We start from the raw sequence: 44,537 nt of genomic DNA, 5'->3' as shown, positions 1-44,537 counted from the left end.
ATAGCGCGGTGGTCCCACCTGACCCCATGCCGAACTCAGCAGTGAAACGCCGTAGCGCCGATGGTAGTGTGGGGTCTCCCCATGTGAGAGTAGGGAACTGCCAGACATTAAATTAGTGAAGAAGCCATCCATTGGGTGGCTTTTTTGCGCTTGGAAAGAAATATTTTAGCTCTTTGTGAGAAGTGATTTGGTGAGATAAAGTGTGGTAAAGCTATAAAGAGATAGCTATTTCATTGTGTTATACAGGCTATACCCCGCGACGGCACCGGCAACATCATAAGCAAAGTCATGCCAACTCCATCCAGTACCTTCTGGTCTACTATCATACAGCTCTTTGGCTGCACCTAAAGAAACTGACAATAAAATACCAAACTGCGCAGCTTCCCGGTGTTGCCAATTTTGTCTATCTGCATAGGCATTACCAGCCATAGCCATTGCAGCTGAAAATGCAAAATGTTGTGCTTTGTCTTGGCCTGTCCAATTATCGTTTGACCAATGGAAGCCTGTACAGCCAGTTGTTATGAGTGCTAATCCAATGAATGAATATGTGAATAGCTTTTTGGGTAGTTTCATATGTATTTTGTTGAATAAAGATAGATAAAAAAAACACCACATAAGTGGTGCTTTATAAATGCTCTATAAGATACGGCTGATTAACCGATCAACTCTGATTCGTCTTAGTCGGCGGATCAGTTTTTTCACTTTGACAGGATAGGTTTGAATGCTATCTAGCTCACGATAATGATTAACCACTTTAGTATGAGTACGAATACATTCGAGCTCATGTTGGCGTTGTTCCTGCATTTCCTGATTAGGATCGTGGATCAATACCGCATTTTCGAGGTCTAGCCCCCAAGCGCGTGGATTTAAATTATTACCAGTAATAAGCTGCCATTGGTTATCTACCCACATACCCTTTAGGTGATAGGTATTATCACCATCTTTCCACAAGCGAATGGTGAGCTGTTGGCTATCAATAAATTTTTGTAGGCGACTAACAAATCTGCGTAAATTGATTTCATACAGATAAGGTAAGGCGCCAATAATTTTAAATGGCTCTTCAGGTGGAATATAGAAATCGTTGGCTGTTTTATCGCCAATAATAATTTCGATCTTTTTACCTTCACGCAGTAATCGACTAATCACCCTTACTAATACCGCAGGAAGGTTAAAATAAGGGGTGCAAATTGTGAGCTTACTTTGTGTCGACCCCATCAAATGGGTAATAGTTCGGTTTAAGTCATTCTTTTTACCTAAACCCACCAAAGGTGTGACTGCTAATTCATGATTTGATGCATTACCGACAAAGCGATATGAGCCGCCCCTAAGTGTGAGGCGAAATTGTTTAATGATATTCTTGAATTCAGCCGTTTTAGGTCGATTAGCAATGTTGAGTAACTGTACCGCGTCTGCTTTTAATAACGTATCATCAATAAAAGCTTTCATTGACGCAGTTAGCTGCTCATTTTTAATCAGTTGATATCTATCGTAACGGTACTTTTCATGGCGCTGCAAGTACACATCATTAATACTTGCTCCACTGTATAATAAAGTATCATCAAAAAGAAAACCTTTGAGGTGCAATACCCCTAGCGCTTCTCGTGTATTGACTGGAATACCATAAACAGGGATATCGATTTCAGGGTACTGTTGTGCTACGTCGTAGTACCAATCTGCATTGGTAGAATTCGCAGCAGCACCGATTCTGCCACGTTGTGCACGGTGCCAATCAACCAGTATTTTTACCTCTAATGATGGATTTGCTTGCTTCGCCGCATAGAGGGCATGAAGTATGTCTTTACCTGCATCATCTTGCTCTAAATATAACGCAGTGATGTAGATGTAATGCTGAGCAACGGATATTTGCTTAAGCAAAGCATCACGAAAATCTTCTGTCTTATATAGCGTTTTAACATCAGCAATCGATTGTGTCAGCTTAGGCAAATTTGCCAAGTATTGTTGATGTTTTGCTTGTTTTAATTTTGACAACATCACAGTGTGAATTTCTCTTGTTAGGTCTAATCGCAACTCGCTTTAAGTATATATACTCATCATGCTTCAAGTTGCAGCGTTTGTTGAGCTTCGCTCATTCGCGCCAGTCACATCATTTTCTGTGTTCCTAGCGTCTCATTCATTTTTCGCCTAGCTGCACCTCGAATTATTTAGAGTATAAGTGAGCGAATGATCCGTCGATGATAGCATATTTAGCCAAACCATTTAGAATAAATTAAATTTCTGTTTAATTGTTGTACAAGGTTATTACACTGATTGCTCATAAGTGTAAGGTTAAGTTTACGACACCATCTTCAAACTGCACATCAATTTCGAATCCTAATTTTTTGGCTAGGCTGATCATATTACGGTTTTCTGGCATTGTAATCGCGCTCAGCTTTTTGATCCCGTGTGAGCGAGTATAGTTTAGTAGCTTGTTCATTAATTGGTAACCAAGTGTAAGTCCTTTCATATCTGAGCGAACAAGAACCGCAAATTCTGCCTCTTGATTATCAGGATCTGCCATTGCACGAGTGACACCGATAATTTCAGGCTCAGAGTCTTGATTCTTAACGGCGACAAAGGCCATTTCACGGTCATAGTCAATCTGCGTCATATTCGCGAGATCATCATGTGTAAACTCACTGATTTCACTAAAATAACGATAATAAAGATCTTCTTTTGTGACCCGTTCGATAAATGATTTTAGGAGAGGTTCGTCTTCAGGCAAGATAGGGCGTAGTAGGCAAGTTAAGTCATCTTTTAAACTGATCGTTTCTTCTAATTCACTTGGATAGGGGCGGATCGCGAGTCTTGATTTTGGATCCTCTTGGTTTGGTGACAATGACATTGAGACATCAAGTAGAGTAAATTCGTCACCTGAAGCGAGTAGCGGATGGATATCAAGCCGAGAAATATTTGGGCAATCAATAATTAAATTGGAAACTCTCACTAATAAGCTTGCGAGTCCTGGGATATTTAAAGGCGCTAGCGCACTGCGTGATTTTATTTTATAGCCTTTAATAGCTTGAATCACTAAATAGCGAGCTAAGGCTAAATTTAATGGTGGTAAAGCAACAGCGGCTTGGCTTTCTTGTTGCCATTCGATACCGCCTTCACCAAGCATAATTAACGGTCCAAATATAGGATCCAGTTCAACGGCAATGCGCAGTTCTTGAGCACCAGCTCGGTTAGCCATACTTTGAACCAGTAAGCCCTCGACCCTTGCCTGAGGGAAATTCGTTGATACACGGTCAATAATCGCCTTAGCGGCTTCACCAACCTCTTTAGCATTACGTAAATAGAGCATAACCCCTTGTACTTCTGATTTATGCACGATATCAGGAGAACGTAACTTCAATGCGACGGGATAACCGATTTTTTCTGCTATCTCAATCGCTTCATCGCTAGAATGGGCGATCCAAGTTGGTAAACTGTTCAGCCCATAAGCTTGCAAAATTGGTTGAACTTCATGGGTATCTAAATGCAAATTGTTATTTTGCAATGCTTGTTGAATGTAATCATGTGCTTGTTGAGTATTCGCTGTAATACCGATAGGCAGAGCGGGGGTTTCTTTTAACTGTTTTTGGTTCCTACGATACTCAACCATATGCATATAAGCAGTTATAGCACCTTCTGGTGTACGGTAAGTTGGAATACCTGCTTCACTAAATAAACGGCGTGAGGTTTGTGATGAGTATTCGCCACACCAGTTAGTGAGTATTGTTAGCCATTTCCCTCTTGGGTGCTGTTTAATGGTTTTAATGATTTTTTCAGCCATGCCTTTACTTTCGGTGATGGCACTTGGCGTATAAATGAGTAATAGCGCATCATGATCATGGCTATCTAGCATTTTATTTAATACGCTAATGTAGCGATCAAGTGTTGCATCATCGCCTAAATCAATAGGGTTTTGTGTTGATAGATCGAGGGGCAGAAGGGCGCTAAGTTCGGTCTGCGTTTCTTGGCCTAAAGTTGCGAGCTTACCATTGCGTTGTAATAATTCATCGAGAGCCATCGCAGCGGGTGCGGCACCATTACTGATGATTGATAAGCGTTCACCTCTTAAGGGGGTCATGTGGCTCAATGTTTCAACAGCTGAAAACATTTCATGAGTATCTTGAACTCGCAGAAGGCCGGCTCTCTGAATGGCGGCATCATAGGCCGCATCTAAGCTTGGTTTTTCGCCAAGTAACTGTTGTGCTTTACGGGTTCGACCACTTTTAACTACTAATATAGGTTTATTGCGCGATGCGCTGCGTGAAGCAGAAAGGAAGCGCCGTGCATCACTAATGCTTTCAAGATAGAGCAAAATGGCACTCGTTTTACTATCGCGCGCGAGGTAATCCAAAAGATCGTCGATATCAATATCGATACGATCACCAAGTGCAATAAAGTAGGAAAAACCGATTTCACGATGGCGAGCCCAATCTAAAACGGTATTAGACACTGCCGCTGATTGAGAAATAAAAGCCAATTTACCTTTTAAGATAGGGATTGGTGAGAAGCTCGCATTTAAGCCTTGCCATGGTGCTAAGATACCTAGGCTATTTGGGCCTAACAGCCTAATTTGATATTGATGAGCAATTTTTTTGAGTTCAGCAAATTGAATTGAGGGCGATGATAAAATAATCACTACTTTACAGCCATATTCGCCTAGTTGCCTTAAGCACTCTGGGTTTTTGGCATGATGGGTACAAATTACAGCCAAATCAGGTTTTAACGGTAATTTATCTATACTTGGATAAGCGAGTACCCCAAGAATAGAGCTACGGTTTGGGTTAACGGGGAGTATTGGTCCTTTGAAGCCACTGGTTAATAAATTTTTCATCATTACCGAGCCTGCTCGGTTTGGATCTTCTGATGCACCAATGACCGCAATTGATTTTGGTCTAAATAAAGACTCTAACTGACTCACTAAACCCATGGTAGATCACCTTTTGCTTTGGTGAGCGAACATACCGCCCTATCAATATTGTGAGATATATCCTCTAATTTATTTCAGATGCAGGTGGATGAAGAGCATATATAGGTTATGTGACTCGGCTAGCTGAGCACAGTCAACACCGCTGCATCTTGAAGTATGACGAGTATACTATGCCGTATCTCTCTAGTTGTGCCAGTTTATCAGTGGAATTATCTAATGATGTTCACGTTTTCTATTGTTGATTATCTTAAAATTGCATATTTATCACGATAGTTATGGAAAATCGCATTGATACGCTACTCACAATGAGTTAACTGTTTTTCAGCTTGTCGCATTTGAGCCAACGGGTGGTGCGGTTTACCTTCTAGATACTTGTCTCTAAATAGATTGAAATGACTAAAGAGTTGTTGAGAGGCCAATGTATCGCCGGCAAGTTCTAAGAGGGTTGCAGCCACTTCGGCAGTACAGTGTTGTTCTTCCTTTGATGGAGTACGCAGTAAGTAATCTGTTCTTGCTTTGGTGTTAATAGAAAGTACAGGGATATTATCGAGATAAGGGCTTTTACGAAACATTTTACGTGCCTCTGGCCATGTACCATCTAATAGAATAAATAATGGGGGTTTGTCAGAGATAGTCGGTTGATTAACCACTTTCCGTCCAGATTGGGCGTAACTTTCGGGAAAAATGAGATAAGGCTGTCGAGTTGGATCTTGTAAAACTGCAAGTAATCGCGAATCGGGTTCAGTTCTCGACCATTGAAAAGCTAAAGTGTCTGGCATGACATCTGCAATCAATTTACCGGTATTACTTGGTTTAAAGACTTCACCATCGAACATGATCAAGCAAAATTGGCTTTTTGCTTCGGTAGGGACTATATGCTGGCAAAGGCACTGTGGTGTAGGCAATAAACAGTACTGGCAGCGTTTAACTCGACAACCTCTTGCTTTAAAAGGTTTAGTTGATAGTAGTAGGCGTTGTTGACGTAGAGCATAAACGGCGTTCGGGGTCATGATTGGCACAAGTTTTGGTGTTGATGAAAATAGAGCGCGTATTGTACGTAAATCCAATGAATGGTGATAGAGGTATATTCAGGATCTTTTCGGTGCAATAATGCGTGAATCAGTGGCGTAGCTCGGCAACATCATGTAATCTTCGCGCCATAGCTTTGTAGGGGATAACAATGAACGACTCAAATGATTTTAGTGGTAAGAACGGTAAAGTAAAAGTGATGTATGTCCGTAGTGAAGATCAAAATGACGGGCAACATAAAGGCAAACGTCAGCAAGATAATCGACGCGGTAACGATAAACGTGATGGTGGCCGCCGCAATGAGCGTTCAGGTCGCCCCGATGATAGAAGAAGTCAGCCACCACGTGAGCGTTCTGCTTGGCGTACAGTTTCGAAGCCAAATACTGATGAGCTGGTTAATGATCATGGCGGTATTTCAGGTAAAAGCCAAATTGACCCTGAGCAATTGCGTAAGCAACGTTTAGAAGAAACGCGTATTTATGGTGAAAATGCGTGTCAGGCCATGTTTAAAAATCGTCCTGATGCTATTGTGCGAGCGTGGTTTCTGCAATCAGTCACTCCACGTTTTCGTGATGCATTAAAATGGATGGCAGCAAATCGTAAAGCTTATCATGTTGTTGATGATGAAGAACTGACGAAGGCATCGGGAACCGAACATCATGGTGGTGTTTGTTTCTTGATTAAAAAACGCGGTGGGATGAGTGTTGAAACTTATTTGGAACAAGCTCCTGCAAAAGATTGTGTCTTGGCACTAGAAGATGTGGGTAACCCACATAATTTAGGTGGCATCATGCGTAGCTGCGCTCATTTTGGGATCCAAGGTGTGATTTTACAAGATGCAGGTATGCTGGAGTCTGGTGCAGCCATTCGTACAGCTGAAGGTGGCGCTGAGCATATCAAAGCTATTGATGCAGATGGGCTAAGCGCAACATTAAATCACTTCCGCCAAGCGGGCTATACTATTGTTACCACATCAAGTCATAAAGGCAGTCAAGACATTGCTAAAGCTCAATTACCTGAAAAAATGGTACTGGTGTTAGGTCAAGAGCGCGATGGGTTGAGTGATAGCGTGTGGGACGAGGGGGATATGAGCTTATATATTGGTGGGACAGGTAAGGTTGAGAGTCTCAATGTTTCTGTCGCTACAGGTATTATGTTAGCGCAATGGTGGCAACAGAATAAAGCCAAATAAATAAGGTATAATACTCCGTTCATCGTTTCAATATGATGTAGAGTAATGGATCGTAACGGCACATTAAAAGTAGAAAACCTACTGTTTAATGTGCCGTTTTTGTTATTAGGCGTTAGTGCGCGCCGCCGCCATCACTTTTGGCTCCCGCTCCAAATGGCGGTTTGGCAAACCAAATAATGACCATTAGTAAGATAAAGATCCCCGCCGACAACCAAAAAATTTCATTAGCTGAAATAATTAATCCTTGATCGGTAATGCTCTTAGCAAGGAAGGCTGCACTTTGAATATCATTCATCCCCATTTGTGCAAGGTCGCTGTACATGTGTTGTGAATTGACATTGTAAGGGTTGATGAATTCAGTCAACACTTCATGATGCATGGCTTCTCGTTGCGTCCACATGGTGGTGGTAATCGATGTACCAATAGCCCCAGCGAGCGTTCGCGTAAAATTAGATAAGCTGGAAGCAGAAGCCATTTTTTCTGGAGGAAGTCCCGACAAAGTAATGGTGGTTAACGGCATAAAGAAGCATGCGATTGCCAATCCTTGTACGAACTGAGGCCAAGCCGCGGCGGCAAAGCTCATACCTGGCTCAAAAGTATAGGCGCGCCAATAATAGCAGAGAGCATAAATAATAAAGCTGAATGTCACGAGGTAACGCATGTCGATACGGTTACCAAATCGACCGATTATTGGAGTGATCAGCAAAGGAAGCAAACCAACGGGGGCAGAGGCGAGTCCGGCCCATGTCGCGGTGTAACCATAGACAGATTGTAATAGCTGGGGGATCAGAACGATGGTGCCAAAATAGAGCATGTAAGCGAGGCTTAATGCAAGGCAGCCGATAGTAAAGTTACGTTCCTTAAAAAGTGATAGATCAATGACGGGATGATCATCGGTTAGCTCCCAGACCACTAAGAAGGCTATGGCGACAACCGCTATCACCGTAAGTACAATGATCTCGGTAGAATTAAACCAATCGAGTTCTTTGCCCTGATCTAACATAATCTGCAAAGCCCCAATACCGACCACGAGTAACACTAGGCCAACGGTATCAATAGGGTTAATCGAGATTTTGGTTTCACGGCCTTTGAGTGTCTGCATAATGGCAAAAATGATGGCAATACTAAAAGGTACGTTGATAAAGAATATCCAGCCCCAATGGTAGTTATCACTGATATAGCCGCCAAGAATTGGACCACAAATAGGTGCAACAACAATGGTCATTGACCACAGGGCTAACGCCATATTGCGTTTTTGTGGTGGATAGTTGTTTAGCAACAAACTTTGAGACAATGGGATCAGAGGCCCAGCCACCAAACCTTGCAGAACACGGAACAGGATCAGCATTTCTAAGCTGTTTGAAATACCACATAGCCATGAGGTTAGGGCAAACAGTCCTGTAGACCATAAAAATAGCCTAACTTCACCGATGCGGCGTGCAAGCCAACCCGTCACTGGAATTGAAATGGCATTTGCCACACCAAAGGAAGTGATCACCCAAGTTCCCTGAGTAATTGAAGAGCCTAGATTCCCTGCGATAGTTGGTATAGCAACGTTCGCAATGGTTGAATCTAAGACTTGCATAAATGTGGCGAGTGAAAGCGCGATAGTCATCCATGCAAGTTTAGAACCTGTTAAAGGTGCTTTAGTCACGTTCACCTCAGATTAATTGTTTCCAGAGTTACTATTAATAATCTCAGTAACTATTTTGTCCGCAGGAGACATATCAATAGCGAGTGCAGATGTGTGATAAGCGGGGGCTTCACGCATACCTTTTGCGAGTACTTTGCCATCTTTATTGAGGGTATCTACAGTGACTTCAGTGGATAAACCTAAGCGTAATGGATACTGTTCTAACTGAGTAGGCTCTAACGCGACACGAACCGGTAGACGTTGTACCACTTTGATCCAGTTACCTGTTGCATTTTGTGCTGGAAGTAAAGAGAACGCACTTCCCGTTCCCATATCCAAACCTACGACCGTGCCATTAAACACAATGTCTTTACCATAAAAATCGGTTGTTACTTTGGCTGGTTGGCCTATACGCATATCGGCAAGTTGAGTTTCTTTGAAATTTGCATCAATCCACATACCTTGCGAAGGAACGATTGCCATAAGGGGGGTTGCTGTGGTGATTTGTGAGCCGACTTGAACGCTACGCCGTGAAACATAACCATCGACAGGACTGACTATTTTTGTTCGTTGCAGTGCGAGCCATGCATTTCTAACTTCTGTTGCAGCTTGTTCAACGGCAGGTTGTTTAGATAATGGCGTATCCAGCACAATAGCATTGTTTGCATTTAATTGCTCAATAGCGACATCTAAAGCTGCTTTTGCACTGACAACGGCTTCGCGCGCGTGTTGTAGCTCTTCTTTACCAATTAAATTGCTGCTACCAAGGACTTCTCGGCGTTTTAAGTCATTTTGTAATCTCACCAGTTCAGAGCGTTTCATATTAATATTAGCTTGGTATTGACGGCTATTAACGATCTGCTGGTGGGATTGGCGTACGCTGTTAGCTAAAGTCGTTTTCGCTTTTTCTAAGGCGAGTTGAGCATCTCTAGGGTCTAATTCAACGAGAATGGTACCACTTTTTACAAAATCAGTATTATCTACATTGACGGTCATCACACTACCGGCGATTTGTGACTGTATTTGTACCTGATTACCTGCGACATAAGCATTATCTGTTGATTCGTAATGACGCAGAACAAAGAACCAATAAGCTGCCCAGCCAATGCCAATAGCGACAAATAATAGTGTGAGAAGTGCTAGGGCGCTTCTACGTTGTTTCTTTTTATTGCGCTGAGGCTGTTGTGTGGTTTGCATTTCCTCGTGGGCACTCATACTAGTGTTTCTCCGCTTATGGGCATTTTTAATCACGAATGTTCCCAGTAGTTAACGCTAACCACTGGAAACTGGGACGACAATTGATAGGTTTGCTTGTTGGAATATCGTAAGCACAAGGTAGAAAGGATAACGAAATCTTTTAGACAGAAAAGTCTTTTTTCGCCTTTCGGATTATAAATGACTCAAATACATTATCCACACTAATATAGAGGTTATTATGACTTAGTATAATCTCTTACTGTATCCAGCTTTATAAGTAACTTACGCATCAATTTATTTAGCTGTTGCTGTTCGTCAATATCAAGTACAGACCAGATATCTTTTAAAGCCGCATGTTGAGGTGGTAAGAGCCCACCTAAAAACTGCGAGCCTTTTTCTGTAAGGTGGAGATGTAAGCAACGGCGATCGTTATGGCTTTCTTTGCGTTCAATCCAACCATTTTTTTCAAGTTCATCGGCGATGCGAGTCGCATTTGTGCGTGAGGAACCCAAAGCAGCGCTCAGCTCAGAAGGTTGAATACTACGGCTATCTTTTGTATCAAGGATCATCAATGCCATAAAGAGGGTTTCGTTAATTCCTTGGGCCTTGAGCATATTGTTACGAGACTCAAGTAACTTGCCATGAACGTGCATACATAGGCGAGTCAGAAGGATCTCCTGATAGGGTATTGGGTTATTATGTGAATCTTGCTGTGCGACACGAGCATTTAGCAGCTCTTCTGTCGGAGTAAATGAACTTTCCATTATTTGGATACCTTATTAGTTTCAGTTGGTAAGATTACAACTGTCATCAACCATCTAAATGGTATATCAAAAGACAAAATTAGCAATTGTAGTTAATTGATACCATCAAATTTATTTTGATAATGATACATAATTCATAAATTTTATGAATGTAATTTACTTAGGTTAGTATAGCGTAATTAGGTGTTTTTGCTTTTTAATTTGTTTTATTTCAATAAAATCATAGCGTTGATTTATTTTGCTAATGGATAATTATGGAGTAAAACAAAATAAAATCATGTAATTAGAATGTATAACTACTTAAGTAGTTGCACTTTTTGGGTATTTGTAACGCTTTCATCTATTCAGTAAGTATAATCTCATCAGCGCTAAATCGCTGCTTACTATGTAACCTTATAATAGTAACTCATATAAATGATATTGTAACTTTATGTTAAGGCATATCGTTTGTTTAACTGTGTCATTTGATGACTTTTGCCTATGCAACTATTACAAAATTAAACCATCTTGAAAAAATTGTGATTTGATGCTCAGAGGATGAGGGGGAATTAGATATTTTAGGGGGCGGCTAAGTTGAAATATATTACGTTATCTGATGATTTTTATATTAAATAATTGAAGGTGGCTAATAATAGCCACTCTCAATAATAGATTTGTTATTCATCTGATGAGTATATGGTGGGGTCAAAGCGGATGCCAATTGCCCAAATAATCAGACTAACTACAGACAAAATGGCACCAGAAGCAGCGACACCTTCCCATCCTGCTTTTTCGTAAGCATAGCCCGAAAGTAATGAGCCTAGTGCTCCGCCTATAAAATAGCTGGTCATATAACCTGCGGTTATGCGATTACGGGCTTCAGGTAAAATACGATATAAGGTGCTTTGGTTAGTAACGTGTACCGCTTGCACAGCAAGATCAAGTATTAATACACCAATAATGAAGGCAATCAGTGACTCTTTTGCAAAGCCGATTGGTGCCCATGAAAGTAATAATAAAATTAAACCAATGGTGGTGACTCGCTTACCTTTCCCCTTATCAACTAAGTGACCTGCTTGAGATGCCATTAGTGCACCCGCCGCTCCCACTAATCCAAACAAGCCAATCGTGCCTTCAGAATAACTAAAAGGTGGGGTAGCAAGCAGGAATGCCATTGCAGTCCAAAGTAGGGCGAAGTTGGCAAAAACCAGCGCGCCAAGTAATGCTCGAACTGCAAGTACTGGTGTCCCGCAAAACAAACGTACAATTGAAAATAAAAGTTGGAAATAATTGAGGTTAGTTTTTTGATGATAACGTGGTAGCTTCAGGGCAAGCACGATAATCAATAAGAACAATAATCCAAAAGCAACCCAATAGATGGCTCGCCATCCACCTACCATTGCAACAGCGCCCGAGACGGTTCTAGCGAGTAAAATCCCCAGTAATAGCCCGCTCATAATGATACCAACAGCTTTTCCTCTTTGATTAGGTTTGGCTAAAGTGGCTGCCATTGGGATCAGTACTTGTGCGACAACAGAGAATAATCCTGTCAGTGCTGTGCCTAATAAAATTTGCCATACATTGTTTGATAATGCGGTGATAAGTAAACCGATCGCAGACAGTGATGTCATGGTTAAAATAAGACGCTTACGTTCAAAAATATCGCCAAGGGGGACTAAAAAAAGTAATCCCGCTGCATAGCCTAATTGTGCTGCGGTGACAATAAACCCTGCCATATTCGTGGTTAAATTAAATTGAGAGGCGATAGTTTCAAGGAGGGGTTGCGCATAGTAGTTACTGGCAACAACTAAACCTGTTGCGACAGCCATCAAAACGACTAGACCTGTCGTTAATTCTGCTTGTGGTGCCTTATTCATGTGTTATCTACTCATTATTGATTAGGCAGTCATTATAGGCTTTTTTTATCATTAAGATGGGGGATTTTATTGATAATGAATATCGAAATTAATGAATAAAGCCACCGGGTTAGGGTGGCTTTAGGTATAAAGAAAATAAATTTATTTTTCAGCAGCTTTGCGTGCTTCATCAACCCAGCCATCAAAAGTAGATTGATGCGCCTTGATCCATGCATCAGTATGACGGCGAATATCAGCTTGTGATGCTTCACCATTATGCATTCTCAAGTTCTGAGCATTGATATCTGCAATTGGCAATTTCATGATTTCAAACAATTTTGCTGCGGCAGGGTTATCCGCTGCCCATTTTTTGTTGGCTGCAATATGCATGGTATTCGGTGGGAAACCATAGTTTTTACCATTAGGTAACGCTGTATCGGTTTTTTCACCATTAGGCATTGAAGAGAAAGGCACTTCTAGCCAAACAACATCACGACCTGGTTTTAGCACATCACTGATCCAATATGGTGTCCACGTATAATAAAGTATTGGTTTACCTTCTTTATAGCGTGTGATGGTATCTGCCATCATTGCCGCATAGTTTCCTTGATTATGCTCAACCGTTTTTTCTAAATCATAAGCTTTGAGATGATTGTTGATTGCGGCTTCGCATCCCCAACCAGGGTTACAACCAGTGAGGTCAGCCTTACCATTACCGTTAGTATCAAACAATTTGGCGATTTTGGGATCTTTTAATTGTTCAACATTGGTAATGTTATATTTGTCTGCGGTTTTTTTATCAATCAGATAACCTTGAGCCGCATTGACGACATAATTACCTTGGCGATAAAAAGCGTTGTCACCCCCAGCTGCGTTATATTGTGCGTCATGCAGTGGTACCCAACTAACCGCTAAGTAAGTTGCATCGCCATTGGCAATTGATGCATAGGCGACGTTGTAATCAACTTCTTTGATGGGTTCGACTTCATAACCTAGTTTCTCAAGCGCTTTTGCGACGAGTAAGGTTTGAAAGGTTTCTTCGCTAATCGTACTTTGTACCGGAGTGACTTTGACTCCTTTTCCTGGCAGATCTTCGGCATTAGCGAGTGGAACGGCAAGTAAGGCTGTCAGGGCAGTTGCCAATAGTATTGGTTTTTTCATTATTGATACCTCTATTTGTCGCATTTGGCTTGCCTTGGCAAGCGAAGAGCCAATAAATGGCTCTATCGGATGAATTTATTTTTTAGAGAATGGGCGAGTGATCAGGCCAATCGGGCCTTGTTGATACCAACGCGTAGCGACTTTGCTGCGCGTATTTTTCCCAAGAGATTGAGTTAGTCGGTCAAGGACAATGGCGAGTACCACGATACCGACACCACCCACAGAGGCTAATCCCATATCAAGGCGACCTATACCTCGTAGTACCATTTGTCCTAGACCACCAACAGCGATCATGGATGCTATCACCACCATTGAAAGCGCTAGCATCAAGGTCTGGTTGACGCCGGCCATAATGGTTGGCATGGCTAATGGTAGCTGCACTTTGAACAGCAATTGACGCGGGCTAGCACCGAATGACTCAGCCGCCTCAATCAAATCAGCAGGGACTTGTTTAATACCTAAAATGGTTAATCGAATAATAGGCGGTAAGGCAAAAATGATGGTGACGACAACCCCTGGCACGTTACCAATCCCAAATAGCATTACAATAGGTACTAAGTAAACAAACGCAGGCGTTGTTTGCATGGCATCGAGTAGTGGCCTAACGACGCTAGCAGCTTTGTCACTGCGTGCAAGCCATATTCCCAGTGGTAATCCTATTATCAAACAGAATAGTAGAGCTGTCAGTACTAATGCGAGTGTCACCATTGCCTCAGACCAAGCGCCAATTGCACCGATGATGATCATCGAAACAAAAGTTGCTACACCCATCACTCGACCAGCGAGTTGCCACGCAATTAATGCAAATAAAATAATAGCAACAGGTGATGGAAGAGAGGTTAAAAATTGTTCAAACCCACTAAGGATAAAATCAATAGGTACGCGGATCCCCTGAAAAATAGGGCGAAAATGCAGTACGATCCAATCAATTGCATGGGTAACCCATGAATCAAGCGGGATCAACGTGTGCTGGAAGGGATCCATAATATTAAAATGTTCAGGCGTCACTGTTTCGGTTGGCGTGGCATTCAACCAATCACTACTTCCGGCATCACTCGGTGTTGTGGTATCCGTCGCACTACCCCAAGGATCGCTTGCGGTATCAGGGGTGTTTTGTTGTGGTGCATCATCAGCTTGAGTATCTGCCCACGGATCTTGTTGTTCAGTCTTATGTTCGCTTGTGTTATTGCTCATTTGGTGTCTCCTTATCCAGTGCCTGTAACAACATTCCTTTGGATATCACGCCAAGATAGCGATTTTTTTCATTGATGACAGGAACCGCGCAGGGGGCTTGTGCAATAGTCGAAATAACTTCGTTAAGTGGCGTATCCCCTTGAATTGGCTCTAAAGTAGATATAACGGCAGCTTCAATACCTTGTTTATCACGCAAGGCTTTTTCGAGGGATTCGACAGATACCACCCCCGCAAAAGTGTGTCCTCGAGAAATTAAGTAACCATGACTACGATCCTCATCATTCAGCACTTTCAGTGCCGAGCGAGGGCCAAAGCCTGGGGCTATATGCAGTAATGCATCTGGTCTTCTTCGTGCGATATCTTTAGCACTAAAGACTTGGCTAATATCGACACCGCGGAAAAAGGTCTTAACGTAATCATTGGCAGGGTTATTAAGTATTTCATCTAGTGTGCCAGTTTGTACCACAACTCCACCTTGCATGATGGCAATACGATCACCAATACGCATCGCTTCATCGAGATCATGTGAGATAAAGACAATCGTACGTTGCTTCTCACCTTGTAGCGATAATAGCTCATCTTGCATTTCAGTGCGGATCAGGGGGTCGAGAGCAGAAAATGCTTCATCCATTAACAAAATATCAGGATCATTAGCCAATGCGCGGGCGAGGCCGATGCGTTGTCTCATACCACCTGAAAGTTCATCGGGATAAGATGCAGCCCATTTTTCAAGATTGACTTGGCGAAGTGCATCCATGGCTTTTTCATGGCGTTGCTCTTTGGACATACCAGAAAGTTCCATGCCAAAGGCGGTATTATCGAGCACATTCATATGTGGCATTAACGCAAAGGATTGAAACACCATACTAATTTTAGTACGTCGGACTTGGCGTAGCGCCTTATCGGAGATATTCGAAATATCTTCCCCATCAATGAGCACTTGGCCGCTGGTGGGCTCTATCAGGCGATTGAGAAGGCGTACCAACGTTGATTTTCCTGAGCCTGATAGCCCCATAACAACAAAGATTTCGCCTTCTTCAATGGCCAGATTGGCATCTTGAACACCGACAGTTAGGCCTGTTTTTTCAAAGATGTCATCTTTACTCATTCCTGATTCTAAAAGCTTAAAGGCTTGATCAGGGTGTTCCCCAAAAATTTTATATAAATTTTTAACTTCTAATTTTATTGGCATATAATAATTACCCGTTATTTCAATTAGCAAATCATTCAAGTATTTATCTATATCGCCTATTGATAGGCATGAATACTCACTTCGACTATTGGTTGAAAATGTTCAGGGTAGATATTCCTATTATGTTTACGGTGAATTTAATTAATTATGATTTAAATTAAATAACTCCATTTAAAATTATTAGAAAAACAAACAAGCAATATAACCTAGCATAATAAATGGAGCTGACAACCCTTGGTTAAGGACTATTAATCAAAAAAATGGAGTGAATAGCGATGAATTATTTTGAAGATAGGTATTTTTAGCCACTTCAATATTGATGAGTAAATAATATTATTAAATGAACTAACGTTTTGTTGAAACTGAATTTATTCTAAAAATGAATATTGAATTATCACGACTAGCAAAACTAGAAGAGTGCTGATTATAACGGTTAGCTAAATTTTAGGATAAAGTTGCTATAAAATTCAAAAAAAATCCATTCACATAAATAAAATTTATCTATTTTAATGGTAAAATAAAAAGTTTAGCGTTTGTTTGCCTGATGAATATGTTAAAAACAATCAATTTAACAGTAAAACTTGTAAGCGGATGCGCTGGTTAAGTTGCTTTTATTCATTAATAAACCCACTAAAAGGTTGGTTTTCATTTAGTGGGTTTATAGCTAATCAGTTAATTAAATTGATTGATTAAAAATCCCAGTCATCATCTTCTGTACTGACTGCTTTCCCTATGACATAAGAAGAACCTGAACCGGAAAAGAAATCATGGTTTTCATTTGCATCGGGTGAAAGTGCCGATAATATTGCAGGACTGACATCAGTCACCACATCTGGGAATAATGCCTCATAACCTAAATTCATTAATGCTTTATTAGCATTGTAATGAAGGAATTTTTTGACATCTTCGGTCCAACCTACGGAGTCATATAATTCTTGGGTATATTTCACTTCGTTTTCATATAAATCAAAAAGTAATGAGAAGGCAAAATCTTTAATTTCTGCCTGAGTATTTTCATCATAATTTAATAATGATTTTTGAAATTTATAGCCAATATAGTAACCGTGGATCGCTTCATCGCGAATAATTAAGCGTATCAGATCGGCAGTGTTAGTTAATTTCCCTCTACTGGACCAATACATAGGTAAATAAAAACCTGAGTAGAAAAGAAAAGATTCTAAAAAGACACTCGCTATTTTTTTCTTTAATGGATGGGTGTCACAATAATAGGATAGAATGATTTTTGCTTTATTTTGTAACGCATGATTTTCTTCACTCCATCGATAAGCATCATCGACATCGCTAGTCGAGCAAAGCGTTGAAAAAATAGAGCTATAGGAGCGTGCATGCACAGCTTCCATAAAGCTGATATTTGATAATACCGCCTCTTCATGAGGGGTGAGGGCATCTTCCATTAAACAAGGCGCACCAACAGTATTTTGGATCGTATCAAGCAGTGTCAGCCCAGTAAAAACACGAATAGTTAGCTGTTGTTCTGCCTTGGTTAGTGTATTCCACGACGGTGTATCATTTGATAATGGGATCTTTTCAGGTAACCAAAAATTAGTGGTTAAGCGGTTCCATACTTCAAGATCTTTATCATCTTCAATACGATTCCAATTGATCGCTTTAACGGGGGTTAATATTGTTTGGTTTGTCATACTCATTGTCCTTTTAAAGCGTACATGAAACACAGCCATCAACTTCAGTGCCTTCAAGTGCCGTTTGGCGAAGGCGAATGTAATACAGGGTTTTTATACCTTTACGCCATGCGTAAATTTGTGCTCGGTTGATATCACGAGTTGTTGCATCATCTTTAAAGAACAGTGTAAGAGATAGCCCCTGATCGACATGTTGCGTAGCAACAGCGTAGGTATCAATGATTTTTTCAGGTCCTATTTGATAAGCATCTTGATAATATTCAAGATTATCATTGGTCATAAAAGGTGCTGGATAGTAAACACGACCAATTTTCCCCTCTTTACGGATCTCAATACGAGAAACAATTGGATGAATGCTTGAGGTTGAATTATTAATATAGGAAATAGATCCTGTCGGCGGAATTGCCTGCAAGTTTTGATTATAAATACCATGCTCTATTACTGATTGTTTCAGTGATTGCCAATCCGCTTGAGTAGGTATTTCGATGCCCGAACGTCGGAATAATTCCTGAACGGTTTGGGTTTTTGGCAACCAATTTTCGTTGATATATTTATCAAAATAACGACCATTGGCATATTCTGAATGTTCAAAGCCTTTAAATGCAGCTTTACGCTCAATTGCTAATTGGTTGGACGTTCTTAGTGCGTGATAAGCCACGGTATAAAAGTAGATATTCGTAAAATCGAGCGCTTCTTCTGAACCATAGTGGATTTTTTCCCTCGCTAGATAGCCATGTAAGTTCATCTGCCCAAGGCCAATGGCATGGGATTGATGATTACCTTGTTCAATTGAAGGCACTGAACGTATATGACTCATATCAGAGACCGCGGTTAGTGCTCTGACGGCAATTGCTATAGATTGAGCAAAATCAGGCGAATCCATGGTTTTCGCTATATTCATGGAGCCTAAATTACAACTGATATCTTTCCCTATCTCTCGGTAGCTTAAGTCGTCTTCATAGAGGCTAGGCTGGTTAACTTGTAAGATCTCTGAGCACAAGTTACTCATGTTAATACGTCCTGCAATCGGGTTAGCTCGATTGGCGGTATCTTCGAATAAAATGTAGGGATAGCCCGATTCAAATTGAATTTCAGCGAGAGTTTGGAAGAACTCCCTTGCGTTGATTTTGTATTTTTTGATCGCTTTGTTGTTGACCATCTCATGATATTTTTCAGTCACACTGATTTCTGACATGGGTACGCCATATTCACGTTCGATATCATAAGGGGAAAATAGGTACATCTCTTTGTTTTCTTTGGCGAGTTGGAACGTGATATCTGGGATCACAACGCCTAAAGAGAGTGTTTTTATACGGATTTTTTCATCCGCATTTTCTCGTTTTGTATCAAGAAAACGCATAATATCTGGATGATGGGCGTGTAAATACACGGCCCCCGCTCCCTGCCGCGCACCAAGCTGATTGGCATAGGAGAAGGCATCTTCTAGCATTTTCATGACGGGAACAACACCAGAAGATTGGTTCTCAATAAATTTTATGGGGGCGCCCTGTTCTCGCAGATTGGTCATCATGAAAGCAACACCGCCGCCGCGTTTAGATAGCTGTAATGCGGAGTTTACCGAGCGACCAATTGATTCCATATTATCTTCAATGCGCAGCAGGAAACAGGAAACTAATTCCCCCCGTTGTTTTTTACCGCAATTTAAGAAGGTAGGGGTGGCAGGCTGAAAGCGGCCACTAATTATTTCTTCAACCAAATGGCTAGCAAGTGATTGATTACCTAGTGCAAGTGTTAACGCGACCATACATACGCGATCTTCATAACGCTCTAGATAGCGTTTACCATCAAATGTTTTTAGCGTATAACTTGTATAATATTTAAACGCCCCTAAAAAAGTTTGAAAACGAAATTTATGAGCATAGGCTTGTTTGAATAATTTTTTGATAAATGCAAAATCATATTGCTCAAGAACTTGTGCTTCGTAGTAGTTTTCATTAACTAAAAAATCGAGTTTTTCTTTTAAGTCGTGAAAGAAAACCGTGTTTTGATTCACATGTTGGCGAAAGTAGTGATGAGCGGCTTCTTTGTCTTTTTCGAATTGGATTTCGCCTGCACTATTGTATAAGTTCAGCATGGCATTTAGCGCATGGTAGTCAACATGCGGGGTATTTTTTGTCTTTTCCATTGAACTAGCTCTAATGATGTTTTTGTTGCCAAAAAGCGTTTAGCCCGTCACGGACACGTTGAACATCACGCTCCGTACCCAGTAATTCAAAACGATATAAATAGGGAACTTGGCATTTATGGGCGATGATATCGCCAGCAATGGCGAAAGCATCTCCAAAATTGGTGTTACCTGCGGCGATAACACCTCGTATGAGTTGTCGGTTCGACTCGATGTTAAGAAAACGGATCACTTCTTTTGGTACTGCGCCTTTGGAACCGCCACCACCATAAGTTGGCAGTAGTAGAACGAAAGGCTTAGTCGCAATAATGCTATTTTGTTGCTCACCTATCGGCAAACGTGTTGCTGGAAGCCCCACTTTTTCAATAAAGCGATGACAGTTACCAGAACGACTTGAAAAATAGACCAGTGACTCCGTTTGCATAGTAACCTCTTAAGCCAAAAGGCGGCTGATCATGTCAGGACGAAAGCCAGACCAATGCTCTTGATCAGCAACAACAACGGGGACTTGCTGGTAGCCGAGTTGGCGTACAAATTGTAATGCGTCATCGTCTTCGGTGAGATCAACGACTTGGTAGGGAATATTTTTGCGTTCTAGGGCTTGGTAGGTGGCATTGCATTGAACACAGTTGGGTTTACTGTAAATTGTGATAACGGCCATATTGAGTACCTATACCTGTACTGAATACTATCAGTAGTGTGATGATTAGTATTTAAAGACTATATATAGATTCTATTTTTTTCAACCACACAATATATAGTGGTTTTGAAATATTGAATGATAATTATTCTAATTATTGGCTAGGTCGTTATTTATGTTGGGAAATTAAATTTTGAGCATGTGAATGGTTCTGTTATCAAGACTAAGAAAAAATATCATTGCCAAGTAGAAATAATACAGTTTATAACTGTATATACGATCAGATAATTGCACGCTCTTAAGGGGATATTATGTATCATCAATATTTGGCTTCACCTGAGAAATTTCCAAAACCGTGGGTTGAGATCACGGCTGATGATGAGGGGGTGACGAGCATCTATTTTGTTGAACAAAAAAGTCATCCAGAACATAAGAATGAGCATTCTGAGTTATGTGCTAAAGAGCTAGAAGAATATTTTAATCATAAACGCGAAGAGTTCACCGTACCATTAAACCCTCATGGTACTGAGTTCCAAAAAAAAGTGTGGGCACACTTGTGCAGCATCCCTTTTGGTGAACGCTGGAGCTACAAAGATCTCGCTTTGAAATTAGGTTCAGTAAACTATTGTCGAGCTGTGGGAATGGCAAATTCACGTAACCCAATCTCTTTAATTGTGCCTTGTCATCGAGTTTTAGGTCATGATGGCAAACTTGTTGGCTACACTGGTGGATTAGACATAAAAGACTGGCTACTCGCACACGAAAAACAATCACCTAAATAATCATCTAATGTTAGTATTATTGTTCGGAATAATCGCTATTATTAAGAATAATTCATGTACGATAAGCAATTTATCCCAATAAATAATATTTTTTTATGCTTTTTGTCAATTTTCGTGATCTAGGTTGTAGACAAGTAACTTATATATCTGATGTACTGAGCTCGACACTGATGGTGTGTCTATTTTTATTTTAAAGGTAATAATTTGATGTCTAAAGTTAAAGGTAACGTTAAGTGGTTCAACGAGTCTAAAGGTTTCGGTTTTATCACTCCAGAAGATGGCAGCAAAGATGTGTTTGTTCACTTTTCTGCTATTGCGAGCGAAGGTTTCAAAACCCTAGCAGAAGGTCAGAAAGTTGAATTTGAAATCACTGAAGGTGCTAAAGGCCCATCTGCTGTAAACGTTGTCTCTCTGTAATTTAAACAAATAGAAACGAACAGCCTCTCAACTCGCTCCAGCCATCTGGAGCGAGTTTTATTTTATAGGGGGCTAAGAGAGTCACTTCTCTGTTAATGAGCCTTAATCGCGACTATATAGCAAAAAGCCCCTTTTAGGGGGCTTTGCCGAACTTAGTTGGAGCTTATTTAACTTCTTCGCCTTTTGCTTGAAGGTCAGCATGGTAAGAAGAACGAACAAATGGGCCGCAAGCCGCATGTGTAAAGCCCATCGCCAGCGCTTCTTCTTTCATTTCGTCAAACTCGGCAGGACTGACATAACGTTTTACCGGTAGATGGTGGCGGCTAGGCTGTAGATATTGACCCAATGTGAGCATGGTGACCCCATGGCGGCGCAAATCACGCATCACTTCAATGATCTCTGCATTTGTCTCACCTAAACCCACCATTAAGCCCGATTTGGTTGGAATATCTGGATGTGCTTCTTTAAATCTTTCTAATAATTTTAGCGACCATTCGTAATTCGCTCCGGGGCGAACTTGGCGATAAATACGAGGTACGTTTTCTAGGTTATGGTTAAACACATCAGGTGGGGTTGCGGTTAAGATATCTAACGCGCGATCCATTCTTCCTCTAAAATCGGGAACCAACGTTTCAATTTTGATAGTCTGATTTTTTTCACGGATCGCACTAATACAATCTGCAAAATGTTGAGCACCACCATCACGTAGGTCATCACGGTCAACAGACGTGATAACGACATAGCGTAATGCCATATCCTTGATAGTTTGTGCTAATTTTACTGGCTCGTTAGCGTCAGGTGCATTTGGGCGACCATGAGCAACGTCACAGAAAGGGCAGCGGCGCGTACAGATCGCACCGAGGATCATAAAGGTCGCGGTACCATGGTTAAAGCATTCGGATAGGTTAGGGCAGGAGGCTTCTTCACAAACAGAATGCAGGCCATTTTTACGCATAGCCGCTTTGATCCCCTGAATACGGGTTGAATCTGCTGGTAACCTAATTTTCATCCAGTCAGGTTTACGTAGAATTTCTTCACGTTCGGTGACGACGTTTTTAACAGGGATCAGCGCCATTTTGTCGGCGTCACGATATTTTATTCCGCGTTCTATCTGAATTGGTTTACTCATAGCTATACCGGTTCCAGTTGTTGATCGGATTAGTTGGGTGTTGTATTTGGCGCAACGGAGCGGTTACTAATCCATTAAAATTTTTTTGAAAAATGTTAAAAAATTATAGCATCATTATTGAACAATATGAAATCCAAGTGTGTCACAGAACTGCTCAATTAGCACAGGCTGAACATCTTCAATCGTCACTTTAGGGATGAAATCACGAACCTGAGTCATTTTCAACTGCGCATAGCCGCAAGGGTTAATGCGATTAAATGGTTCGAGATCCATGTTAATATTTAATGCAAGGCCATGAAACGAGCAGCCTTTACGGATCCGTAACCCGAGTGAACACACTTTATTACCCTCTATATAGACGCCCGGTGCATCAGGGCGCGGGTATGCTTCAATCTGATAATGAGCAAGCGTCTTAACAACGGTGTCCTCTAGGGCGCTAACAAGCTCACGCACGCCAAGCTTATTGCGTTTAAGATCGAGCATCACATACATCACTTGTTGACCCGGCCCATGATAGGTTACTTGACCACCTCTATCACTTTGGATCACTGGGATATCACCCGGTGCAAGAACATGTTCTGCCTTACCCGCTTGCCCTTGTGTGAATACGCGTGGGTGCTCCACCAGCCATAATTCATCCGAGGTATCTTTATCACGGTTTTCGGTGAACTGATGCATTGCATCAGAAACAGTTTGATAGGGGGCTAGCCCTAATTGACGTACAATAATAGTTCGTGCTGACAATGTTTTAACATCCACATTCAAAATGTGTTGCTAGTATAACGCCGTAGCTGGGTTACTGCCAGTTCTGTTATGTTGCTAAAATGTTAGGTGAGTGGTGTTTTTAATATTATCTGTGCGAAATTATTTAAGGTGCGGCTAGGCGACAAGTGAATGCATTGTTATCGCTAGGCGTATAGAAACTCTCTGATTAGTGTGAGCGATTAATGGTCGCGACACCTTAATGAAAGACAATTATAGGTAATAAAAAACCGCACTCGATAAGAGTACGGCCTTGTATATTAATGACTCAGTGGATTATAGAACCATTCTCACGCGCTCTAATGCACCAAGTTCTTCATATAAGGTTTCGACTTGTTCAATGTGTGTTGCATTGATGGTAATCGAAACTGAGTGGTAATTGCCTTTGCTGCTTGGCTTCACATCTGGAGAATAGTCGCCCGGCGCATGACGTTGAACCACTTCAACGACTTCATCAACCAGCTCTGGTTCCGCAATTCCCATCACTTTGTAAGTGAATGAGCATGGGAACTCAAGTAGTTCATTTAATTTCGTTTTCATGGGCGCTCCTAATAACAAAAATAGTGTTTAAATAGATATCATCATCTTTTAAACATTCGGATATACACTATATGGGGACAGTGCATATCCGATTCAAGGGTTAACCAAACCAACGATGGAACAGTAATTTAATATAGTCGATTAAACGGCTAAAGAAACCACCTTCTTCGACATCTTTCAGTACCACCAATGGATGCTGTTCAATGGTTTTACCATCCAGTTGAAAGTTAATGGTACCAATTGCTTGGCCTTTTTTCAGTGGCGCTTCAAGCTCTTTATTGGTCACGTCATAGCTTGCTTTTAAATCTTTTAAGCGGCCACGGGGAATAGTTAAAAACAGATCTTCTGTAACCCCTAATTTAACATTATTTTCATCACCAAACCAAACGGGTTCAGATGCGAATTCAACCCCTGCTTGTAATGGCTTGACGGTTTCATAAAAGCGGAAGCCATAAGTGAGGAGTTTTTTGCTTTCTGCATCACGGCCTTTCATGCTTTTTCCACCCATAACCACTGAGATCAGACGCATATCGCCTTCAGTTGCAGAGGCAACTAGGTTATATCCTGCACCGCTTGTGTGACCTGTTTTAATTCCATCTACAGATAAACTTTTATCCCACAATAATCCGTTACGATTAGTTTGACGAATATTATTAAAGGTGAATTCTTTTTCTTTATAGATAGCATATTCTTCGGGAACATCACGGATCAGCGCTTGGCCAATTAATGCCATGTCACGGGCTGAACTGTATTGCCCATCAGCATCTAACCCATGAACAGTTTGGAAATGGGTATTTTGTAACCCAAGTTTGCTCACATAACCATTCATTAGCTGAACAAAATTGGTTTGATCACCTGCCACATAGTCAGCCATTGCAACGCAAGCATCGTTACCTGACTGTAAGTTAATACCGCGTGTTAACTGAGATACGCTGACTCGGTCGCCCGGTTTTAGGAACATCAGTGATGAACCTTTAAACACAGGATTACCTGTTGCCCATGCGTCTTCGTTCACCGTAACCATGTCATTTGCGCCGATTTTACCTGATTTGATGGCTTGACCGATAACATAGCTGGTCATCATTTTTGTTAAACTCGCAGGATCACGGCGTTGATCCGCATTTTTCTCTGCCAAAACTTTACCTGAGTTATAGTCAATAAGAATATAAGCTTCAGCGTCAATATCAGGTACTGCGGGGATTGGACTGTTAGGGAATGGCTCATTTGCTTGTGCAAAATGACTGATAGTAAAAAGCAGTGCAGTACCCAGTAAGGTATTGCGAACAACACGTGATGGGGCAAAATTTTTCATGTTTTTATTGTTACATCCGGAATTCGGTTAACACAAGAAGGCGCAGTGTAGCAAAAGTCGATTCATTGATTAATGCATGCGCCAATTTTTTACAATATTTTATACTCTTGATACTTCAAGATGCAGGAGGACTGCATCTTAGGTTATTTAGAGCATAAATTTGCTGTTTTTATCACGGTGCAACAACCATCGAAGATTGATTTAATTCAGATTGAATGCGACCTTGTAAATCAACTGCTTGCTGCCTATCGGTAAATGGCCCTAATTGGACTCGATAAATATTATTGTATGGCTGTAAGCGACCCGGAACGCCAAATTTATTTTTTAAATTATCCAGCATCGTTTTCGCATTACTTTGACTGCTAATTGCACCCACTTGAACTAAATAGCCCCTTTCAGGTACTGCTGCTGATGGCGCTGCTTGCGTTGGCTCAGGCTCAGGGGCCTTTAAACTACTTTCAGGCACAACAGGCTCCATTGGTGCGCTAGGCTGTTGAACGGGTAATGAATTTTCAGGGGCAGGGGCACTTTGCATAACTGGCGTACCCATTGGGCCTGCACCTAATTGAGGGCGACCTGGAAGGGCATAGCTTTGTTTAACAAAATTCGAACCAATGGTCCCCGGACCTGACAGTGAGCCATCTTGAGCAACTTGAATGGCGTCAATTTTGATCTTGGTTGTTGGCATCAAATTCAAGCGGTCAGCAACGGCGCGTGAAACTGCAATGCTTTTACCTTGAGTATAGGGGCCACGATCATTCACACGAACTACCATCATGCGACCATTCATCATGTTAGTCACGCGTATATAGCTTGGGATCGGCAGTGTAGGGTGCGCAGCAGTTAACTCGATTGGGTTAACTCGCTCTCCAATCGCCGTCATATTGCCAGCGGATTCAGAACCAAAAATAGAGGCATAGCCAACTTGAGAGAATTGTGAAGGATCACGCACGATTTGATACTGCTGGCCATTACGTTGATAGTCACCGTTCGCTGTAGGATGTAATGGCTCATAATGAGGCTCTGCTCCAAGCACATCTTGCGCAGGTACAGCCGGTACATTAGTAGGCTGCTTGATATTCTCTTCAGTGACGCAGCCACTGAGCAACGCGGCAGTAATGCCAAGCATAATCCATTGAAAACGCATACTAAGCCTCTTTTATAAACTCTTGGAAAGAAATTTTCTGTGTGTATGGATAGACATGATAATACCGAATCCAGCCATTAACACAATGAGCGCAGAACCGCCATAACTGACGAGAGGGAGCGGTACGCCAACCACAGGCAATATACCACTCACCATTCCAATATTCACAAATACATAAACAAACAGGATCAGCATTAATCCCCCCGCCATGACACGGCCAAAGGTATTTTGTGCACTGGCGGCAATATACAGGCCTCGCATGATCAGTAATAAGTACAGGCCAAGTAATACTAAGACGCCAATAAGCCCCAGCTCTTCAGATAAAACGGCAAAAATAAAGTCAGTATGGCGCTCAGGTAGGAATTCAAGTTGCGATTGTGTGCCATGCAGCCAGCCTTTACCCATTAAACCGCCAGAGCCAATAGCAATTTTAGATTGAATAATATGATAACCCGCGCCGAGTGGATCAGTTTCAGGGTCGAGTAACATCATGACTCGCGTACGCTGATAATCATGCATTAAGAAAAACCACAATAAAGGTATAAAGGCGGCGAGGGCAGAGGCCGCAATAGTAATTAATCGCCAGCTCATACCGGCTAAAAACAGCACAAAAATACCCGATGTCGCCACTAAAATGGAGGTTCCTAAGTCAGGCTGAGCGGCAACTAACAATGTAGGGACAACAATTAAAACCAGTGCAATGGCGGTGTTCTTTAATGATGGAGGACATAGGTCACGGTTCATAAAACGAGCCACCATCAGAGGAACGGCGATTTTAGCGATTTCAGAGGGTTGAAAACGAATAATACCGAGATCAAGCCAGCGTTGTGCCCCTTTACTAATTTGACCAAAGACATCAACAAAAATCAGTAAGATAACGCAAAAAATATATAAATGAGGGGCAAGATTTTCATACAGGCGAGGGGGGATCTGCGCCATAATGATCATGACAATAAAACCTGTCGCGATCTGGCCTAACTTTCTTTCCATCATTTCAGGATCTTGACCGCTAGCACTCCACATAATGAACGCACTGTAAGCCAATAAAGCTAATATAATGAGCAGCATAGGCACATCAATGTGCAGACGCATTGAGAGTGATAATTTTTTCTTATCGTCTGTCATAATGTTATCGGTCTTCCTCTGAACTTGCCCCTACACTGTTAACTTGGGTTCTATTGTCACCTAACAGGACATGATCAAAAATTTGCCTAACGATATCACCTACAGCAGGCCCTACCCCACCATTTTCTAAAATAATGGCCACCGCAACGGTAGGTTTATCATAAGGAGCGTAGGCAATCATTAATTTATGATCGCGTAAATGCTCGGCAAGTTTACTTGCATTATAGGTTTCATAACTAAATACCTGAGCTGTTCCTGATTTCGCTGCGGCTTTATAAGGTGTACCAATAAAACTACGTCGCCCTGTACCGTTTGGTGCATTGGCGACACCATACATACCTTGTTTGGCAATTTCCCAGTATCCTGAATGGATATCACCAATTTGGCTGGTGCCTTTGTCTTCATAAGGCACCATAGCATTACCTAATTTTGTACCATACAGTAAATGTGGTGTTTTCACTTGGCCATCATTGATTAACGTCATTAAGGCTTTTGACATTTGAATTGGTGTGGCGGTCCAATAGCCTTGACCGATGCCGACTGGGATAGTATCCCCTTGGTACCAAGGTTTCTTATAGCGTTTTTGTTTCCATTCACGGGTTGGCATAATACCTGAACGTTCTTCAGCGAGATCAATACCGGTGTAGTCACCAAAACCGAATTTGCTCATCCAATCAGATAACCTATCAATACCCATATCATAGGCAACTTGATAGAAGAAGGTATCTGCGGATTCGATAATGGATTTAAGCACATTTAACTTGCCATGGCCCCAACGTTTCCAGTCACGGTAGCGTTTTTCAGAGCCGGGTAGTTGCCACCAACCGGGATCAAAGATTGTTGTTGCAGGCGTGATCACTTTTTCACTTAAAGCGGCCACTGAAATAAAAGGCTTTACGGTTGAAGCTGGCGGATAGAGACCTTGAGTGGTTCGATTAATTAATGGCCGGTCTGGGTTATTCAATAACGCTTGATAGTCTTTATTCGAGATACCGTTAACAAATAAATTCGAGTCATAACTTGGGTTTGAAACCAGAGCTAAAATTTCACCATTACGAGGATCGGTTACCACGACAGCAGCTCGGCTGGTGGTCAGTAATTTTTCAATATAGGTTTGTAGTTCAAGATCAATCGTCAGATAGATATCTCGACCTGCTTGCGGCGGCTGCTCATGTAGCTGACGGATCACTCGACCACGACTGTTGACTTCGACCTCTTCATAACCGGTCTTACCATGTAAGACATCTTCATAATAGCGTTCGATACCTAACTTACCTATATCATGACTGGCTGCGTAGTTAGGGAGTATTCCTTCTTTATCAAGGCGCTCAACATCTTTATCATTAATTTTAGCGACGTAACCAATAACATGGGTCAATGCAGAACCATAAGGGTATGAACGGCGCTGATAGCTTTTGACCTCAAGGCCTGGGAAGCGGTATTGGTTTACTGCAAAACGAGCAACCTGAACTTCATTTAGCTGGGTTTTTAAGGGAATAGAAGTAAAGCGGCGTGAGCGTTTACGCTCTTTTTCAAAATTAGCAATGTCTTCATCAGTTAATCCAATGACATCGCGTAATTTCTCAAGGGTGTCTTGCAGGTTTTCAACTTTTTCGGGAACGATTTCCAGCTGATAAAAGGTTTTGTTTAATGCCAGCTGAGTCCCATTACGATCATAAATAATTCCACGACTAGGAGGAATTGGCACCAGTTTAATGCGATTATCATTTGATCGGGTTTGATAATCTTCATGGCGAACAACTTGTAAGTGATAAAGGTTCGTTACAAGAAGCGCTGATAGCAATATGATAACGCCAAACGCAATAAGTGCTCGGCGTATAAATAACATTGATTCAGCTGTATGGTCGCGAAAAGGGGTGCGTTGATTTTTCATCCCACTGCCATGTTGTACATATTAAAAACTGACTATTCCCTATGATAAGGGTGGTTAGTCGTAATACTCCACGCTCGATAAAGACTTTCAGCAACCAGCACTCTTACTAGAGGGTGGGGCAGTGTCAATGGCGATAGAGACCAACTCTGCATGGCAGCCTCTTTACAAGCAGGGGCTAGCCCTTCAGGGCCACCTATCAGTAGGCTGACGTTGCGACCATCTTGTTTCCAGCTTTCAAGTTGGTTGGCAAGCTTGGGGGTATCCCACCGCTCACCGGGTATATCCAATGTGACGATACGATTGCCTTTGCCAACCGCAGCCAGCATTAACTCGCCTTCTTTTTCGAGAATGCGCTTTATATCTGCATTTTTTCCTCGCTTCCCTGCCGGAACTTCAATCAGTTCAAACGGCATATCTTTAGGGAAGCGGTGAAGGTAATCCATAAAGCCGGTCTGAACCCAGTCCGGCATTTTTGTTCCCACGGCGATGAGTTGTAATTTCAAACTCAGCTCCAGAGTTTTTCGAGTTCATACATGCGACGGCTTTCATCCTGCATGATATGGACAATGGCTTCACCAAGATCGACCACAATCCAATCTGAAACCCCTTGGCCTTCAACGCCGAGTGGATACAAGCCATTTTTACGGCAAGCTTCGATCAAGCGATCCGCAACTGACATTAAATGGCGGCTTGATGTCCCTGTACAGATGATCATTTGGTCAGTAATACTTGATTTACCATGAACATCTATCGAAATGATATCTTCAGCTTTTGCGTCATCAAGCTGATTGACAATAAATTGTTGGAGTTCAGTTCCTTGCAAAAGGTTCACCTTTATTCTAATTATACCCAGCCAATAAAAAACAAATATATTTTGAGGCGTAGCGGGTGTAACGTCGTTAAACACTAATTTGTAATATACCGATTAAGGTTAGGTCATTTTACCCTAGATTTTTAGAAAAATCGGCTAAATTATTTTATATACTCTAAATAATTCGAAGTGCAGCGAGTCGCTGCATGCCTACATAAGTAGGTGACTAGTGCAAATGAGCGAAGTTCACTATAGCTTAACCAAAAGCGCTGCAACTTGAAGTATGACGAGTATATTCCCCAAGGTGAGAGATTTATATGAATAACTGACGCTTAGGGCAAGAAATTTGTACAAACTTTACAAAGTGATAGAAAATTAATAACAGGTGTTAATCAGCGATAAATTAAGGTAAAAAATAATGGAACGCGCACAATTCAATATTGCTATCGTGGGGGATGTGAAATATCCCATGGATGATATTGTTCAAGTGACCTTACAGCACACAAATTTCATCTTACAGCCAGAAATAACGGGTTTAGCCTTTGAGTGTGATGGCGTGATTTGTGAAGACAGTTTGCGAGAGCAGTTAATAGAAAAATTTGATGTTAATACACCCTTTCTCACGACGAGTGAGTGGCAAGATATTGAGCATTTAGACCGTTTCTTTATTCAGTTGTATACCAAAAACCGATTTGATGTATTAGCTAACGATTTAACTTCCCATCGTATTATTACGTTCCATAGTAAGCTTAAATATTTATTAATGGCCTATTCACCTCAAGGCTATCAAGCAACGGGTAAGATGGTGGCTAGTATTAGTCAACATTATGATTTGCGTGAGTTTTATGAACAATACCGAGAAAAAATTCTCGCAATCTTAAGCCAAACACCAACACGTAAATTACACGTCAATGCGATCCAACATATTCAAGGTTACTTCAAACATAAAGCGACAAAAGATGAAAAGACCCGTTTGGGTTGGTTGATTAACGATTACTTGCTGGGGTATTTATCGATCAATAATCCACTTTCGATGATATTACAATTGCTCACTCAATATCCTGATAGCTATATTAGTGAGCAATATTATTTGTCGCCTTATCCTGAATGCAGAAAAGTCAGAGCATTGCTTCAGCTGTGATAAAGCTGTTGTTGTTGAATATAGCTCATTACCGCTGGTGGTATAAGATTGGAATTTAATTGCCCTGAATTAAGGTTTTTACGGATCTCAGTCGCTGAAATATCGACTAGTGGTGTATCACCAAGAAATATATAACCGCTCGGGGTATGGCTAAGCTGGTTGGGATCGTCAGTTTTGTGTTCGGCTAGCCATGCTTGCATTTGTGGATCACTGAAATTAGTCGCATAACCCGGGCGTGAACAGACTAGCAAATGGCAGTTATTCAATAGCTGCTCCCACCCATGCCATGTATTAATCGAAAGTAGAGAGTCTTGACCAATAATAAAGGCTAAAGGCTGCTCTGAACCCATTTCTTTACGTAATGTCGTTAATGTTTCGATAGTGTAGGAAGGGCTGTTTCGTTCAAGTTCTCGGGTATCGATTGTGAATAAAGGGTTATCTTGAATAGCCAAACGTACCATCTCTAAGCGTTGTGTTGGGCTCGCCTCAGGCTGTGGCCTGTGAGGTGGAACATGGTTAGGTAATAGAATGACTTTTTCTAAGCCAACTTGTTTGGCTAGCGCTTCTACTGGGCGTAGATGGCCATAATGTATTGGGTCAAATGTCCCACCAAATAACGCTTGAAGTCCTTTGGGCTTAAAGGTCATGAATAAAACTCTCAGGTAAGGATTTGGTACATATTAACATAGATAGAGATTGCAAATCAGGCCATACCGAGTGGCTAAAATCTTGTTTAGCGTGTAATTCCGCTTGTGTTAGTAGGAGTAGCGCTGACTGTAATTGATGTAGGCTGAGACGCTGTAATGCTTCGGTCAGCAGTGGTCGGCGGTTTTGCCAAACTTTGTGTTGATCAAACAGTGATTTTAATGATGTGGTTGCTGATTGGCGTTTTAAAGTTAGCAATAGCATTAATTCGCGTTGAATTGAACGCAGTAGAATAACTGTTTCAGTATCTTCATGTCGTAGCTGTTCTAAAATATGCCATGCACGACGAGATTTCCCCGCCAACATCGCATCAACCCAATGATAAGGGGTAAAATGCGCAGCATCATTTACCGCTGATTCAACCCTTGGATGGGTTAGTTTACCATCAGGGTAAAGTAGTGATAGTCGCTCAAGAGCCTGAGCCAGACCCAACAAGTTTCCTTCGTAACAGTAACACAGTAGCTGATTCGCTTCTGTTTCTAACGTCAAGTTCATGCTACGAGCGCGTTTAGCAACCCATTGTGGTAGACGTTGGTAATCAGGTGTTAGACAACTGATATATACACTGTCTGAACTGATTGCTTTAAACCAAGCACTGTTTTCTTGTGCTTTAGTCAGCTTGTGCCCACGCAGCAGTAACAAAATATCTGGGTGTAGCAAACCTGATAGCTGTGTGAGTTTTTCCGCCATTGCCGCATTTGGCCCGTTTTCTGGCAAAATCAAAGTGAGTGATTGGCGGTTAGCGAAAAGACTTAATGCCTGACAGAGACTAAAGATTTCATCCCAATCAGTATTTGCATCGATTGAAAAAGTATAGTGTTCTTCAAAGCCTTGGGTTTGCGCTATTTTTCGAATGGCGTCTTGGCTTTCTTGGATTAATAGGGGCTCATTGCCCCATATTAGATAGCGACTTCTCAGAGACTCTTGTAACTGAGAAGTCAGCTGTTCGGGATAGATACGGGTCATTATTGCTCAACAGTAGGGACAACTGCCGCTGCATTTGCTTTTTCAAGCTCAGCAGTATGAACAATCAGTAATTTACGCACTAGTATACGTGCCGCTTGTTCACGCATTTCTTGTTTAACCAGTTCATTTTCGGCATCTTTTGCAAGTGCTTCCAATGGGTTATCAAAGAAGGTGCGTTCCACTTGGCTTTGTAGTGGGTAAATAGAACCATTAGGCATTAACACCTGTGCATTGAGCACAAAGGTCAATTGCTTCTCAGCCGCTTTACCATCTTGGTATATCGACACCGTTTCTGTCGTTTCTGACGAACCCGTAATTTTTAAGATTGGGATATCAGGTTTACCGTTTTCGAGTATAGTGACGTTATTCAGTCTGAGTTGCTCCCTAACGGCTCTAGTGAGAGCGCTATAAGGTGCATTAGAACTTAGCTGTAATGTTTTCAGTTCATCAGGAATTTGCGTCGTTCCTTGAAGGCGAAAACCACAGCCTGCGGTGACTAGCACCGACAGGCTCAGTAATAAAGTTATCAGATAGCGCACCTGGCCTCCTTATCAGCCAACAACTAAGTTCAGTAATTTACCCGGAACATAAATCACTTTACGGATCGTGACGTTTTCAAGGTATTTAGACACACTACCTTCTTTTGAAGCCATATCCAGAACATAATCTTGAACAGCATCAGCAGGTACTGTGATACGACCACGTACTTTACCATTGACTTGGATAACCACTAATTTGGTATCGTCAATCATCGCTTTTTCATCAGCGACCGGCCAGCTTGCAAAATCGATATCATCAGTGTGACCTAATGCTTTCCACATTTCAAAACAAGCATGTGGAATGATTGGTGATAGCATCAATGTGATTGCTTCAAGTGATTCTTGCACTAATGCACGATCTTGTTCAGTTTCTTGTGGTGCACGAACTAACTTGTTCATGAACTCCATAATAGCTGCGATAGCCGTGTTAAAAGCATAACGGCGAGCAAAGTCATCAGTAACTTTAGCAATGGTTTTATGCAGATCACGACGTAAGTCTTTTTGCTCAGTTGTTAGTGCATTAATATCAAGCGGTTGTGTTGCACCTTTTTGGGTGTGCTCATGTACAATACGCCATACACGACGAACAAAGCGGTTTGCCCCTTCAACACTTGATTCCTGCCATTCCAGTGTCAATTCAGGTGGTGCCGCAAACATCATGAACAGACGTACGGTATCAGCACCGTATTTTTCAACCATCAATTGCGGGTCGATACCGTTGTTTTTAGATTTAGACATTTTGCTCATACCGGTATAGACCAGTTCATGTCCTTCGTTATCAACGGCTTTGATTATACGGCTCTTCTCATCACGCTCAACGATAGCATCTGCCGGTGAAACCCAAACACGTTGGCCATCACTACCGGTGTAGTAGAAGGCATCAGCCAATACCATACCTTGGCACAGCAAGCGTTTAGCGGGTTCATCTGAATTCACTAAACCTGCATCACGCATTAGTTTATGGAAGAAACGGAAATACATTAAGTGCATGATGGCGTGTTCAATACCACCAATGTATTGGTCAACTGGCAGCCAGTAGTTTGCCGCAGCAGGATCTAACATGCCTTCATCATATTGTGGGCAAGTGTAGCGTGCATAATACCAAGAAGACTCCATAAAGGTGTCAAAGGTATCTGTTTCGCGCAGTGCTGGCTGGCCGTTAATTGTGGTTTTTGCCCACTCAGGATCGGCTTTAATTGGGCTAGTGATACCATCCATTACAACGTCTTCAGGCAGAACCACTGGCAATTGATCTTCAGGAACAGGCACAACCGTACCATCTTCCAGTGTTGCCATAGGAATTGGTGCGCCCCAGTAACGTTGGCGAGATACACCCCAATCACGTAAGCGATAATTAACTTTGCGTTGACCTGCGCCAATAGCAACCAATTTATCAGCGATTGCGTTAAAGCCAGCAGCATTGTCTAATCCGCTAAATTCGCCTGAGTTAATCAGCGCAAATTTTTCTGTCATCGCTTCTTGAGAAATATCCGGTGTATTACCTTCAGCATCAGCAATAACCGCTTTTAGTGGCAAATTATATTTGTGGGCAAATTCCCAGTCACGTTGGTCGTGAGCAGGAACTGCCATAACAGCACCAGTACCGTATTCCATTAAGACAAAGTTAGCTACCCAAATTGGCAATTTTTCTTGTGTCAGTGGATGGATAACATAAAAGCCCGTTGCCATGCCTTTTTTATCCATCGTTGCCATATCAGCTTCTGCTGTTTTGGTACTACGGCATTCTTCAATAAAATCAGCTAAAGCCGCGTTTTTCTCTGCGGCCTCTTGGGCCAGAGGGTGACCGGCAGCAACTGCAACATAAGTTGCACCCATAAAGGTATCTGGGCGTGTAGTGTATACGGTTAATTTATCGTTACGATCAGCAACATTAAAGGTGATTTCAACCCCTTCAGAACGCCCAATCCAGTTACGTTGCATGGTTTTGACTTGTTCAGGCCAATCATCCAAAGTATCCAGATCGTTGAGCAATTCTTCTGCGTAAGCGGTGATTTTAATAAACCACTGAGGAATTTCTTTGCGCTCAACGGGTGTGTCACAGCGCCAGCAGCAACCATCAATGACTTGTTCGTTAGCCAGTACAGTTAAATCGTGTGGGCACCAGTTTACTGCGGAAGTTTTTTTGTAAACTAAACCTTTTTCATACAGTTTTGTGAAGAACCATTGCTCCCAACGATAGTATTCAGGAGTACAAGTTGTGACTTCACGATCCCAATCGTAACCAAAGCCCAACATTCTTAGTTGGCCTTTCATGTATTCAATATTGGCATAAGTCCATGGCGCCGGAGCCGTTTTGTTCTTAACCGCGGCCCCTTCAGCTGGTAGACCAAAGGCATCCCAACCTATTGGTTGCAGGACATTTTTACCTAATAAACGCTGATAACGGGAGATGACATCACCCATAGTGTAGTTACGCACGTGGCCCATGTGTAGTCGACCAGAAGGGTAAGGTAGCATGGACAGGCAGTAGTATTTCTCTTTGCTGTTGTCTTCAATCACTTTGAATGTGGACTTTTCATCCCAGTGACGCTGTACTTTAGGCTCTATATCTTCTGGACGATATTGTTCTTGCATGGCACCGATAATCCTATGGTGAATAAATGCTACTCAGTAGCGTTAATGACTTTCTCTAATTTAGATCCGCATAGCATAGCGGATCATGCCCTAAAACAACAATAGTTGATTAGCTGAACCGGAGGGGGAAGCTGGGTATCGTTTCAGGGAACGGAGTCAGAATCTTTAGTCTGATAACCCCACAACTTAACCAAAAAACGCGAGGATTGATAGCATTTTACCGAAAAAAATGAAGATATTACTGGAATAGATGCATTGACAATCGGTGTTTAACAAAGAAGCCTCAATTTTTGTTTAATTGAGGCTTCCTAATAGCACGATTTAATTATAATTTAGCCAGTATTAATGCAGGATCTTAGCAAGGAAATCTTTTGCTCTGTCTGATTGTGGGTTAGCGAAGAAATCTTCTTTTTTACTGTCCTCGACAATTCTCCCTTCATCCATAAAGATCACTCGATTGGCAACCTTTTTAGCAAAGCCCATTTCATGAGTCACGACCATCATCGTCATCCCTTCATTCGCTAGCTCTACCATAACATCAAGCACTTCATTGATCATTTCAGGGTCAAGTGCAGAGGTAGGTTCATCAAACAACATCGCAACAGGATCCATACATAATGCACGCGCGATGGCAACACGCTGTTGTTGCCCACCTGAGAGTTGTGAAGGAAACTTATTGGCATGGCTTGATAACCCAACGCGTTCAAGTAATTTTAACCCCTTTGCTTCAGCCTCTTTTTTGTTGCGATTTAACACCTTGATTTGTGCAAGGGTTAAATTTTCAATAATCGATAGGTGAGGGAACAACTCAAAGTGTTGGAACACCATACCTACTTTAGAGCGAAGTTTTGCCAAATCGGTTTTTTTATCATTGACTTGGATACCATTTACAAAAATTTCACCCTGTTGAACGGGCTCAAGACCATTCACTGTTTTTATTAGTGTGGATTTACCAGAGCCTGATGGCCCACAGACAACGACGACTTCGCCTTTTTTGACTTCAGTTGTGCAGTCAGTGAGTACCTGAAACTGGCCATACCATTTGGATATATTTTTCAGGGTAATCATGAAACAGTCCTTTTCTTAAGATAATTCACCAGCATGGAAGCGCCGAAACTGATAATAAAATACACGAAACCTGCAAACAATATCATTTCTACTTGTGTACCGTCACGTTCACCGATATTAGTCGCGGTGCGGAAGAAGTCGGTTAGACTCAGTACATAGACTAATGAGGAGTCCTGAAATAGCACGATACCTTGTGTCAATAACAGAGGAACCATGGCCTTAAAGGCTTGAGGTAGAATGACTAACCTCATTGTTTGCATTTGCGTCATACCGAGAGCTAGTGCAGCAGAGGCTTGACCCCTTGAGATACTTTGAATGCCAGCTCGAATAATTTCAGAGTAATACGCCGCTTCAAAAAGTGAGAAGGCTACCATCGCTGAAATTAAACGGATATCACTTTTTGGTGATAAGCCTAGAACATTTTGGACTAAGTTAGGCACAATCAGATAGAACCACAACAACACCATGACTAATGGGATTGAGCGGAAGGTGTTGACGTACAGGGCGGCAAACCAGCTGATTGGCTTAAATGTTGATAAACGCATCACTGCGAGGACGGTCCCCCACAAGATCCCAACGACGATAGCGGTAATGGTAATTTTAGCGGTAACGACTAACCCATCAAGTAGAAATGGCCAACTTGGGGCAATCGAGCTCCAATCGAAATCATAGAACATATTATCGCCCTCCTAATGTGCCAGGTAAGCGAACTTTACGTTCAAGTAGGCTCATTAATAACATAATTACTAAGTTAATACCGACGTAGGCGATAGTGATGGCAGTGAATGATTCCCAAGCATGTGCTGAGTAATCGAGTAATTTACCGGCTTGTGCTGCCATATCAACCAACCCGATCGTTGATGCAATGGCGGAGTTCTTCACCAAGTTGAGCATTTCAGATGTCATGGGTGGCAAAATGACCCTGTAAGCATTAGGGAGCAGCACATAACGATAAGTTTGTGGCAGTGTTAACCCCATCGCTAAGCCTGCGTTCTTTTGCCCTCTAGGTAGTGATTGGATAGCCGCTCTAACTTGCTCTGTCATCCGAGCAGCGGTAAATAAACCAAGGCACAGCATAGAAGAAATAAAGAATTGATAATTAGGAGCCAAATCCATTTTAAACCAGTCGCCGATTGATTGAGGCAACAGCTCAGGGATCACTAAATACCATGTAAAGAATTGAACAATTAAAGGGACATTACGAAATAATTCCACATATACCGTGCCTATCATCGCCAGAAAGCGATTGGGAACCGTGCGTAGAATGCCAAAAAATGAGCCAACAAGAAAAGCAATGATCCAAGCGCAGATAGAGAGTGCGACAGTAACTTCTAAGCCAGATATTAGCCACCCTAAATAGGTGGTATTCCCAAACGGGGCTTCCTGTAGGAAAATCCCCCAATTCCAATCAATTGACATAATTCTACTTCCTGTGGGCAATTAGATTGACCCTACTACTGGTAAGAAAGTGCAAGGCGGGAACGATCGCCTTGCAATTCTCACTTCAGTAACACCCTGTTTGTCTTATTATTTGTTTAATTAATTAACTAGTTAAGCGCTTTGTCATTTGGTGATTTGAAGAGCGTTTTCATTTCATCTGACAAAGTAAATTTCAAGTTAAGATTTTTTGGTGGAATAGGTTGGTTGAACCAGCGATCAAAAGATTTCTCCGCAGCACCTGTTGTTTGTGTTTTTGCAATCGTTTCATCAACCAGTGCTTTGAATTCAGGGTCATCTTTACGTAGCATACAACCGTAAGCTTCTTCTGTTTGTGGCTTACCTACGATTTCCCAAATATCGGGTTTCTTCGCTTTTGCTCGTTCACCAGCTAATAGTGCATCATCCATCATAAAGGCAACAGCACGGCCTGATTCAAGGGTACGGAATGAATCACCGTGATCTTTTGCACTGATGATGCGCATTTTCATATTTTTTTCATCGTTCAGTTTATTCAATAGAACTTCTGAAGTGGTACCAGAGGTAACGACGACGTTTTTACCTGCTAAATCAGGAAAGTCTTTAATACCTGAGTCGTTTTTAGTCAGAAGGCGTGTGCCCACAACGAAAATGGTATTGGAGAAAGCAGCTTGTTTTTGTCTTTCTAAGTTATTAGTGGTTGAGCCGCACTCAAAGTCATAAGTGCCGTTTTGCAGTAGAGGTATACGGTTTTGTGATGTAATAGGAATTAATTTAACTTCAAGGTTAGGTTTATTCAGTTTCTTTTTAACCGCATCGACGATTTCGTTGGAGTAATCTTGAGAGTAGCCAACAACCTTTTGGCTATTGTCGTAATAAGAAAATGGAACAGATGATTCTCGATGTCCAACAACGATTACGCCGTTGTCATTAATTTTTTTCAGTGTGCCTGTTAGCTCTTCAGCTTGAACAGCACAGGTTGCACCTAACACCATCATCGATAGTACAATCTTGCTCATACGCATAGTTACAACTCCTTTTTGAGATCGGGGATCTGTCTCGTTTTTGTTGTGTTCGTGTGCTGGCGGATGTCTCAAAGATTCGGTTGAGCGCGCGATTATCCGCTATATGTTTTATTATTGTTAAAAATTAAAGAAAAATGTTAAACAATGAAAATGAATTGTTTCAAAATCGGGAGCTGTCTCGCATATTATTTGGGCAGATCCTAATTTGTTGCACTAATACGAGGAAAACACGTCTTTAAAAGGATATTCATGCACCTTAATAGTGAAAAACGATTCTATTTTCTGATATCTAGAAGGGATAAAGCATATTACGTGCCAAATTTTTCAGAAAAAGCTCAAAGAAATGCGATGAGGTTTTGTAAAGTTAGATGATGCTGCTTGTACCGTGTTATTTGCTGTGTAAGATGTAACCTTTAGCAAATTGGTTAATTTTTAGTGTTGTAGCTCTAAATAGTTCAAGATACAGTTAAGCGACTAATAAATTAAATGAATCGCTGGCAGCCTACGATAAGTCGGGGCTAGTGTGGGTAAGTGTAACCAACAAGCCGCCCACAACATGATGTAGCTTGGAGTATGATGAGTATAATAATCAATCATCACTTAGTCGTGTGTGTATTCAGGATGAATAAATAGAGACAAACATGAACAGGCAACTTAAATTAGGCAAAGGATTAGTGTTATTCGCCTGTCTGATGGTGTTACTTTGTATGAACCAAAGAGCCGTCGGAGAGCGCCTTGTCGCCCAGTTTTCGTCTCAAGCTACAGTGATACCCGTGCAAACGTATTCCCCATCTACTATTTTTCAGGCGGAACAGTCCGTTGAAAAAGGCTCTCATCTTTCTACTTGTGAGTTGAGCGCTAAGTCATTGCTGACCTTAAGCCCTGCGGTTATTGAGCCATTTTTCTTTCTATTTCTCTCAATTGCAGCATTGAGTGCCTTTTGCAGTCAGCTGTTCTCACGTCGAGCAAATCGTGAAGATAAACGCCCCCCGCCAAGAGTTAGGCTCCATTTACAATTTTGTAATCTTCGGGATTAGAACACCAGCGCGTTTAGCTTATTGGTGTATATTATTCTGGAGGAAACATGCGTTTTGTAATTAATTCTTTCATTATGTTAATTGCTTTGTTTGTGGGCAATGTATTCGCTGCTGATACAGGCTGGTTAACTGATCAACATAATGATCACGCACAAGTGCGTTTATTAAGTGCTTCCCAAAAAGATGGGAAAGTTGCTTTATTATTGGATGTTCAGCTGCAAGATGGGTGGAAAACCTATTGGCGTTCTCCAGGAGAAGGCGGAATAGCGCCTGAAATCGATTGGAAATCACCAATTAAGGACATGCAATGGCTTTGGCCAGCACCGGGTCGCTTTGATGTCGCAGGCATATCAACACAAGGGTATATGGGGGATGTCGTTTTTCCTATCATTGTTGATGCAACGGAAAAATTGGATAAACTCACAGGTACCTTAACACTATCAACATGCAGCAATGTGTGTATTTTGACTGACTATCCTTTTGAACTTGATTTAACTGAACCTGCGCCAAGTAATTTTGAGTGGGCATTTAATCAAGCGATGGGGAGTGTTCCACCAACGACAGGGTTAACACAAAGTCAGAAGGTCGGTTTTACGGGAGATAGCTTAGTCGTTGAGCTGCAAAAGATAGCGGGCGAGCCTTGGGGCAAAGACGCCGCAGTTTTTACTGATACCCCTGAGGGTACAACACTTGGCGTTCCTGAGATCCAATCTTCAGGTGATATGCTAACGGCAACAGTCAAGGTTAGCGATGATTGGGGGGATAAAGCGCCTGATTTAACGGGCCAAAATTTCTCTTTTGTTGTGACAGATGGCGATTTATCACAACAAGTCACAGCTAAAATTGAACCGTTTACTGGAACCATTACTCAAAGCGGAGCGAACGCGATCCCTCTATGGCAGATCCTCGCGTTTGCATTATTGGGTGGTTTAATTTTAAACCTAATGCCTTGTGTTCTTCCTGTGTTAGCCATGAAATTGGGTTCAATTTTGATGGTGCCACAAGGGGAACAAAAAACCATTCGTCGACAATTCCTCTTATCTTCTTCGGGGATCTTAGTTTCCTTCTGGCTACTTGCGTTATTAATGACGCTCTTACGTGCGGGGCAACAAGCTGTTGGTTGGGGGATCCAATTCCAAAATCCATGGTTTATTGGATTCATGGTTCTCATCACTGCTGCTTTTACGGCTAATCTATTTGGTTTGTTTGAAATTCATTTAGGTAGTAAAGCAAGCACTCGCTTAGCCACAACAGGTGGACAAGGGAATAGTGGGCATTTTTGGCAAGGCGTCTTTGCAACATTACTCGCGACACCGTGCTCAGCGCCTTTCTTGGGAACGGCAGTGGCATTTGCGCTCGCAGCACCTCTTGACGAATTATGGTTAGTCTTCACTGCGTTAGGGCTAGGAATGAGCTTGCCATGGCTACTTATTGCCGCTTTTCCTGCGATTTCACGTTTATTACCTAAGCCTGGTGCGTGGATGAATAAGCTGAGAATAGTATTAGGATTGATGATGCTATTATCATGTTTATGGTTGATGAGCCTGCTGATCCCACACTTTGGTGAAACCTATACACTAGCAATCTCAATTATCTTTTTATTATTGTTAGCTATATTTATTGGCAAAAAATATAGCTTACGCGCGGGAATATATTCGTTGTTGTTATTCATCTTGATTGGCGTAGGGTTTACTTGGGCGACGATGGATGAAACGACAGGAAGCCGTGCCATTGTTCAAGATACGGTGAACTGGCAACCACTGAGTGAAGAAGCAATCGAACAGGCTCTGTCAGAAAATAAGCGGGTATTTATTGATGTTACCGCAGATTGGTGTGTGACCTGTAAAGCAAATAAATATAATGTCTTATTGCGAGATGATATCCAACAGGCATTAAATGAGCCTGATGTTGTGGCACTTAGAGGTGATTGGACTAAACCCTCACCCGAGATCACCGCATTTTTACAAAAACGCGGACAAGTCGCTGTGCCATTTAACCAAGTTTATGGCCCTAAGTTGGCGGAGGGTGAAATACTGTCAACAATACTTGATCGTGAAGTTTTATTATCAATTATGAATGAGGCCAAAGGAGCCGAAAAATGAAAAAAACAATTTTAGCCGTTCTATTTTCATCATTAATGTTAGGTGCAACTGCGCATGCGGCTCCGTTAACGGCAGACCAAGAAGCGCAAGTGCGTAAACTTGTACGTGATACCTTAGTTGAGAACCCTGAAATTTTAGAAGAAGCGATTGTTGCCTTACAGGCGAAGCAAGGTGAAAAACAGCAAGCTCAGGTAAAGTCCACGATTAAGGCTGAGCATGACAATCTATTTAATGATCCTGCAAGTCCACGCCTTGGCGCGAAAGATGCAAAACTGGTTTTAGTCAACTTTACGGATTATAACTGCCCATTCTGTAAGCGTTTTGATCCTCAACTTGAAGAGTTGATTAAAAAATACCCAGATGTTGCCGTAGTGATCAAACCATTACCATTTAAAGGGCAAACATCTCTTGAGTCTTCACAATTGGCTCTAACTCTTTGGCAAAATGATCCAAAAGCATTCCAAGCATTGCACCAAAAATTCATGCAAAAGCAAGGTATGTTAACGGATGAAAATATCAAGCAAGCTCTGAAGGCTACAGGCAATGAAAAGCTGGTAGCTAATGAGAAGAGTGCCGAGACTATTCGTACTAACATGATGTTAGCTGAAAAACTGGGGGTTAATGGAACGCCAGCCACATTAGTTGGTGACACTATTATTCCAGGTGCGATTGATTCGCAACAATTAGAAGCGATCGTGAAAGAGCAATTAGCGAAAGTGAAATAAGGGAATTATGGCTAGACTGAAAAAGTGGTCAAAAGAAATTATTGGTTTAGTGGTGATCATCTTCATCGTTTTTACTGTAATGGATTTTTGGCGCAAACCTGAAAGCCTAGCCCCTGTTTTACTTGAGCCTCAAGTGTTGGCGACAGGGGAAACCGTCTCGCTAGCTGAGTTAAGTAAAGAACAACCTGTTTTGGTCTATTTTTGGGCGACGTGGTGCGGAGTATGTAAAATGACCTCGCCCACGGTAGCTGATTTAGCGCAATCAGGGGTTCCTGTGATTTCTGTGGCTATCCGCTCTGGAGATAGCCAACGACTACTCACAGGAATGGCAAAGAAAGAGCTTAAATTCCCCGTTATCAATGATATTAATGGTGTGTTGGCAAATGCAGTCGGCATCAGTGCGACGCCATCATTTATGATTATTGATAATGGTGAAATGGTCAGTTTTACCAGTGGTTATACTAGCTATTGGGGACTTAAAGCACGTATGTGGATGGCTTCTTTTTAAGCTAACTGATAGCCCTCTTTGAGTTGCTGCTTAAAGAGGGCCTTGTTTTATTTGATTAAAATTCCAAATTACGAATAAAGCGATAATCAGCCGATTCTGGCTTTAGACGATATAAATTAGCAGGCCTACCTGTTTCTTGCCTTTTTTCACCTGTATCAATCAACAAATCCGCTTGCTCCAAACGGCGGCGGAATGATTTTTTCTGTAGTGTTTTACCAATCAAAACTTC

The 44,537-nt window shown here is 41.7% G+C and carries 41 protein-coding genes and 1 rRNA gene (1 of these 42 only partly in view); 9 read left to right on the top strand and 33 right to left on the bottom strand.

Annotated elements, in window-relative coordinates; genetic code table 11:
- Window positions 1-106: ribosomal RNA gene (gene rrf, locus SC428_RS18755) — 5S ribosomal RNA — on the top strand; the annotation flags it as partial.
- 119 nt (window positions 107-225) lie between these two features.
- Here rrf and SC428_RS18750 read toward each other — a convergent pair.
- From SC428_RS18750 to SC428_RS18735, 4 genes are all read right to left on the bottom strand, one after another.
- The gene (locus SC428_RS18750) at window positions 226-573 is read right to left on the bottom strand and encodes a YfiM family lipoprotein (RefSeq protein ID WP_070925092.1); all 348 of its coding nucleotides are present in this window, start codon (window positions 571-573) and stop codon (window positions 226-228) included.
- Between the two features lie 63 nt (window positions 574-636).
- Window positions 637-1,992 carry a CDP-diacylglycerol--serine O-phosphatidyltransferase gene (gene pssA, locus SC428_RS18745; protein WP_140182811.1) on the bottom strand — a complete coding sequence of 452 codons (1,356 nt, stop codon included), beginning with the start codon at window positions 1,990-1,992 and terminating at the stop codon, window positions 637-639.
- Between the two features lie 280 nt (window positions 1,993-2,272).
- Window positions 2,273-4,918: a bifunctional acetate--CoA ligase family protein/GNAT family N-acetyltransferase gene (locus SC428_RS18740; protein ID WP_272581395.1), complete on the bottom strand. Its 2,646-nt coding sequence runs from the start codon at window positions 4,916-4,918 to the stop codon at window positions 2,273-2,275.
- A gap of 296 nt (window positions 4,919-5,214) precedes the next feature.
- Entirely contained in the window at window positions 5,215-5,928 is a 714-nt protein-coding gene (locus SC428_RS18735; protein ID WP_140182806.1) for a tRNA-uridine aminocarboxypropyltransferase, read from the bottom strand.
- A 170-nt stretch (window positions 5,929-6,098) separates the two neighbouring features.
- Here SC428_RS18735 and SC428_RS18730 point away from each other — a divergent pair, with 170 nt between their 5' ends.
- On the top strand, window positions 6,099-7,139 hold the full coding sequence (locus SC428_RS18730; protein WP_140186822.1) for a tRNA/rRNA methyltransferase: 1,041 nt from the start codon (window positions 6,099-6,101) through the stop codon (window positions 7,137-7,139).
- A 112-nt stretch (window positions 7,140-7,251) separates the two neighbouring features.
- Here SC428_RS18730 and emrB read toward each other — a convergent pair whose 3' ends face one another.
- The 11 genes from emrB to nrdH form a co-directional block, all read right to left on the bottom strand.
- Entirely contained in the window at window positions 7,252-8,793 is a 1,542-nt protein-coding gene (gene emrB, locus SC428_RS18725; RefSeq protein ID WP_140186820.1) for a multidrug efflux MFS transporter permease subunit EmrB, read from the bottom strand.
- Window positions 8,794-8,805: 12 nt separating this feature from the next.
- Window positions 8,806-9,987 carry a multidrug efflux MFS transporter periplasmic adaptor subunit EmrA gene (gene emrA / locus SC428_RS18720; protein ID WP_070925087.1) on the bottom strand — a complete coding sequence of 394 codons (1,182 nt, stop codon included), beginning with the start codon at window positions 9,985-9,987 and terminating at the stop codon, window positions 8,806-8,808.
- A 218-nt stretch (window positions 9,988-10,205) separates the two neighbouring features.
- The gene (mprA, locus tag SC428_RS18715; protein ID WP_070925086.1) at window positions 10,206-10,733 is read right to left on the bottom strand and encodes a transcriptional repressor MprA; all 528 of its coding nucleotides are present in this window, start codon (window positions 10,731-10,733) and stop codon (window positions 10,206-10,208) included.
- Window positions 10,734-11,389: 656 nt separating this feature from the next.
- A complete protein-coding gene (locus SC428_RS18710) occupies window positions 11,390-12,589 on the bottom strand; it encodes an MFS transporter (protein WP_070925085.1) in 1,200 nt (399 codons plus the stop codon).
- 141 nt (window positions 12,590-12,730) lie between these two features.
- Window positions 12,731-13,729 carry a glycine betaine/L-proline ABC transporter substrate-binding protein ProX gene (gene proX, locus SC428_RS18705; RefSeq protein ID WP_318709564.1) on the bottom strand — a complete coding sequence of 333 codons (999 nt, stop codon included), beginning with the start codon at window positions 13,727-13,729 and terminating at the stop codon, window positions 12,731-12,733.
- A 75-nt stretch (window positions 13,730-13,804) separates the two neighbouring features.
- On the bottom strand, window positions 13,805-14,923 hold the full coding sequence (gene proW, locus SC428_RS18700) for a glycine betaine/L-proline ABC transporter permease ProW (RefSeq protein WP_318709562.1): 1,119 nt from the start codon (window positions 14,921-14,923) through the stop codon (window positions 13,805-13,807).
- Window positions 14,913-16,115 (bottom strand): glycine betaine/L-proline ABC transporter ATP-binding protein ProV, encoded by a 1,203-nt coding sequence (proV, locus tag SC428_RS18695; RefSeq protein WP_318709560.1) that lies wholly within the window; start codon window positions 16,113-16,115, stop codon window positions 14,913-14,915. Before proV ends, proW begins: the two co-directional genes overlap by 11 nt.
- A 689-nt stretch (window positions 16,116-16,804) precedes the next feature.
- Window positions 16,805-17,776: a class 1b ribonucleoside-diphosphate reductase subunit beta gene (gene nrdF / locus SC428_RS18690; RefSeq protein ID WP_140186818.1), complete on the bottom strand. Its 972-nt coding sequence runs from the start codon at window positions 17,774-17,776 to the stop codon at window positions 16,805-16,807.
- A gap of 13 nt (window positions 17,777-17,789) precedes the next feature.
- Window positions 17,790-19,922 (bottom strand): class 1b ribonucleoside-diphosphate reductase subunit alpha, encoded by a 2,133-nt coding sequence (gene nrdE, locus SC428_RS18685; RefSeq protein WP_318709557.1) that lies wholly within the window; start codon window positions 19,920-19,922, stop codon window positions 17,790-17,792.
- A 10-nt stretch (window positions 19,923-19,932) separates the two neighbouring features.
- On the bottom strand, window positions 19,933-20,346 hold the full coding sequence (gene nrdI / locus SC428_RS18680; RefSeq protein ID WP_140182798.1) for a class Ib ribonucleoside-diphosphate reductase assembly flavoprotein NrdI: 414 nt from the start codon (window positions 20,344-20,346) through the stop codon (window positions 19,933-19,935).
- Window positions 20,347-20,355: 9 nt separating this feature from the next.
- Window positions 20,356-20,583 (bottom strand): glutaredoxin-like protein NrdH, encoded by a 228-nt coding sequence (gene nrdH / locus SC428_RS18675; RefSeq protein ID WP_070925079.1) that lies wholly within the window; start codon window positions 20,581-20,583, stop codon window positions 20,356-20,358.
- Window positions 20,584-20,873: 290 nt separating this feature from the next.
- Here nrdH and SC428_RS18670 point away from each other — a divergent pair, with 290 nt between their 5' ends.
- Together SC428_RS18670 and cspE are read left to right on the top strand one after the other, a co-directional pair.
- Window positions 20,874-21,344: a methylated-DNA--[protein]-cysteine S-methyltransferase gene (locus SC428_RS18670; RefSeq protein ID WP_070925078.1), complete on the top strand. Its 471-nt coding sequence runs from the start codon at window positions 20,874-20,876 to the stop codon at window positions 21,342-21,344.
- Between the two features lie 207 nt (window positions 21,345-21,551).
- Window positions 21,552-21,761: a transcription antiterminator/RNA stability regulator CspE gene (cspE, locus tag SC428_RS18665; protein WP_014657708.1), complete on the top strand. Its 210-nt coding sequence runs from the start codon at window positions 21,552-21,554 to the stop codon at window positions 21,759-21,761.
- Window positions 21,762-21,924: 163 nt separating this feature from the next.
- Here cspE and lipA read toward each other — a convergent pair whose 3' ends face one another.
- The 9 genes from lipA to rsfS all read right to left on the bottom strand — a co-directional run bounded on the left by lipA (window position 21,925) and on the right by rsfS (window position 30,502).
- On the bottom strand, window positions 21,925-22,890 hold the full coding sequence (gene lipA / locus SC428_RS18660) for a lipoyl synthase (protein WP_140182797.1): 966 nt from the start codon (window positions 22,888-22,890) through the stop codon (window positions 21,925-21,927).
- A gap of 114 nt (window positions 22,891-23,004) precedes the next feature.
- A complete protein-coding gene (gene lipB / locus SC428_RS18655) occupies window positions 23,005-23,634 on the bottom strand; it encodes a lipoyl(octanoyl) transferase LipB (protein ID WP_306803500.1) in 630 nt (209 codons plus the stop codon).
- A 294-nt stretch (window positions 23,635-23,928) separates the two neighbouring features.
- A complete protein-coding gene (gene ybeD, locus SC428_RS18650) occupies window positions 23,929-24,192 on the bottom strand; it encodes a DUF493 family protein YbeD (RefSeq protein ID WP_070925076.1) in 264 nt (87 codons plus the stop codon).
- A gap of 100 nt (window positions 24,193-24,292) precedes the next feature.
- Window positions 24,293-25,504, bottom strand: coding sequence for a D-alanyl-D-alanine carboxypeptidase DacA (gene dacA, locus SC428_RS18645; protein ID WP_070925075.1), 1,212 nt, complete (start codon window positions 25,502-25,504; stop codon window positions 24,293-24,295).
- A gap of 172 nt (window positions 25,505-25,676) precedes the next feature.
- Complete coding sequence (rlpA, locus tag SC428_RS18640) at window positions 25,677-26,651, bottom strand: endolytic peptidoglycan transglycosylase RlpA (protein ID WP_070925074.1); 975 nt, start codon at window positions 26,649-26,651, stop codon at window positions 25,677-25,679.
- Between the two features lie 12 nt (window positions 26,652-26,663).
- Window positions 26,664-27,776, bottom strand: coding sequence for a peptidoglycan glycosyltransferase MrdB (gene mrdB, locus SC428_RS18635; RefSeq protein ID WP_070925073.1), 1,113 nt, complete (start codon window positions 27,774-27,776; stop codon window positions 26,664-26,666).
- A 4-nt stretch (window positions 27,777-27,780) separates the two neighbouring features.
- On the bottom strand, window positions 27,781-29,670 hold the full coding sequence (mrdA, locus tag SC428_RS18630) for a peptidoglycan DD-transpeptidase MrdA (protein ID WP_140186730.1): 1,890 nt from the start codon (window positions 29,668-29,670) through the stop codon (window positions 27,781-27,783).
- Between the two features lie 32 nt (window positions 29,671-29,702).
- Entirely contained in the window at window positions 29,703-30,173 is a 471-nt protein-coding gene (gene rlmH, locus SC428_RS18625) for a 23S rRNA (pseudouridine(1915)-N(3))-methyltransferase RlmH (RefSeq protein WP_070925072.1), read from the bottom strand.
- 2 nt (window positions 30,174-30,175) lie between these two features.
- Window positions 30,176-30,502, bottom strand: coding sequence for a ribosome silencing factor (gene rsfS / locus SC428_RS18620; protein ID WP_081335828.1), 327 nt, complete (start codon window positions 30,500-30,502; stop codon window positions 30,176-30,178).
- A gap of 397 nt (window positions 30,503-30,899) precedes the next feature.
- Between rsfS and SC428_RS18615 the strand changes: the two genes are divergently transcribed.
- A complete protein-coding gene (locus tag SC428_RS18615; RefSeq protein WP_070925070.1) occupies window positions 30,900-31,622 on the top strand; it encodes a YbgA family protein in 723 nt (240 codons plus the stop codon).
- Here SC428_RS18615 and nadD read toward each other — a convergent pair.
- The 8 genes from nadD to SC428_RS18575 all read right to left on the bottom strand — a co-directional run bounded on the left by nadD (window position 31,613) and on the right by SC428_RS18575 (window position 39,936).
- Window positions 31,613-32,269 carry a nicotinate-nucleotide adenylyltransferase gene (nadD, locus tag SC428_RS18610; protein WP_318709543.1) on the bottom strand — a complete coding sequence of 219 codons (657 nt, stop codon included), beginning with the start codon at window positions 32,267-32,269 and terminating at the stop codon, window positions 31,613-31,615. The genes SC428_RS18615 and nadD overlap by 10 nt on opposite strands.
- Entirely contained in the window at window positions 32,259-33,293 is a 1,035-nt protein-coding gene (gene holA, locus SC428_RS18605) for a DNA polymerase III subunit delta (RefSeq protein WP_070925068.1), read from the bottom strand. Before holA ends, nadD begins: the two co-directional genes overlap by 11 nt.
- Window positions 33,293-33,832: an LPS assembly lipoprotein LptE gene (lptE, locus tag SC428_RS18600; protein ID WP_070925067.1), complete on the bottom strand. Its 540-nt coding sequence runs from the start codon at window positions 33,830-33,832 to the stop codon at window positions 33,293-33,295. The genes holA and lptE overlap by 1 nt, the downstream gene beginning before the upstream one ends.
- A gap of 12 nt (window positions 33,833-33,844) precedes the next feature.
- Entirely contained in the window at window positions 33,845-36,427 is a 2,583-nt protein-coding gene (gene leuS, locus SC428_RS18595; RefSeq protein ID WP_318709539.1) for a leucine--tRNA ligase, read from the bottom strand.
- 342 nt (window positions 36,428-36,769) lie between these two features.
- Complete coding sequence (locus SC428_RS18590; RefSeq protein ID WP_070925065.1) at window positions 36,770-37,495, bottom strand: amino acid ABC transporter ATP-binding protein; 726 nt, start codon at window positions 37,493-37,495, stop codon at window positions 36,770-36,772.
- Entirely contained in the window at window positions 37,492-38,172 is a 681-nt protein-coding gene (gltK, locus tag SC428_RS18585; RefSeq protein WP_070925064.1) for a glutamate/aspartate ABC transporter permease GltK, read from the bottom strand. Before gltK ends, SC428_RS18590 begins: the two co-directional genes overlap by 4 nt.
- A 1-nt stretch (window position 38,173) precedes the next feature.
- Complete coding sequence (locus SC428_RS18580) at window positions 38,174-38,914, bottom strand: amino acid ABC transporter permease (RefSeq protein ID WP_070925063.1); 741 nt, start codon at window positions 38,912-38,914, stop codon at window positions 38,174-38,176.
- A 128-nt stretch (window positions 38,915-39,042) separates the two neighbouring features.
- On the bottom strand, window positions 39,043-39,936 hold the full coding sequence (locus tag SC428_RS18575) for an amino acid ABC transporter substrate-binding protein (RefSeq protein WP_070925062.1): 894 nt from the start codon (window positions 39,934-39,936) through the stop codon (window positions 39,043-39,045).
- A gap of 641 nt (window positions 39,937-40,577) precedes the next feature.
- On the opposite strand from SC428_RS18575, the gene SC428_RS18570 reads away from it, so the two are divergent.
- The 4 genes from SC428_RS18570 to SC428_RS18555 are packed head-to-tail and all read left to right on the top strand — an operon-like array spanning window position 40,578 to window position 44,308.
- Complete coding sequence (locus SC428_RS18570; protein ID WP_070925061.1) at window positions 40,578-40,973, top strand: metal resistance protein; 396 nt, start codon at window positions 40,578-40,580, stop codon at window positions 40,971-40,973.
- A gap of 47 nt (window positions 40,974-41,020) precedes the next feature.
- Entirely contained in the window at window positions 41,021-43,075 is a 2,055-nt protein-coding gene (locus SC428_RS18565; protein WP_070925060.1) for a protein-disulfide reductase DsbD family protein, read from the top strand.
- Window positions 43,072-43,800 carry a DsbA family protein gene (locus SC428_RS18560; RefSeq protein ID WP_070925059.1) on the top strand — a complete coding sequence of 243 codons (729 nt, stop codon included), beginning with the start codon at window positions 43,072-43,074 and terminating at the stop codon, window positions 43,798-43,800. The genes SC428_RS18565 and SC428_RS18560 overlap by 4 nt, the downstream gene beginning before the upstream one ends.
- Window positions 43,801-43,807: 7 nt before the next feature.
- A complete protein-coding gene (locus SC428_RS18555; protein WP_070925058.1) occupies window positions 43,808-44,308 on the top strand; it encodes a protein disulfide oxidoreductase in 501 nt (166 codons plus the stop codon).
- Between the two features lie 55 nt (window positions 44,309-44,363).
- On the opposite strand, the gene SC428_RS18550 is transcribed toward SC428_RS18555, so the two are convergent.
- On the bottom strand, window positions 44,364-44,537 hold the 3' end of the coding sequence (locus SC428_RS18550; protein WP_070925057.1) for an NUDIX hydrolase. Its footprint extends 540 nt past the window's final position; the window shows 174 of its 714 coding nt (coding positions 541-714); the start codon falls outside the window, past its right edge — the gene reads right to left on this strand; it ends in the stop codon at window positions 44,364-44,366.

Origin of the sequence: Providencia sp. 2023EL-00965, from assembly GCF_033550225.1 — a bacterium.
GTDB classification, from domain to species: domain Bacteria; phylum Pseudomonadota; class Gammaproteobacteria; order Enterobacterales; family Enterobacteriaceae; genus Providencia; species Providencia manganoxydans.
The sequence above is the reverse complement of the archived record's forward strand: the minus strand, read 5'-3'. Positions and strand labels throughout refer to the sequence as shown.

What these genes read in the sequence shown, in the direction of transcription:
- SC428_RS18750 (WP_070925092.1), bottom strand. Translation starts at nt 573, where the DNA reads ATGAAACTACCCAAAAAGCTATTCACATATTCATTCATTGGATTAGCA.
- pssA (WP_140182811.1), bottom strand. Translation starts at nt 1,992, where the DNA reads ATGTTGTCAAAATTAAAACAAGCAAAACATCAACAATACTTGGCAAAT.
- SC428_RS18740 (WP_272581395.1), bottom strand. Translation starts at nt 4,918, where the DNA reads ATGGGTTTAGTGAGTCAGTTAGAGTCTTTATTTAGACCAAAATCAATT.
- SC428_RS18735 (WP_140182806.1), bottom strand. Translation starts at nt 5,928, where the DNA reads ATGACCCCGAACGCCGTTTATGCTCTACGTCAACAACGCCTACTACTA.
- SC428_RS18730 (WP_140186822.1), top strand. Translation starts at nt 6,099, where the DNA reads ATGAACGACTCAAATGATTTTAGTGGTAAGAACGGTAAAGTAAAAGTG.
- emrA (WP_070925087.1), bottom strand. Translation starts at nt 9,987, where the DNA reads ATGAGTGCCCACGAGGAAATGCAAACCACACAACAGCCTCAGCGCAAT.
- mprA (WP_070925086.1), bottom strand. Translation starts at nt 10,733, where the DNA reads ATGGAAAGTTCATTTACTCCGACAGAAGAGCTGCTAAATGCTCGTGTC.
- SC428_RS18710 (WP_070925085.1), bottom strand. Translation starts at nt 12,589, where the DNA reads ATGAATAAGGCACCACAAGCAGAATTAACGACAGGTCTAGTCGTTTTG.
- proX (WP_318709564.1), bottom strand. Translation starts at nt 13,729, where the DNA reads ATGAAAAAACCAATACTATTGGCAACTGCCCTGACAGCCTTACTTGCC.
- proW (WP_318709562.1), bottom strand. Translation starts at nt 14,923, where the DNA reads ATGAGCAATAACACAAGCGAACATAAGACTGAACAACAAGATCCGTGG.
- proV (WP_318709560.1), bottom strand. Translation starts at nt 16,115, where the DNA reads ATGCCAATAAAATTAGAAGTTAAAAATTTATATAAAATTTTTGGGGAA.
- nrdF (WP_140186818.1), bottom strand. Translation starts at nt 17,776, where the DNA reads ATGACAAACCAAACAATATTAACCCCCGTTAAAGCGATCAATTGGAAT.
- nrdE (WP_318709557.1), bottom strand. Translation starts at nt 19,922, where the DNA reads ATGGAAAAGACAAAAAATACCCCGCATGTTGACTACCATGCGCTAAAT.
- nrdI (WP_140182798.1), bottom strand. Translation starts at nt 20,346, where the DNA reads ATGCAAACGGAGTCACTGGTCTATTTTTCAAGTCGTTCTGGTAACTGT.
- nrdH (WP_070925079.1), bottom strand. Translation starts at nt 20,583, where the DNA reads ATGGCCGTTATCACAATTTACAGTAAACCCAACTGTGTTCAATGCAAT.
- SC428_RS18670 (WP_070925078.1), top strand. Translation starts at nt 20,874, where the DNA reads ATGTATCATCAATATTTGGCTTCACCTGAGAAATTTCCAAAACCGTGG.
- cspE (WP_014657708.1), top strand. Translation starts at nt 21,552, where the DNA reads ATGTCTAAAGTTAAAGGTAACGTTAAGTGGTTCAACGAGTCTAAAGGT.
- lipA (WP_140182797.1), bottom strand. Translation starts at nt 22,890, where the DNA reads ATGAGTAAACCAATTCAGATAGAACGCGGAATAAAATATCGTGACGCC.
- ybeD (WP_070925076.1), bottom strand. Translation starts at nt 24,192, where the DNA reads ATGAAAACGAAATTAAATGAACTACTTGAGTTCCCATGCTCATTCACT.
- dacA (WP_070925075.1), bottom strand. Translation starts at nt 25,504, where the DNA reads ATGAAAAATTTTGCCCCATCACGTGTTGTTCGCAATACCTTACTGGGT.
- rlpA (WP_070925074.1), bottom strand. Translation starts at nt 26,651, where the DNA reads ATGCGTTTTCAATGGATTATGCTTGGCATTACTGCCGCGTTGCTCAGT.
- mrdB (WP_070925073.1), bottom strand. Translation starts at nt 27,776, where the DNA reads ATGACAGACGATAAGAAAAAATTATCACTCTCAATGCGTCTGCACATT.
- mrdA (WP_140186730.1), bottom strand. Translation starts at nt 29,670, where the DNA reads ATGAAAAATCAACGCACCCCTTTTCGCGACCATACAGCTGAATCAATG.
- SC428_RS18615 (WP_070925070.1), top strand. Translation starts at nt 30,900, where the DNA reads ATGGAACGCGCACAATTCAATATTGCTATCGTGGGGGATGTGAAATAT.
- nadD (WP_318709543.1), bottom strand. Translation starts at nt 32,269, where the DNA reads ATGACCTTTAAGCCCAAAGGACTTCAAGCGTTATTTGGTGGGACATTT.
- holA (WP_070925068.1), bottom strand. Translation starts at nt 33,293, where the DNA reads ATGACCCGTATCTATCCCGAACAGCTGACTTCTCAGTTACAAGAGTCT.
- leuS (WP_318709539.1), bottom strand. Translation starts at nt 36,427, where the DNA reads ATGCAAGAACAATATCGTCCAGAAGATATAGAGCCTAAAGTACAGCGT.
- SC428_RS18590 (WP_070925065.1), bottom strand. Translation starts at nt 37,495, where the DNA reads ATGATTACCCTGAAAAATATATCCAAATGGTATGGCCAGTTTCAGGTA.
- gltK (WP_070925064.1), bottom strand. Translation starts at nt 38,172, where the DNA reads ATGTTCTATGATTTCGATTGGAGCTCGATTGCCCCAAGTTGGCCATTT.
- SC428_RS18580 (WP_070925063.1), bottom strand. Translation starts at nt 38,914, where the DNA reads ATGTCAATTGATTGGAATTGGGGGATTTTCCTACAGGAAGCCCCGTTT.
- SC428_RS18575 (WP_070925062.1), bottom strand. Translation starts at nt 39,936, where the DNA reads ATGCGTATGAGCAAGATTGTACTATCGATGATGGTGTTAGGTGCAACC.
- SC428_RS18570 (WP_070925061.1), top strand. Translation starts at nt 40,578, where the DNA reads ATGAACAGGCAACTTAAATTAGGCAAAGGATTAGTGTTATTCGCCTGT.
- SC428_RS18565 (WP_070925060.1), top strand. Translation starts at nt 41,021, where the DNA reads ATGCGTTTTGTAATTAATTCTTTCATTATGTTAATTGCTTTGTTTGTG.
- SC428_RS18560 (WP_070925059.1), top strand. Translation starts at nt 43,072, where the DNA reads ATGAAAAAAACAATTTTAGCCGTTCTATTTTCATCATTAATGTTAGGT.
- SC428_RS18555 (WP_070925058.1), top strand. Translation starts at nt 43,808, where the DNA reads ATGGCTAGACTGAAAAAGTGGTCAAAAGAAATTATTGGTTTAGTGGTG.